This is a genomic window from Hymenobacter sp. BRD128, assembly GCF_013256625.1.
Lineage (GTDB): Bacteria > Bacteroidota > Bacteroidia > Cytophagales > Hymenobacteraceae > Hymenobacter.
Genome location: NZ_CP053908.1, coordinates 2,167,804 through 2,222,908, shown reverse-complemented (window position 1 = coordinate 2,222,908; position 55,105 = coordinate 2,167,804). Strand labels below are relative to the sequence as shown.

The window sequence follows — 55,105 nt, the reverse complement described above, 5'->3', positions numbered from 1 at the left end:
TGTATTCTACGACGCGCCGCTGAGTGCCGCGCCCGACGCGCCGAGCGTGAGCTTTTACGCCGCCGGCCTGCACCTCGACTACGGCCCCGGCTACCTGCGCAACAACGCGCCCATGAACCCCGGCACCGGCTCCAGCCTCACGAGCACCACCGTGGGCGGCTTCGGCAACGCGTTTCCGGAGTACGGCACCGGCAATGCTATCTACTCGCAGCTAGGCTACAAATTCAAGGATAACCTGGTAGGCACCACCACCTTTATGCCCTACGTGGCCTACCAGCACGCAAGCTACGCCCGCTTGGCCGACGACGTGAATTTCTACGACGCGGGCCTCAACTGGCTCATTTCGGGCCACACCTCCAAGTTCACGCTCGCCTACCAGAACCGGCCCTACTACATCACCAACGCCGCCGGCGAAAACGTGGTGGACTCGCGCCGCAGCGCCGTCATCCTGCAATACCAGGTGTATTTCAACTAGCAGGGGCTAATCAACACGCTGTTTTTAAAGAGTTTATTTAAAGTCACGTCCGGCCAGCGCGGGACGTGCTTTTTTATGCTACGTGTATCCCCGCTAGGGGTGCCACCAGGCGCTATTCAACCACCAGGGCGTCGGTGGCGCGCACGTAGGCCACCCGGTCTTGCCAGCGCACGCGCAGCCAGATGTCGTCGTGGCCCAGCACCGGCAGGCGGTCGCCGGGCGCGGCGGTGCTCAGCCAGGTAGCCCCGGCGCCGGGGCCAGCCATCAGGGCCGCGCCGGCCCGCGTGACCACGCCCACCGGCGCGGGGCGCAGCAGCAGCAGGTAGGCCCCGGTGCCGAGCAGGTAGGCCCCGTAGGCTAGCCAGGCGCCCGGCCGGGCGCGCTGCCGCCGCAGCAGCAGCACTACCGCCAGCAGTACGGCCCCGCTCAGCAGCCCTTGCAGGCCGGGGTAGTAGTAGCGCTGCGCTTGCACCCGCAGCTCCTGCTGCCAGGTGGTGGGGTAGCCTACCAGGCGCTGCCGCTGCGCCAAGCCAGCCAGCTGCTGCCAGGTGCTGAGGCGGGGCTGCCGGGCCTGTACCAGGTTGAGATACAACATTTCGGCGGCGTAGTGGCCGAGCTGGTGCTGGGTGTAGGCCATGCGCAGCAGCACGCGCGGCGATACCTGCTGCCGCCGCCATATCTGGGTGCGGTAGTGCGGCGCAGCGGCAGCGTACTGGCCCTGGGCAAACAGCAAATCGGCCTGCGCGAGGTTGCCGGCGGTCTGCGCAGGTGCTTTATTCGAAAAATTTATTTGCTCGCAGGCCGTAGCCAACGCCCACAAAGGCAACTGGATAAGCACGCGCCACCGGCCCGCAAGGGGCATAGCAGCAGTTTCTTTTTGCGCCGGGGTTGTCAGATTCAAAATGTCGCCGTACTTTTGCACCCACAAAAACGGTCATGCACCGCGATTGTAACGCAAAGATATTGGTTCTGTAGCTCAGCTGGTAGAGCAGTACACTTTTAATGTACGGGTCCTGGGTTCGAATCCCAGCGGAGCCACACCTAAGCGCCCTCGCCCTCAAGGCGGGGGTTTTTTATTGGCGGCAGCTACTTTTTGCATAAGTACCCCCTGGCCCGGAGCGCGGAGCGGTTGCAGCTAAAAGGGGCCGCTACGCAACTGCCGCCAGCAAGTAAGCAAAGCCAGCTGCGTGCAACGATGCTCCAGTCTATACCCGACGTGCTGCTGAGTCCGGGCGAGCAAATTTTTTTAAAATAGGGATTTTCACAAGGGGCTCGGCTGAAAAAGCTAGGCATCCATTTTTCTCTGTGAAATTTTGAAAAAATCGCGCACTTTTTCAAGCAGCGGCCCTGAACCGGCTTCCCCGGCACCGTATTCAGATGAGGGACTTTTAAGCGGAGTGATGGAGCGAGCCCGCAAACCTATTCGCGCCGAGCAAGCCGGCCGCAGGCCGCACCCCGGCATCGGTGCTACCTACCGCCCCCAGCGGCGGCCTAGCACTAGCAGTACCTGGTAATTGAAAGCGTGCTGTGCCGGCTAGGCTGGTGGCAGGCTCTGGCAAGGAACTTCTTGTCAATTACGTATTTATCCACTGGTAAAATCAGTAGTTTTAACTAGATAGTAAGCCGGGTGAGCAGCAAATTTGTAGGACCTACCTCTTTTCTGCCAACTGCTATGAACTACAATCCAGCCTTTGGGCCTGCTGCCCAAACCCGCGAACAACGTGCCCGGGTGCTCCAGCAAATGCAGGCTACTTTCCCTCGCCTGAAAACCAAGGCCTCGGCCTACGCCCGGCAGCTCTACGAGCGCTACGTAGCTGGTGAGCTAAGCTGGCTGCAAGTGCGCCAGGCCCTCGATATTGCCGCCCAGTAGTCTGCACTACTGATAAAAATCGGCAGCCAGGCGGCTCGCCGGGTAAGACTGCCTGCCCGCAGGTTGCGCACCAAGCGCATAGTCAAGGCCCTGCCATGCGCCGCAGCCCACTAAAAAGCCCCGCCATTCGGCGAGGCTTTTCAGCTCTGGTTTGGAAAAGGAAAATGTTGGAAAGGGTGGTGCCCAGGAAGGTGGGAGTGCGTACAAAGGAAGGGAGATAAACCCCCTGCTAAAAGGAAAAAGCGAGTAGAATTGTGACATTGTATATTTTGGATTAAATGAGAAAAACATAATCTACTAAAAAATAAAGTCAATAAACTGTCTTTGCTTTTTTTGATACAGCGGCCAGCTATTACCTATCAGCAACTTAGGATAATTCACTGATACTCTTTAATTGTTTCAACTGTGACTTTCGGATTTTTCAGCGGGCAGTAAATTTTCAGCGCTTCGTCAACTCTGCTACTGCGTGCTCGGGTCGCCCACCGCCTGGCTACTTGCGCCTGTCCGCAACCCGAGGGCCGGCTACCTGCGTAAAACACCGAATGGAGCAAAAACCAATGTGCCCGCCGCATTTATCGTTGCCCGGTACCCAGCTGCTTGATGCTGATGAACTGGCGCCGGTAGAGTTGATTTTTGTGCAACACTTAGGCTTGGTGCCCAGGCAAATGGTGGCTCCTAGCCGGCCCGGTACGTTGCCCGTAGCCGAGCGCAAGTGGCTAGGCGCAGACTTCTCGCACGTCATAGTCTCCCAGGAACGGTCGGGGCCAAACCAGGGGCGCCACCAGTAAGTAGCCAAAAATTACGAGCTGCCAGCCCGGTTAAGTTGTTTGTGCTGGCTGGCGGAAAGGGGAAGACGGGGAGTAAAGTGTGGGTAGGATAGTAGCCGTGGCCCCAACTAGTTGCTTAAGCAACCAGCCTCCTGGCTAGACCTGTTACCAGAAAAAAGGACCTTGTACTGGTAGCAGGCCAGGGCTGGCCTGCCCGGCTGCTACCTTTGCCGGCCGATTGCGGCGCTGCCCCGCATCCTGCCCTATGCTGAAAAACGACCTCCTCCTGCGCGCCGCCAAGGGCGAAACTACCGAACGCACTCCCGTCTGGCTAATGCGCCAGGCTGGCCGCATCCTGCCCGAGTATCGCGCCCTGCGTGGCCGCCTTTCCGGTTTCAAAGAGCTGGTCGAAACCCCGGCCCTGGCGGCCGAGGTGACCATTCAGCCCGTCGATGCGCTCGATGTAGATGCCGCTATTATTTTCTCCGACATCCTGGTGGTGCCCGAGGCGATGGGCCTCACCTATGAGATGATTGAGGCCAAAGGCCCTCTCTTTCCAGAGGTGGTGAAAAGCGCCGCCGATATTGAGAAGCTGCGCGTGGCCGACCCCGAAGAGCACCTGGGCTACGTGCTCGAAGCTCTGCGCATCACCAAAAAAGCGCTGAACGGCCGGGTGCCGCTCATCGGTTTTGCGGGGGCACCCTGGACCATTCTGGCCTACATGGTGGAGGGCCACGGCTCCAAAACCTTCAGCAAAGCCCGCCGGATGCTGTATCAGGAACCCGCGTTAGCCCACCAACTGCTGGAAAAAATTACGGTCACGACCATTGCCTACCTGCAAGCGCAGGTGGCGGCCGGGGCCGACATCGTGCAGATTTTTGACTCGTGGGCCGGCATCCTGCCGCCCGCCCACTACGCCGAGTTTTCAACCCGCTACATCAACCGCATCAGCGCGGCGCTGGCACCGCTGGTGCCCGTCACGGTGTTTGCTAAGGGCGCGTGGTGGGCCGTGGAAGATTTCGCCCATTCGCCCGCCCGCACTATCGGGCTCGACTGGAACCAGTCACCGCGCCTGGTGCGCCAGCAGGCCCCCGGTAAAACCCTGCAAGGCAACCTCGACCCCTGCGCCCTCTACGGCACCCCCAGCCAAGTAAAAGCCGCCACCGAAGTCATGCTGGCCGAGTTCGTCGGTGGCCCGCACATCGCCAACCTCGGCCACGGCGTGTACCCGGATACTAATCCGGATAATGTAAAGATATTCGTGGAGACGGTGAAGGCGTGGCGGGGGTAAACCGAACCCCACTACTCTCTTGCACAAAACCTGCTTTTCTGAAATGCTCCCTCTCAAGCCCGAGCTAGGCCTAGGATTCTACGTGGTGTCAGTGGTGGTGTCCGGCCTGCTGTTTTTCGGGTGGCGGCGGCTGTTCCGGCGCGTGTTTCGGGCCGAGGCAGGCGTAGTGGTGGCTACGGCGATGGCCGCCATCATAACCACGCCGATGGTGCTGCTAGCCTTACTATGGGTACTTACACTGCTCAAAAAGTAATGGCGGGGCAGTGGCTTTCGCACTGAGTTAAAGGAGGAAAAGGAAGTTTTACAGGGTGTTACTGTAATCCGCGAGACTCCTTTTCCCTCCTTTAGCTCGGTGCGAAAAATCTTTACAGCCCGGCCGCCTCCGCCTCGGCCAGTAGCAGGCGCTTCTCGATGGGCACCACGCCCACCTGCTCGCACACTAGGCCGCCGCCGAGGTTGGCCAGCGCGGCGGTGAAGGCGGCCGGCTGCTGCAGCGCCACGCAGCAGGCCGCGATGCTGATAACCGTATCGCCGGCGCCCGACACGTCGGAGATGGTGCGCAAATGGGCCGGTAGGTAGGTTTTTGCGTTGTTTTGCTGGGCAAAGACGCCGTGCTCGGAGAGCGTCACCAGCACGATTTCGGGGGCTAGCACCTCGCGCAGGCGCGCCACGGCGGCTTCAAAGCCCGGCCGGTCGGCATCGGGGGTGCCAAATTCCAGCTTCAGGCCCTCGCGCAGCTCTTTCAGGTTGGGCTTGAAGAGCGTGCAGTGGCGGTAGGCCAGGAAGTTCTTTTTCTTGGGGTCAACGACCGTGGGCACGCCGCGCTCGCGGGCGCGGGCAATGCACTGGGCAATAATGGCTTCTGATAAAACGCCCTTGTCGTAATCCTCAAAAATAACCACGTCGGCGCGGGGCAGCAGGTCGTCGTAGGCGGCGAGCAGCTGGCTAGCCTCCTCGGCATTGAGGTTGGTTTCGACCTCCGAGTCGATGCGCACGAGTTGCTGGCCGTGGGCCAGAATGCGCTGCTTGAAGGTGGTGGGCCGGTGCGCGCTGCGGATAATACCGTCGGCGGGCAGGTGGTGCGTGTGCAGCAGTTGCAGCAGTTGGTCGCCGCCTTGGTCGGCACCCACCACGGCGCACAGCAGCGGTGTGGCCCCGAGCGCCTGCACATTCAGGGCCACGTTGGCGGCCCCGCCGAGGCGGTTTTCGGTGCGGTCGACGTTGACTACCGGCACCGGCGCCTCGGGCGAGAGCCGGCTGGCACGGCCCCACACGTAGGCATCGACCATCACATCGCCGACAATAAGGACTTGGAGGTTATTGAAATCAGCGAAGAGCTTGGCTAGGGGGGTAGGGGCAGGCATGGGGCAAAATTAGGCCTGAACTACAGTGAGCAGTGAATAATGAGCAGTGAGCAAGTATTACCGAAGCTCACTACTCATTATTCACTGCTCACTGCCAATTATTTATCACCCCTCGGCGCGCAATACCGCCAGCGGCGGCTGGCCTAGCACCGAGCGGCTATTGAGCCCGCCGATGAGCGCCGTGAGGCCGGCCACCAGCGCCACCAACACCGGCAGCGGCCATAAGGCACTGAGCGCAAACGGCGTTTCGAACACCCACACGGCCAGCGCCCAGGCGGCTACGCTAGCTAGCAGCACGCCCGCAAAGGCCGCCAGCGAGCCCAGCAGGGCATACTCCAGCAGCGTAATGCGCAGAATCTGGCTCCGGCTAGCCCCCAAAGTGCGCAGCAGCACGCTCTCGCGGGTGCGCTGGTAGCGGCTGATGAGCACCGAGCTAGCCAGCACCAGCAGCCCGGTGAGGATGCTGAAGCCCGCCATGAAGCGAATGACAAAGGAGATTTTGGTCAAAATCTCGTCCACCGTTTGCAGAATCAGCCCCAGGTCGATGGCCGACACGTTGGGGAAGTCGCGCACCAAGGCGCGCTGCGCGGCGGCCAGCACCGCGTTGCTAGGCGTGCGGGTGAGGATGACGTGGAACTGCGGCGCAGCTTCGAGCACGCCGGTGGGAAAAACGACCAGAAAATTCGTTTGCACCCGGCCCCAATCGACCTCGCGGGTGCCGCCCACTACTACATCGATGGGCGCGCCCTGCACGTTGAAACTTAGCGTGTCGCCGAGCTTGAGCTTGACGCGCTCGAAGTAATTGGCATCAACCGACACGCGGGGCAGACCGCCGGCCTTGGCCGGCTGGGGTGGCGTGCCAGCCGTGAGCTTCTCAGTTTTGCTGAGCGTGTCGCGGTAGGTCACGCGGTACTCACGCGTCAGCGCCCAGGGTGGAATCCCGTTGGCGGTGTCCTTTTTGAGCTGCGTCACGGTTTTGCCATTGATGGCCGCCAGGCGCATCGTCACGATGGGCACGCGCTGGATAATGGGCAGCTTTTGGGCGTTGAGCAGTTGCTCGACGCCTTTCTCCTGCTCGGTTTGAATATCAAACAGCACCAGATTAGGCTGATTACCGGCGCTTGACAGCTGCACCCGGCCCAGCAGCACGGCCTGCACCAAATAAAGCGTCGCCAGCAAAAACGTGCCCAGCCCCAGCGAAAGAATGAGCGTAACGGTTTGATTTTGGGGCCGGAATAGATTGGCTAGCCCCTGCCGGCCCACGTAGCTCCAGCCAGTAGGGAAGAAGCGCCGCAAGGCCCAGCGCAGCCCCAGGCCCAGCGCCGCCAGCGCGCCCAGGGCCAGCAGCAGCCCGGCCGCAAAGCCCAGCGCCAGCTTCCAATCGCGGGTTTGGTAATACGAAAAGCCCAGCACAAAGGCCCCGATGCCCGCTAGCACCAGCCCGCGCAGCGGGTCGGGCGTGGCGGTATCTTCCTCCAGCGAGGCGCGCAGCACCCGCAACGGCGACACCCGCCGGATACTCAGCAGCGGCAGCAGCGCAAAGAGCACGGCCATCGCTAGCCCCGTCAGCAGCCCCAGGCCCACCGAAGCCGGCGACACGGCCACCGCCACATCAACGGGCAGAAAATTGCCGAGCACCTTAGGCAGCAGCAGTTGCACCACCGCGCCCAGCCCGGCCCCGATAGCCGCGCCCAGCAGGCCCAGCCCCGACGTTTGAATAAGGTAAATGAGCAGCGCCTGCCGCCCGCTAGCCCCCAGGCAGCGCAGCACGGCCACGCTAGCCAGCTTTTCTTTCACGTACAAACTCACGGCGCTGGCCACGCCCACGCTGCCTAGTAGCAAGGCCACGAAGGCCACGAGGCTCAGAAAGCGCGTAAGGTCGCGAAACGAGCGGCCGGTGGCCTGCTGGCGGCTCGCCACGGTATCGGTGTCGATGCCGGTCTGGTCGAAGCGCGTTTGCAGGGGCTTGATGGCGGCGGCCACATCGGCGGTGGGCGCAAACTGGTAGTAAGTGCGGTACTGCACCCGGCTGCCGCGCTGCACGAGGCCGGTTTTATTCAGCAAACTAATGGGAATGAACACCTTGGGCGCCACGGCGGCGCTGAAGCCGCTCTGGCCCGGCGTCTTGAGCACGCGCCCCACAATGGGTACCGTGAGGCTGCCCACCTTCACCGAGTCGCCCACGCGGGCGTCGAACTGGTCGAGCAGCACGTCGTCCACGAGCGCGCCGCTAGCCTGCCCGGCCCGAAACTGCGCGCTAGCCGGCGCCGGCTGCGTCTCCCACTCGCCATAATAGGGAAAGCCCGCGCCCAGCGCCCGCACCTGCGCCAGCCGCACGCCTTGCGTGCGCGGAAACGACACCAGCGAGGCAAACGACACCTCCTCGGTACGCGTGCGCCCCAGCCGCTGCAAGGCCGGCCGCAACGTCGAGTCGAACGGCTGGCTCGACGAAAGCACCAGGTCGGCGCCCACCAGCTCGCGGGCCTGGGCGTTGATACTGCGCGCTAGGTTGTCGCCAAACGAATTAATGCCCACCAGCGCCGCAATGCCCAGCACAATGCTCGACATAAACAGCGCCAGCCGCAAGCGACTGCGGCGCGAGTCGCGCCACGCCATTGTGATTAACCAACTGAAATTCATAAAGAAATAGCGCGTACTCTGCGAGCCCGCGTGTAGAACAAGAAAAGAGTGCGAACGCAGACTACAACGTCCGCGCTACGGTTTCCTCCACCACCTTGCCGCCGCGCATCCGCATGATTCTTTGAGTCTTAGCGGCCAGCTCCAAATCGTGGGTCACGAGCACGAGCGTGGTACCGGCTTCTTTGTTGAGGTCAAAAAGCAGGTCTACCACCGTGGCGCTGGTGTCGGGGTCGAGGTTGCCGGTGGGCTCGTCGGCAAAGAGAATCTGCGGCCGGTTGGCAAAGGCCCTGGCCAGGCTCACGCGCTGCTGCTCGCCGCCGCTGAGCTGGGCCGGGTAGTGGTGGCCGCGCGCGCCTAGCCCCACGCGCTCCAGCAGCGTCTGGGCCTGCTTGGCCACGTTGCGCTCGCCGCGCAGCTCCAGCGGCACCTGCACGTTTTCGAGGGCCGTGAGGGTGGGCAGCAGCTGAAAATTCTGGAAAATGAAGCCCACGTGCTGGTTGCGCACCGCCGCCCGCTGGTCCTCACTCAGCTTATCGAGCTGAATGCCTTGCAGCCACACGCTGCCGCTGGTGGCGCGGTCGAGGCCCGCGCACAGGCCTAGCAGGGTGGTTTTGCCGCTGCCGCTGGGGCCCACGATGGCAAACGTATCGGCGGGCTGGAGGCTGAAGCTGACTTCGTGCAGCACCGTGAGCTGGCGCCCGGCGCTCGGGTAGGTTTTGGTGAGGTTTTCGACTTGAAGGCTGGTCATCTACTGGCGGTTTGCGGGGAGGGCCGCCGCTGGCTAAGTTGCGCGGCGATTGCGTGGCTGACGTACTTGGTAAGGGGGTAACAATCTTTCGGGAAGAAAAACGTCATCCCATCGGTTATTGGCTACGTAGGACGCACGACGGCGGCTTATACTTTTGCCTGATTTCAGTTTTCCCATGAACTACTTACCCGGTAGCGCCCTGCTGCTAGCCCTGCTAGCCGCTGGCTGCCAGTCCGATACCAACGCTACCAAAGCCACGGCGGCCGCTAGCCCCGCCGCCGAAGCCGCCGCGCCCAAAAGCCAGCCGGCCATTTTATTTTTTGGCGACAGCATCACGGCGGGCCTGGGCGTGGAGCCCGACCAGGCCTACCCGGCGCTCATCGAGCAGCGCGTCGATTCGCTGCACCTGCCCTACACCGTCGTCAATGCCGGCCTCAGCGGCGAAACCACGGCCGGCGGCCGCTCGCGCATCAATTGGGTGCTGAGCCGCCAGCCGGTGGGCGTGTTTGTGCTGGAGCTGGGCGGCAACGATGGCCTGCGCGGCCTGCCCCTCGCCGACACCCGCAAAAACCTGCAAGCCATCATCGACACCGTGCGCCAGAAGGCTCCGCAGGCCAAAATCGTACTCGCCGGCATGCAGATTCCGCCCAATATGGGCCCCGCCTACGCCGCCGATTTTAAGAAGCTCTACGCCGAAACCGCGGCGAAGAACAAGCTGACGCTCATTCCATTTCTGCTCGAAAACGTGGGCGGCATCGCCAAGCTCAACCAGCGCGACGGCATTCATCCCACGCCCGAAGGCCACAAGCTGGTGGCCCGCACCGTGTGGCGCACCCTGCAACCCATTTTGTAAGTGACTATTCCCGTTCTCGAAACCGAGCGCCTGCGCCTGCGTGGCCATTATCCGTCCGATTTAGCAGCTTCTCTGGCCATGTGGCAGGAGCCCGCTTTTTATCAGTTTTTGGGTGGGCAGCCCTTGTCCGAGGAAGACGTGTGGACGAAGATGCTCCGCCACCTGGGCGTCTGGGTGCTGTGCGGCTACGGCTTTTGGGCGGTCGAAGAGAGGGCTAGCGGCCACTACCTCGGCGTGGTGGGCTTCGGCGACTGGCAGCGCGCCATTACCCCTTCCCTTAAAGGCTACCCCGAGGTGGGCTGGGTGCTGGCGCCGCATAGTCATGGCCAGGGCTACGCCACGGAGGCCATGCAGGCCGCGCTGACCTGGGCCGATGCCCACCTGGCCCAGCCGCGCACCGTATGCCTCATTCACCCCGATAATGTGCCTTCGCTGCGCCTGGCGGCTAAGGTTGGCTACCAGGAATTCAGCCGCACCGACTACAAAGGCCAGCCAGGAGTGCTGCTGGAGCGGTTCAGCGCTACGCCGGGCTGAGAAAGTAGCTCGCCGCCGCACCGGCTAAATTATCCGCAGCGCGTCCACGTTCACTTCGTCGCGCAGCAGTTCCAGGTTGCGGTAGGTGCGGGGCCGGCCGGCGTCGGTGCTGAGCGCGGGCGGCGCGCCGAGCTGGGCTACGTCCAGAATAAGCTGGGTAAGCTTGCGCTCGCCCAGGTACACGGCCACCGGGCGGGCCTGGTGCCGGGCCTGGTAGCCGGCCAGCGCCTGGTCTATTTCCTGTAAAACTGCGCTCATAAGATAGTAAGTACGAAGGATAAACGAGTGCGAAAAATAGGAACGAACCCAGACTTGTGCAACCCCGGCTAGCCGCTTCGCCCAATTTAATCGCCGAACTGCCCGACCTTTGCTGCCGCGTATGACTACTCCTGCTCCCGACCCGGCCGCCCGGCCCATTGGTATTTTCGACTCCGGCATTGGGGGCCTCACCGTGGCCCGCGCCGTGGCCCAGCGCCTGCCCCACGAGCGGCTGGTATACTTCGGCGACACGGCCCACTTGCCCTACGGCGAAAAAAGCACCGCCGCCATCCAGGCCTACGCCGTCAAAATCTGCGACGTGCTGCTGCGCCAGCACTGCAAGCTGATTCTCATTGCCTGCAACTCGGCCAGTGCCGCCGCCTACGAGCTGGTGCGCGAGTACGTGGGCTCTAAAGCCCTGGTAGTGGGCATGATAGACCCCGTAGTGGCGCACGTGGGCCGGTACTACGCCGGCCGGCCGGTGGGCCTCATCGGCACCAAGCAAACGGTGGGCTCCAACATCTACCGCAAAAAAATCGACCAGCTCGACCTCGGCGTGGACCTGCACGCGCTGGCCACCCCGCTGCTCATTCCCATGATTGAGGAAGGCTTTTTTAATGGCCGCGTGTCGGAAGAGATTATTCGCGCCTACCTCGACCATGCCACGCTGCAAGGCATTGATGCGCTTCTGCTGGCCTGCACCCATTTCCCGCTCATCAAGCCCCAGATAGACGGCCACTACCAGGGCCGCGTCACGGTACTCGACCCGTCCGACGTGGTGGCTGCCACCGTGGCCGAGGCCCTGGAAGCCCGCCAGCTGCTGGCTAGCCCGGCCGAAACTACCCCGGCCCACCACTTCTACGTCAGCGATTTCACGCGCTCATTTGAGGAAAGCACGCGCATTTTCTTCGGGCAGGAAGTACAGCTCGAACACTATCCGCTGTGGGAGTAGCATGCGGCTAGGCTAGCCCGGCAGCACGATGCTGAAGGTGGAGCCCACGCCCGGCTCGCTGCGCACCGTGATGGTGCCGCCGGCGTTTTCTACTATCTTCTTCACCATGTACAGCCCGATGCCCGAGCCCTCGACGTGGCTGTGCAGGCGCTGAAACATGCCAAAAAGCTGACTCTGCTGGGCCTCGTCGAGCCCCAGGCCGTTGTCCTGCACTTCGAGTATCACCCGGCCGGGCTGCGAGTGGCAGCGCAACTCAATCAGGGGTGGCCGGCCGGGGGCGCGGTACTTGATGGCATTGCTGAGCAGGTTGTAGAAAATACTGCGCAGGTTTTTGGGCGAGAACGACAGGCTAGGGCAGGCCGCCACGTCGACCAGCAGCTGGGCTTTGGTGCTGGCCAACTCGGGCGCGAGGTCGAGGGCTACCTCGTCAAGCAAGGTTACCAAGTCTATTACTTCCTCGGCTTGCGCGTGGGCTTGTTGCAGCTTAGAAATGTCGGTGAGGTGCCCAATAGTTTTCTGAAAGCGCTCCACGGCGCCCTCCATCATGCGCAGCAGCGGCTGCACCTGCTCGTCTTGCCGCAGCTTGGCGGGCAGTTGCTCTTGCAGGGCCGTCAGCAGGCCTTCGATGTTGGTGATGGGAGCCTTCAGGTCGTGCGAGGCCGTGTAGATGAAGTTGTCGAGGTCGATGTTGGTGCGGGTAAGCTGGCTGTTGGTCGCCTGCAGCTCCTGGTTAGCGGCTTGCAATTCCTCGTTCAGCGCCTGCACCTGGCGCCGGGCGGCTACCTGCTCGGTCACCTCCGTAGCTACCATCGTGACGCCAATAGACTGGCCTTCCGCATTGCGTAAAGGCTGGTACACAAAGTTCAGATACACGGTGTCGCGCCGGCCATCGCGGTCGATAAGCACCATCAGCTCGTGGGCCACGTGGGGCACGCCCGTGGCCATCACGCCATCGAGCAGCTGCTCGAAGCCCTGCCCAGCGGCCTCGGGCAACTGTTCAAACAAGGGCGTGTGCAGGGCCTGCTGCGGCGTGCGCCCCCACAAGCGGCATACCGCCGGATTGGCAAACTCGATGAGGTACTGAGGCCCCTGAAAAACGGCGATGGCAACCGGCGCCTGCTCGAACAGCTCGCGTAGCTGCTGCTGCTGCGCCGCGCGCTGCTGCCGGGCCAGCACCTGCTCGGTTACGTCAAAAGCGAAAACAGAAATTCCGGCCGGCTGCCCATCTTCGTGGTATGCCTGGTAGGTGAAGTTGAAATAAGTGGTTTTGGGCGGGCTACCATCGGCCTGCTCCACCCGCAGGGGCAGCTCATTGCCATAATACGTTTCGCCGGACTGGTACACGTGGTCAAGCAGGGCTACAAAGCCTTGCTCAATAGCTTCCGGCTGAATTTCGGCGACGGTGTGGCCCCACATCGAGCGGCCCGGAAAGAGCGCCTGGTAGGACGGGTTGAAATACTCAAACCGATGCTCAGGGCCGCGCAGCAGGCAAATAGCGGCCGGCGTGCGCTCAAAGAGCTGATACAACTCTTCGCGCTGCCGCACCTGCTGCCGGGTGGCAGTCAGCACTTCGGCTTGCAGGGCGTCGGCCCGCTGCTGGGCTAGCACCTGCTCGGTCATGTCGAGCACAAATACCAGTACGCCGTCAATGCGGCCCTGCTCATCGTAGCGCGCCTGCTGAATATAGTGGAAGTAAAAATCCTGCAGCGGACCGCCCTCATACGTGGCTATTGGCATTAGAATACCCATTTCCTCGTGCGTCTGGCCCGTTTCGTACACGTGCCGCAGCGTGCGCCAGCCGGGCTGGTGGGCTAGCTCGGGCAGGGCCGCCAGCAGGGGCCGGCCCAGCAGGTGGCGGCCCGGAAACAGCCGCTGATAAGCCGGGTTCACTAATTCATACACAAAATCAGGCCCGTCGAAGATGCAGATGGCAGCCGGCGCCTGGTTGAAGAAACGTGCCAGGCGCTGGCGCTGGTGCTCGGCGTCGGCCAGTGCCTGGGCCAGCGCCTGGGTGCGCTCGGCTACGCGCCGCTCCAGCTCCTGGTTGAGCTGCTGTAGCTTCAGCTGCGCGTGCGTGAGCGCCTCATTATTCGAGAAAAACTCCTCGTTGGCGGCCTGCAATTCTTCATTGGCGGCGGCTAGCTCCTCGTTCAGGCTCTGCACCTGCTGGCGGGCTAGCACCTGCTCGGTCACGTCAATTGCAATATCCAGCACACCCAGCAGCTCGCCCCTTGGGCTATGCAGCGGCTGGTACACAAAGTTGAAATAGTGGGTTTGCAGCTGGCCCTGCTGCGTGAGCTGCGCCGGCACCTCACGCCCCACGTAGGGCACTTGGGTGTGAGCCACTTCGGCAATGAGTTCTGCGAAGCCCTGGCCGCGCAACTCGGGCACGCCATCCAGCAGGGGGCGGCCCAGCACGTCGGCCGGTGCGTAGCCCCACATGGCGCACAGCTGGGTATTAGCCGTTACTACTACCTGCTCAGGGCCTCTAAATAAGCCGATGGCCACCGGGGCCTGCGTTAGGATTGCTTCCAGCAGGTTGCGCTCGCGCTCTACTTCCCGGCGGGCGGCCTGCTCGCGGGCCTGGCTGGCCCGCAGAGCCTGCTCCACGGCCGGGCGCTCCTGCTGGGCGCTATTGGTCAGGCTTACTACCAGCAGCTCACCACTGCGCTGCGCCGCTACTAAATAAAATGAATCGGCCTCGTCGCCTCGATACGTGAAGTCAAACGTACTCGCCTGGCTGGTACTGTACACGCGCCGGTAAAAATCTAGCAGGCCAGTAGAGTGGGCGTGCGGAAACAAGGTGCACAGCGTGCCAACTGGCCGCTCGGGCAGCCCCGTCATGCGCTGGCCGGCGGGGTTGATATATTCCAGCGTAAAGTCTAGCAGTTCTTCGGCTGCCCCTAAAATTGGGCGCAGCAGGCTGATGGCCGTCAGCGATACCGCCAGCGTAGTTTGCAACAGGTCGTTGGCCAAAGGAAAAGGAAGCGTAGAAGCAGCGGTAACCATCAAAGCAGCTAACAAGGGCAGTGCGGCGGCCAGCCTCAGGCCCTAGCCGCAACTACGCGTGCAAGATAAGTAAAAAGGCTCCGGTGCATATTGCGCCGGAGCCTGTAAGTAGTAGCTGCTAAATGGTTTATACTGAGAAACTTTCGCCACAACCGCAAGAGCGTGAAGCGTTTGGATTATGAAACTGAAAGCCTTTGCCATTCAGTCCATCCGAAAAATCGAGCTCGGTGCCGGCCAGGTACAGAAAGCTCTTCATATCCACTACCACGCGCACACCTTTATCCTCAAATTCCTGGTCCATCGGCCGGGTTTCGTTATCAAAGTCCAGCTTGTAGCTCAGGCCCGAGCAGCCGCCGCCCGCCACCGAGGCGCGCAGCCGGTAGGTAGCATCGAGCTGCGAGTCGCGCATCAGATGCTCCACTTTTTCCTTGGCTTTATCCGAAACGGTAATCATAACAAGTAGATGGCTAAAGGTGCGTAGAAAGAACAGCGGCCAGCTATGCCTAAAAAGTTAGCGGCGTTTCTATAACAAAGATACCGCTAAGAAGGATTCTAAATAACAAAAAAAAGACGGCCCGTTACGGGGCCGTCCTTATCCGCACCAGGGCTAGCCTAGTGGTGTGCCTTTTCGAGCTCCAGGGCTGGCAGGCCGTTTTTCACGCGGTAGTCGTTGATAGCCATCTTAATGGCGTCTTCGGCCAGCACCGAGCAGTGGATTTTTACGGGCGGCAAAGCTAGTTCTTCCACAATCTCCATGTTGTCGATGGCCAGGGCCTCGTCCACCGTTTTGCCCTTCAGCCACTCGGTAGCCAGGCTCGACGATGCGATGGCCGAGCCGCAGCCGAAGGTCTTAAACTTGGCGTCGGTGATGGTGTTGGTAGCCTCGTCCACCTCGATTTGCAGGCGCATTACGTCGCCGCACTCGGGGCACCTACCAGGCCGGTGCCTACCGTTTTCTTGCTTTTGTCCAGCGTGCCCACGTTGCGCGGGTTGCTGTAGTGGTCGATTACCTTATCGGAGTAAGCCATTGGTATTTTTTAGTTAGTAGGTATCAGTGAATAGGGAGCAGTTACCAAATGAGCTACTAAGAACGATACTGTTCACTGCTCATTGCAAACTGTTCGCTGCATTAATGCTCTGCCCACTCAATGGTGTTGAGGTCGATGCCTTCCTTGTGCATCTCCCACAGCGGCGACATCTCGCGGAGCTTGGTTACGGCTTCTTTTACGTGGCCGATGGCGTAGGCAATTTGCTCGTCGGTGGTGAAGCGCGAGAGGCCGAAGCGCAGGCTGCTGTGCGCCAAGTCATCGCTCAGGCCCAGGGCCTTGAGCACGTAGCTAGGCTCCAGGCTAGCCGAGGTGCAGGCCGAGCCGCTCGATACGGCCAGGTCTTTTACGCCCATCATCAGGCCTTCGCCTTCTACATATTTGAAGCTGATGTTCGTTACGTGCGGCAGGCGGTGCTCGCGCGAGCCATTCACGTAGCTCTCTTCGAGGGTCAGCAGCTCGCTTTCGAGCTTGTCGCGCAGCTTGCTCAGGCGCTCGGCGTCGGCCGCCATTTCGAGGCGGGCCAGCTCACAGGCTTTGCCGAAGCCTACGATACCGGGCACGTTGAGGGTGCCCGAGCGCATGCCGCGCTCGTGGCCGCCGCCGTCCATCTGGGCGGTCACTTTCACGCGCGGGTTTTTACGGCGCACGTAAAGGGCGCCCACACCTTTGGGGCCGTACATTTTGTGGGCCGTGAAGGCCATCAGGTCGATGCCATCGGCTTGCACGTCCACCGGAATCTTACCCACGGCCTGGGTGCCGTCGCTCATAAACAGCGCGCCGTGCTTGTGGGCAATGGCCGCAATTTCGCGGATGGGCTGCACGGTGCCCGTCTCATTGTTCCCGTACATGATGGTCACCAGAATAGTCTGGGGCGTCATAGCGGCTTCCAGCTCTGCGAGGCTGATGAGGCCCTGCTCGTTCACGGGCAGGTACGTTACCTTACCGCCGAGCTTCTCGATGTGCTTGCAGGTATCGAGCACGGCTTTGTGCTCGGTCGTGGTGGTGATGAGATGGTTGCCCCGCTGGGCATACATCTCATACACGCCCTTGATACCCAGGTTGTCGCTTTCCGTGGCGCCGCTGGTGAAGATAATCTCCTTGGGGTCGCAGTTGATGAGTTGGCTGATTTGCTCGCGGGCATAGTCCACGCCTTCTTCCGCCGCCCAGCCGAAGGGGTGGTTGCGCGAAGCCGCGTTGCCGAACACATCGGTCAGGTAGGGCATCATGGCCTCCAGCACGCGCGGGTCGAGCGGCGTGGTGGCGTTGTTGTCCAGGTAGATAGGTAGCTTAAGCATGGCGCTGGGCTGGATTTTCTAGTAAATGCTAAAGATAGGCAGTTGACTGTCGGTGAAACAGAATTTTGGCCTAAACAGTTTTTTGGAATCCACAAAAATAGCTGGAATCTGTCTAAAAACCCGCACCTGCTGGCTGGCTAGCCCTGGCGGCCGGTAGCTTTGCGCGGCCGGGCTAGCCGCCGGCCTCTTGTTATGCTTACCAACCTCGAACATGTGGGCCTGGCCGTGCGCGACTTAGCCGCCGCCACCGACCTCTACACCCGCCTGCTGGGCCAGCCGCCCTACAAAACCGAGCACGTGCCCAGCGAGGCCGTGGACACGGTTTTCTTCCAAATCGGCGGCTCCAAAATCGAACTGCTGGCCGGCACCAGCCCCGAAAGCGCCATCACCAAGTTTTTGGATAAAAAGCCTGAAGGCATTCACCATGTCGCTTTCGAGGTCGATAATATTGAGGCCGAAATGGCGCGGCTGCGGGCCGAGGGCTTCATTCTGCTGAATGAAACGCCCAAGCGCGGCGCCGATAATAAGCTGGTGTGCTTTGTGCATCCCAAGAGCGCGGGCGGCGTGCTGGTCGAGTTGTGCCAAAGTATCGCCTAGCGGGCGAACCTCCCCCGGCCTCTTTCCAAAAGAGCGGGAACGGGGGAGGTGGCTAATTCAGCACTGCCGCTACAATAACGCCGGGGCCTCGCGGGGCACGTAGTAGCCCACGCCGGGCAGCACGCGCCTGGCGTAAGGGCTGCTGAAATACTGCTCATTGCCTTCGGAAGTAGCCCCCAGGCTAGCCCCGTCGAGCACGGTGGTAGGCACGCCAAGCGTAGGCGATGCGTAGTGTGAACGTGTCAAACGTGTGGGCGGTGGGTTAGATAGCAGCCATGGGAGAAACCTGCATCTTTGCAGCTGCCTGGCTGAACGGCCGCCGCGCCGAGTGGTTGCGTAAGCTAGCCAGCCCACTAAATGGGCCTCAAGATTAGCCTGCGCCGTATTCCAGCTTATTTTTCGTCTTATGTCGTCCATGAATTTTTTTCGCCAGGAAGTAGACAGCGCCATTGATGTGCTCATTGCCCAGCAGGTCATTCTGTACCCTACCGACACCGTGTGGGGCCTGGGCTGCGATGCCGAGGTGTCCCGCGCCGTCGAGAAGCTTTACAAACTAAAAGGCCGTGCCGAGGGCACGCCCAGCATCGTGCTGGTGGCCGACCTGGAGATGCTGCGCCGCTACGCCGCCGAGGTGCCCGCCGAACTCGAAGCGGCCCTGGCTGCCCAAACACGGCCCACTACCTACATTTTGCCCGCTAGCCCCGCCGTGGCCCCCAACCTCGTGGCGCCCGATGGCACGGTGGGCCTGCGCGTGCCGCAAGATGAGTTTTGCCACAAGCTGGTGCGCCGCCTGGGCCACGGCCTGGTGAGCACCTCGGCCAACAAAACCGGCCAGCCCACACCCGCCATTTTCAAGGAAGTAGACACGGCCATCGTGCGCGGGGTCGACTACGTAGTGAGCTGGCGGCAGGACGATGAAACCCGCACCGCGCCCTCGCGCATTGTGCGGCTAGGAGCCGGCGGCGCGCTCGAAGTAGTGCGCGACTAAGCGCGGCGGCTAAAAGCCCGTGCCCTGCACGTTCTGGGTGCTAATGAGCTTGCCGCTCGCCACGTTGATAACCCAATTGCTGAGCACAACCCCGGTAGCATGCTGCATAACCAGGCCGGTTTTGGCCGAGATAGTGAGGTTGGATAGCGGCAGGTTTTGGATGGGCAGCGTGGCTAGCCCCACCAGACTACCGGCGTTTTGGGCGCCGGTCACGGTGAGGTGGTCGAGGGCCATGCCCACCACGCTCGGGATGTCGGTTGGGTGCGTATTATTCGGGTTAAGCGCATACGCCCTGTTTAGCACGAGCGGTTTCTTAACGTTCGTCGTGGTGATGTTGCTGTAGCTGACGTTTTGCAGCAGTCCCCCCAGGCCGGGCGCCGACTTGATGCGGATGCCATTATCAGTATTGGTGAAGACATAGTTGCTGACTGTCAGGGTATTAATGCCCAAAGAAGTTTCGCTGCCAATTGAAAGGCCGTGGCCGTGCAGGCAAGTGCAGCCCGTCACGGTCGGGTTCTGGCACGCAGAAATGTTGATGAGCCGGGGGCGCACCAGGGCGCTATTTGCCTGAGTGTGCAGGTTGGGCGGCGGCGTGCCTGTGGTGGAGGTGGCCGAAGGCGTAGCGTCGTTTTTGGCGCAGCCCCCAGGCCGAGCAGCCCAACCAGCCCTAGCCCCAGCAGGCGAGCGAAGTAGCAATTCATGGTGGAAAGTAAGCGGGAGCATAAGGGATTTTGCATGAAATAGCAAGGGCTTGCGCGGCCGGTAACTGCTTTGGTAGTAGGCTCCCGCAGCGGCTGGCTCGCGGGTGGCGCAGCAGTAGTGCCCGGTGCTTGGCTAGCCCGGGCTGGTAGCGCCCGGGCAGAAGAGTTGGCCTCGTATAGCGGCACTAACCGCCGCTGCGCCCGAACTTTGCCGCCATGACCACGCCCACGCTGCCCGATTTGCCCATCTTCCGTACCATTGCCGAGGCCGCCCACGAGTTGGGCCAGCCAGCCTACGTCATCGGCGGCTACGTGCGCGACCTGGCCTTAAAGCGCAGCAGCAAGGACATTGACGTGGTGACGGTGGGCGACGGCATCCGGCTAGCCCAGGCGGTGGGCCGGCGGCTGCCGGGCCGGGGCCGCGTCACGGTGTTTAAGAACTTCGGCACCGCCATGCTGCCCACCGAGGAGGCCGGCGAAATCGAGTTTGTGGGCGCCCGCCGGGAAAGCTACCGCGCCGAAAGCCGCAAGCCCGAGGTAGAGGCCGGCACCCTGGAAGACGACCTGGCCCGCCGCGACTTCACCATCAACGCGCTGGGCCTGAGCCTCAACGCCGAGGACTTCGGCGCGCTCGTGGACCGCTACGACGGCATGAAGGACCTGGCTAGCAAGACCATCCGCACGCCGCTGGGGCCCGATATCACGTTCTCCGACGACCCGCTGCGCATGCTGCGCGCCATCCGCTTCGCCTCGCAGCTCAACTTTGATATTGAGCCCGATACCTACGACGCCATCGGCCGCAATAAGGAGCGCATCAAAATCGTGTCGCAGGAGCGTATCACCATTGAGCTCAATAAGATAGTTGAGTCGCCGGTGCCCAGCTACGGCTTCAAGCTGCTGTTGCAGACCGGCCTATTGCAGCTCATCTTTCCGAAGATGGCGCTGCTGCACGGCGTAGAAAAAGTGGGTAACCACGCCCACAAGGATAATTTTTATCATACCCTGCAAGTGCTTGATAACGTGGCGGCTGCCGGGGGTGACCTGTGGCTGCGCTGGGCCGCCATCCTGCACGACATCGCCAAGCCCGCCACCAAGCGCTACGACCCTAAAGTAGGCTGGACCTTTCACGGCCACGAGGACAAGGGCGCGCGCTGGGTGCCAGGCATTTTTACCGACCTCAAGCTGCCGCTAGGGGAGGAGATGCGCCTGGTGCAGAAGCTGGTGCGCCTGCACCTGCGGCCCATTGCGCTGAGCAAGGAAATCGTGACCGACTCGGCGGTGCGCCGCCTGCTCTTCGAGGCCGGCGACGACATCGACCGCCTCCTGGTGCTGTGCCGGGCCGATATTACCAGCAAGGACCACCAGCGCAAGGCCCGCTACCTCCAGAATTTCGACGTGGTAGAAGAAAAGCTGCGCGAAATTGAGGCCAAGGACCATCTGCGCAACTTCAAGCCCGTCATCACCGGCGAGGTCATTATGGAAACCTTCGGCCTCAAGCCCTCGCGCCAGGTAGGCGAGCTGAAGGAAGCCGTGCTCGAAGCCATTCTGGAAGGCGAAGTGCCCAACGAGTGGGAGCCGGCCTACGCGCTGCTGCTGCGCCGCGGCGCGGCGCTGGGGCTAGCCCCGGGCGCGCAGGCCTAGCGGTGGGCTAGCCAGCCCCCAGCCGCTGGCGCGCCCGCGCCACATCCTCGGGCGTGTCGATGCCAAAGGCGTCGAGCTCAGTGATAACCGTCTGGATGGGATATTCGGCTTCGAGCCAGCGCAGTTGCTCCAGGCTCTCAGATAGTTCCAGCCGCGACGGCGGTAGCAACGTAAGCTCCCCTAAAGTTTCGGGGTCGTAGGCATACAAGCCCAGGTGCCGGTAATACTGATGATGGGCTAGCCACTCGTGGCTAGGGTGCTGGCGCTGGTAGGGCAGGGGGTACCGGCTGAAATACATTGCCCGCCCAAACTGGTTCACCACTACTTTGGGCAAGTGGGGACTGAATAATTCTTCGTCCGTAAGCACCGGTTTGATGAGCGTGGCAATGGCCGGCGTGGGCCGCTGGGCAAACAAGTCCACTAAGGCGTTTATCTGCGCCGGGTGAATAAACGGCTCATCGCCCTGAATATTGACGATGCAATTAAACCCGCCAGGCCGGCCCAGCAAGTCAAACGCCTCCCACACGCGGTCGGTGCCGCTGGGGTGGTCGGCGCGCGTGAGCACGGCCTCGCCCCCAAAGCCGCGCACGTGGTCGAGGATGCGCTCGTCGTCGGTGGCTACCACCACGCGGGCTAGCCTGGCCCGCCGCGCTTGCGCTACCACGCGCTCAATCATGGTGCGGCCGCCCAGGTCTACGAGGGGTTTGCCGGGCAGGCGGGAGGAGGCAAAACGGGCCGGAATAATACCGAGAGCGGACATAGAAAACAAGCAACGAGCAATGAACAGGCGGCCGGCGGCGTTGAGGGCGGCCGGCGGGCAGCCGGCCGGCGGTGCGCCCAAACCAGTTTCCGGCCCCTAAACTAGGGCTGCCCGGCCGCTGGGTATTTACTTTGCCTACCGCTGGCCCTGGGCCGGGGCCGGCCGCCGGCCGGTTTTGGTACACCTTTAGCCTTGCTTCTGCGCATGAGTCTGCTCGCTTCGTTGTTGATACTGAATTCGCTGCATGGCCCGCTGGCCACCCTGCCCGCTAGCCACCGGCTGCCTACCGATTCCATTGGCCAGGAAACCCGCAATGGCCAGCGCTTCGTGCGCCACCGCGTGGCCCAGGGCGAAACTATGTTTGCCTTGGGCCGCCGCTACCACGTGTCGGTCGACCAGATTGCGGCGGCCAACCCGCAGCTCAAAAACGGCCTGGGCATTGGCGAGGTGGTGCTCATTCCGCGCGGCGGGGCGGCCCGGCCTACGGCGGTGGCCCCGCCGGCTAGGCTGCCCGCCGCCACCTCGGCTGCCGTGCCCGAGCACTACACCGTGGCCAAGGGCGAAACATTGTTTGGCATTGCCCGCCGCTTCAATCTCGCGCCCGCCGAGCTGATTCTGCTCAACCACCTGCCGGCTGGCGGCGCGGTGCGCGTGGGCCAGGAGCTGCAGCTGCGCGCCGCCGGTGCCGACGCCGCGCCGGTAGCGGCTAGCCCCGCCCCGGCCGCCGCGCGCCCCGCCGCCCCCGAGCCGCCCGCGCCCAAGGTGAATCCCGCTGCCCCGGCCCAGATAGCTACCGTGACGCCCGCCACCCCCGCCGAAAAGCGTGAGGAAGCCGTCGAAACCAAAGCGCCCACCCACGCCAGCGAGCTGGTGCAGCGCAAAACTGACGTGGGCATCGCCTCCGTCATTCCCAACAACGGCACCGACAAGTACCTGGCCCTGCACAAAACGGCGCCCGTCGGTACCATCATGCAGGTCAAAAACCAGATGAACGGCCAGTCGGTGTACGTGCGCGTCATCGGCACGCTACCCGATACCGGCGAGAATGAGAACATCCTGGTGCGCCTCTCGCCCCGCGCCGTGCAAAAGCTCGGCACCGCCGACGCCAAATTTCGGGTCGAGACGAGCTACGTGCCGTAGGGACCCCCATTCTTGAACCGCGCCAATTAGCCTCGTTTGTCATTGCGAGCGCAGCGCAGCAATCGCACCTGCACGACACCCGAGTGGGTCGTTCTGCTGCGATTGCTGCGCTGCGCTCGCAATGACAAACGTATTTTATGGATACTGTTAAAGTAAATAATCTCCGCGCCCTGCTCAACGAGCGCGCCGACCGCCACAACCAGCCGGCGTTTCTGGCCAAAGACCCCGTCAGCATTCCGCACCGCTACACGCGGTTGCAGGATATTGAAATCAGCGGGCTTTTCGCCGCGCTGCTGGCCTGGGGCCAGCGCCCCACCATTCTGAAGAAAACGGCGGAATTGATGACGCGTATGGACGATGCGCCCTACCAGTTCATCACCCAACACCACGACGACGACCTGAAGAAGCTGCTCGGCTTCTGCCACCGCACGTTCTGCGATACCGACTTGCTCTACTTCGTGCACTGGCTGCGCTGGTTCTACAAAAGTCACACTTCCCTCGAAGATGCCTTTCTGCACGGCGCCACCATGCGCGAGCGATTGATAAACTTCCACGACCTATTCTTCAGCCTGCCCGATGCGCCGGCCCGCACCCGCAAGCACGTGGCCACGCCCGCCCGCGGCTCGGTCTGCAAGCGCCTCAATATGTACTTGCGCTGGCTGGTGCGCCGCGATACTAACGGCGTCGATTTCGGCCTCTGGCGCCGCATTGCCCCGAGTGAATTAATATGCCCCATCGATGTGCACGTCGAGCGCCAGGCCCGCCTGCTAGGGTTGCTGAAGCGCGAAAAAGTAGACTGGCAAGCCGCCGAAGAGCTCACCGCTAACCTGCGCCTGCTCGACCCTAGTGACCCGGTGAAGTACGATTTTGCGCTGTTTGGGGAGGGCGTGGGGTAATGTGTAGTAGGCTCTAGCTTGCCATTTGACTTGAGAAACCCCAGCATATGTCCGCAGCCATCATAAAAGTACCGGAAATACGTGCCACGACGCCTTCGCTAACCCAGAGAATGCTGTATTTTTTGGTGCGGCTTATTCTATGGTGGGTGCCCAAGGGTAGCCCCGATTACGGCAAGAAAAGCGACGACGTAGCTTACTGGCTCGTCGAGGTAGAAGATGGCCGCGCCGAGCGCGAAATTGGCTTCGATGCGCAGGGCGAGCCTATCTTGCACGCACCTACCGACCGTAACATGGGGCTGTGGACTGACTCTGACCGGGAGTTTTTAGTGGACGATTACCAAATAGTAGAAGCGCAGGAATTTAACCTGCTGTGGCAGAAGCTGGAGAAACCTACTGGTTCGCGAAGTAGCTAGCCAGCGCGTGTGGGGGATAGTAGGCTAGCTAATCAGGAGAGCTAGCCTTGCTAATCCGATAGGGCGCCCGGTAAAGCTATTGGTATTAGCGCGAATCTTCCCGCCCCGTTTGCTGTTTTACCTTCGCGGCCAGTTAGTCCATATCCCCGCCTGTATTCGATTTGTTAGTACCCCAGAATTTTGAAGCCAAGATTGGCTTTTCTACCCTCCGCGACCTGCTGGAGCAGCTTTGCCTATCGGCGCTCGGCCGGCAGTACGTGGCCAAGATGCAGTTCGTCACCGACCACGAGCAGCTGAGCAAGCTGCTGGCCCAGACCGACGAATTTGCCCAGCTGCTGAACAGTGGCAGCGATTTTCCCGGTGCGCACTACCACGATGTGCGCGTGCACCTCAAGCGCGCCTCGCTGCCCGGCGCCTACCTCGACGTGGCCGCCTTTTTTGAGGTCAAAATGAGCTTGCGCACCATCCGGGCGGCGCTTACTTTCTTCACCCAGGCGCCCGAAGGGCTGTACCCTAGCCTGCGCTTGCTAGGTATCGGTATTCAGGCCGACCGCAATTTGCTGGCTAGCCTCGACAAAGTCGTGGACGACGAGGGCCAGGTGCGCGACGACGCCTCGCCGCTGCTGCGCCAGCTTCGGCAGGAGCTGATTCAGCGTCAGGGCCAGCTGCGCAAGCAGCTAGCCGGCATTCTGCGCCACGCCAAGAGCGAGGGCTGGATACCCGGCGACGCCGAGCCTACCATTCGGGGCGGGCGCCTGGTGCTGCCTGTAATAGCCGAGCACAAGCGCCGCGTGCGCGGCCTCATCCACGACGAAAGCGCTTCGGGCCAAACGGTCTACATCGAGCCAGCCGAGGTGTTTGAGCTGAACAACGACATCAAGGACCTCGAAAACGCTTACCAGCGCGAGCTGATTCGCATCCTCACGGCCCTCACCGACCAGCTACGCCCGCACCTGCCCGACCTGCGCAAGGCTTATAACTACCTGGGCCTGCTCGACTTCATTCGGGCCAAAGCGCGGCTAGCCCGCGAGCTCGGCGCCCAGCTGCCTGAGCTCAGCGCCCGGCCGCTGCTGCGCTGGCGCGGCGTGCGCCACCCGGTGCTGGCCCTCACCTTCAAGGAGCACAACAAAGCCGCCGGCCCCGACGCGGAGAAGCGCGCAGTAGTACCGCTCGATATTGAGCTGACGCCCGAAAAGCGTATCCTGGTCATTTCAGGGCCGAACGCGGGCGGTAAGTCGGTATCGCTGAAGACGGTGGGCCTGGTGCAGTACATGCTGCAATGCGGCCTGCTCATTCCGTGCGACGACTACTCCGAGGCCGGCATGTTTGAGGATATTCTCCTCGACATCGGCGACGAGCAGAGCCTCGAAAATGACCTTTCAACTTACTCCTCACACCTGCTGGCCATGAAGCAGTTCGTGACCGTGGCCAATAAGAAAAGCCTGGTGCTGATTGACGAGTTTGGCACCGGCACCGAGCCTAGCCTGGGCGGCGCCATTGCCGAGGCCGTGCTGGAGCAGCTCAACCGCGAGCGCGCGTTCGGCGTGATAACCACGCACTACACCAACCTCAAGAACTTTGCCGAGAAAACTGAGGGCCTGGTGAATGGCGCCATGCGCTACGACCCCGAGCGCCTGCAACCGCTCTATCGCCTCGAAATCGGCAAGCCGGGCTCGTCGTTTGCCATCGAGATTGCCCGTAAAATCGGCCTGCCCCGGCAGCTCGTGGAACGCGCCTCGCAGCTCGTGGGCAAGGATAAAATCCGCTACGACCGCCTGCTCGAAGGACTGGAAAAAGACAAAACCGACCTCGAAACCAAGCTGCGCGACGTGGAGAAGCAGCAAAGCCGCCTCAAGCGCGCCGCGCAGGACTACCAGGAACTGAAGCAGCACCTCGACGACACCCGCAACGAAACCCTGCGCGAAGCCAAGCACCAGGCCAAGAAGCTGCTCAAGGACACCAATCAGCAAATCGAGGCCACCATCGGCGAAATCCGTCGCTCGCAGGCCGACAAGGAAACCACCAAGCAGGCTCGCGAGAAGCTCGAAACTTTCGTGCGCAAGGAGCTGCAAATCGAGCCGCCCAAAGCCCGCCCCACCCGCGAGCTGGCCGAGGCCGGCACCCTGGCGGCCGGCGACCGCGTGGCCATTCTGGGTCAGGATGGCCACGGCGAAGTAGTGAGCGTGAAGGGCAAAACCGCCGAGGTGCTCTTCGGCGGCATGAAAACGCTAGTGAAAGTCGGCCAGCTCGAAAAGCTGAGCCGCGCCGAAGTGCGCGAGCGCGAAGCCGCCGCCCGCAAAACGGCCGCCGCCAACTCCGGTGGCCAGAGCCTCGACCTCACCGGCCGCATGGCCGGCTTCAGCCCTACGCTCGACCTGCGCGGCGAGCGCGCCGAAGATGCCCTCACCAAGCTCATGGCGTATGTCGATGACGCGGTAATGTTTGGCGTGCCGGAAATGAAAATTCTGCACGGGCGCGGCAACGGTGTGCTCCGCCAAGTAGTGCGCGACTACCTGCGCCAGACCCGCGCCGTGGCCAGCGTGGGCGACGAGCACGCCGACCGCGGCGGCGACGGCGTGACCCTAGCCGTGCTGAAGTAGCGCAGCCGCTCACTAGCCCCACTTTTTGCAAACGGCCCACCGGAAGGAAGCATCCGGTGGGCCGTTTGAATTTCAGGCAAAGCGCTCGCTCAAAGCTGGCTACGGCCAGCGGGCGTTGCTTAAGTTTGCCCGATGAGCGTACATTCTTCTTCGGGATGGCTAGCCAGCCTGGCAATTCCGGTTTTGCTGATAGTTCAAGTCAAGTCAGTCGAGGCAAAACGAGCATTTCGTTTGGGCAATCCACCCGCTACCTTCCGCCACCCCGGCGTGCTCAACACCCAGGCTAGCCTCGACCAAGTAGCCGCCCAATTGAAAGCGGGTGACAAAGCCCGGTTGGCTGGCGCTCAGCAGGTAATTGATTACCTGGCTAAACATCCCATTCCCACCACTTTTCCGAGCGTGGTGTATGCGGTGGCTGGGGCCGGCAGCCCCACCGAAGACCAAATCCGGCGCGATGCGGAGCTGGCCTACGCCTGCGCCCTGCGCTGGGCCACTACCGGTGAGGCAACCTATGCCCGCCAGGCGCGCCAGGTGCTCGATGGCTACGCCCGTAATTTTCAGCGCTACAGCACCTCGCCCAAGCCCGACGGCTCGCCCACCGAGTTTCGCCAAACCTACCTGGAGGCGGCCTGGGTGGCGCCCACTTTTGTGGCGGCGGCCGAGATTATTCGCTACTACCGGCCGAGAGGCAAAGCCGGTGCAGGCTGGCCCGCCGCCGACGTAGCGGCCTTCAGCGGCTTTCTCAAAAAGCTGCAAACCGATTACGTAGACCCATTGCCGGCCGGCACCAACTGGGTGAATAACTGGCAGGTATCGGGCGCTTATGCCCAGCTGGCGCTGGGGGTGTGGTTTGAGGACCGGGCCGAGTATGAGCACGGCTACCGCTACGCGCTGGCCGTGCAGCCGCAGGTATTTTACCCTAGCGGCAACGTGAAGGAGCTGTGCGACCGCGACTGCCACCACCCGCAATATACCCTTACCGGCCTCACCAACGCCGCCGAGATTGCGCGAATTCAAAGTGGCGACACGACGCTTTACGCCCTGCACAATCAGCAGCTGCGGGTGGGCTGGGAGAAGCTGCTCGACGCCCTGGAGCACGCGCCTGGCAGCTGCGCCGACTGCGCGGCGCACCCCGCCGTGTGGCCCGGCATCGAAACGGCCTGCGCCTACTACCGCACGCCCCGGCTAGCTACCCTGCGCGACCGGGGTGCGCCCTACGGCGTGCCCGGCGACGACACCTTTGCCGGCTTTACCTCGCTCACGCAGCCCACCGGCGGGCGCTAGGCCTCGTGCGGTTGGCCCATTACTAATCGCGGCTTTGCCAATAAAAGTTGACTAGCAGCGTACTTTTGACGGCTTATGCCGGCCACGCCTGATTCTGTTATTCTTCTTCAAAACGCCGCTGGTCAGGTAAGCGCCGAGCCGGCTGGCTATCTGCGCTTACGCTGGGGTGGGCAGCCCCGCGTATTTGCCGACACCTGCGCGATGTTTACCACCGCCGCCCAGGCCCTGCACCAGCGTGGCTGGAGCCGGATTCTGGTTGACCAGACTGTGATGCAGCCTTTTACCTCGCGCGAGCAGCTCTGGATAAGCCAGGAGTGGCTGCCAAAGGCCGTGCAGGAAAGCGGCTACCGGTTTGGGGCTGTAATAGTGGCGGCCAACGTGCTCACGCGCTTGGCCACGACGTTTGTGACGAGCACCCCCGAGCTGCCGCTGCGTTACCGCTCATTTGGCACCGAAGAAGAAGCCCTGGCCTGGCTCTTGCAGCAGCCGGCTTGACGCGGGGCAGGCTCAGAGCAGCAGCACGTCGATGCGGTGGGCGTGCACAAGCTGCAAGGCTTCGGACCACGAAAAAACGGTGAAATTGCCATCTTGCGAAGCCACCAGGGCCACCGCCTCGTGCTGGTCGTGCACAAACTGCGCGGCGGCTAGGTGGCGGGTACCGCCGTTTTTGGCCGGGTGCAGCAGGGTAGCACTACTGCCCACTACCGGCTCGGTGAGCACCAGTTGCTCAACCTGGGTGCCATCGGTGCGGCGCGTCACCTTAGCTCCGAAAGTCAGCAATTCATACTTGCGGGTGAGCACGGTAGCCCCATCTACGGCCGTAAAGCCGCCCACTATCTCAATGGCATCCAGCAGGTTTTCCTGCCAGTCGCGGTGGCTGCGGTCGGCTTGGGTGAGCAGCGCCCCGATGCTGCCAAAGGCCGGGGCCACCGGGTAGCCTAGCGGCTGCACCACCGAAGCGCGCCAGTCTTCGGTGCCAGGCGGCACCAGCAGCAACAGGCCGCCGCGCCCGTGCGCCCGCATAGCGCGGGCCAGCTCGAGCAGCACATCCACCCTGGGGTCGTCGGGGGCTGGGGAGCCGGGGCAGGGGATGGGCGGCAGCGACCGGCGCAGCACCGGGTAGTCGGCCAGCCCCTGGGTTTCCTCATCCACCACCCGTATCTGGTCGCCGCGCAACACGGCCACGTTCACAAACTTGCCGAAGCCATCGGCCCGGCGGTGCTTGGCTACCAGCAGGCCCGGCTCTACCACCTCCAGCACAAAGCACACCGGCGGCACCTGGCTCGCCGTGCCCCACACATAGAGGCCTTCGTCATCAAACCCCACCCCGAGGTGAATGCCGGGGTGCTCAACGGCGGGCGCCAGCTTGATAAGCACCTGCGGCGTGAGGCGCAGCCGGTGCCCAAACAGCAGCGGCTGCCCCGCCGCCTCGGGCTCAAGCAGGGCCAGCGAAATGCGCGGGGGCCGGCCCTCCTCGCGCCGCAGGCTAGCCCAGAACGCCACGTCGATAATGGCTTCGAGCAGCGCGGCCGGTGGGGGCGGGGGCAGCGCCGTTTTCCCCAGATACGCCGCGCCGGCCAGGTGCTGGGCAAAATGACTGGCGAGCGTGGGGGCTACCATGCGGGCAGCCAGGTAGGTAGGTTCAGAAAGCATGAGCTTGAAAGAGACCGGCTAGCCCGGTAAGGTCTTACAACAGGCGGCCCCTTAATTTGCTTGGCTAACTGATTTGATTTTCTGCCCTGAATGAGGATGAATTACTTAACTGCTACGATAGTCAGCGTTTAGTCTAAAGTACCGCGTGGGTAGTCCGGCTACAAAAACACGCTGAAGGTAGTGCCGCAGCCCGGCTGGCTGGCCACTTCGATGTGGCCGCCCTGGGCCTGCACCAGCCGGTTAACCAGAAATAAGCCCACGCCCGTGCCTGACGCCGCCTCGGGATGGAAGCGCCGAAAAAGCTGGAACAATTCTTCCCCGTGCTGGTCGAGGTCAATGCCCAGGCCGTTATCCTGAACCTCCAGTACGGGGTGGCCGGCGGCCAGCCGGGTGCGCAGGCACACTTGCGGCGGCCGGTCAGGGTGCCGGTATTTTAGCGCATTGGCCAGCAGATTGAGCAAGATGGTGCGTAGCGTGCGCGGCACGCTGCGCACCGTGGGCATCGCTGCAAAATCGCTGGTAATAACAGCTTTAGTATCGGCTATCTGCGTATGCAGGGTCTGCGTGGCCTCGGCCACTACGTCGGCTAGGGTCACTTCTTCGGCCTGCTCGCGCACGGGGCGCCGCTCTTCCTGCACCACGGTGGCCAGGTCGGCGATGGTAGTGGCCAGCACGCGCAGCGAGTCGTCGGCCAGGCGCCACATGTGCGGGGCAGCAGGGTCCTGAAAGGTCGCCGATGCGCGCAGCTCCTCAAACAAGCCCCGCAGGTTATTCACCGGCTGCTTGAGGTCGTGCGAAGCCGCGTACACAAAGTTGTCGAGGTCGGCGTTGGTGCGGGCCAGCTGCTGGTTGGCGTAAGTCAATTCCTCATTTTTGGCACTCAGGGCGCGCCGCGTTTCCTCTACCATCTCGAGTGAGTCGCGCAGCTGCTGGTTCATAGCCTGCACCTCCTGGTGGTAGCGCGACTCGTACTGACGCCACTCGTTTTTTTCGATGGCGTGGCGCACGGTTTTATTTAGCAGCTCGGGGTCAAACTGCTGCTTGACCAAGTAGTCCAGAGCACCGGTGTTGAGGGCCCGTACGGCCAGCGCTTCGTTGCCGCCCCCCGTTATCATTATCACGCACAGGCTGTTGGCTGGGGCCAGCTCTTTTAGCTTCAGCAGCAAGTCGAGCCCATCGGTATCGGGCAAGTTATAATCGAGCAGCACGCAGTCGGGCTGCAGCTTCATAAACTGGGCCACTGCTTCCTCGCCCGAAGCGGCTTCCTCAATGGTTACGCTTTCATGCCCCAGCTGCTTACCCAAAAAACGCCGGTACAGCTGCCGGTCCTGCTCATTGTCATCAATCAGAAGAATTTTCTTCACGCGGTGCAGCTCAATTCAACGGGGGCAGTTCCGAGGTGCCCAGCCAGTAATTAATAGTTAGTCGGATTTTTTCTTCCAGCGCCGTGTATTCAATGGGCTTGGTGAGGTAGCTGTTGGCGCCCAGCCGGTAGCAGTCCTCAATATCACGCACGCTCGAGGAAGTACTGAAAATAATTACCGGAATAGAGTGTAGCAGGGGGTCGTTTTTGAGCGCCTTGAGCACGGCCCGGCCATCGGTGCCGGGCAGGTTGAGGTCGAGCAGCACAATAGCGGGTAGCGTAGCGGGCCAGCCCACGGCTTTGCCGTAGCCCTGCAGGTAGCTTAGGGCCTGGTCGCCATCCTCACAGCGCAGCACAGGGTTCTGGAGCGCGTGCTTGCGAAAGGCGCGTCCCAGCGCCGTGAAGTCCTCGGCGCTGTCCTCTACTACCAAAACAGGCTTTAAGGAAGTGGTAATCATAGGATTGATAGTTTTTATAAAGCGGATAGTTCTTTTGGCAAGGCAAAATAAAACGTAGCGCCGTGGCCTAGTGCGGAAGCAACCCACAGGCGGCCACCATGTTTTTCCACCATTTTTTTGGCAATGGCTAGCCCAGCACCGGTACCTCCCCCGTACTTTTCTTGGGCGTGCAGGCGCTTAAAGAGCTTAAAGATATTTTCGTGGTGCTTGGGGTCAATCCCAATCCCAAAATCCTGTACGTAAAAGACATGATAGGCGGATGAATCGGCGGCGCCCGGCACGCTGATGCTAGCCGGGGCCAGGCCCACTACCACGGTTTTGGTGGGCTGGTCGCTGTACTTGATGGCGTTGGTGAGCAGGTTGCTGAATACTTCCTGCACGCGCACGCGGTCGGCCTGCATGGTGGGCAGCGGACCGTCAATCTCCACGGTAGTGTGCGTTTGCTCAAGGCGGGGCTGCAGGAGCTCAAGCACCTCGGCCAGCAGCTCGTTCAGGTCTACGGTGGTGGGCGTCAGGTCCTGGCGGCCCACGCGCGAAAGCTGGAGCAGGCCCTCAATCAAGCCTTCCATGCGCTGGCTCAGGCGCACCAGCGTCTGAAGCTTATTTACTCCATCATCATCGAGCTTGTCGGCGTAGTCTTCCAGCAAAAAGAGCGAGTAGTTATGAATGCCGCGCAGCGGCTCCTTCAGGTCGTGCGAGGCCACGTAGGCAAACGAATCGAGCTCGTCGTTGCTGCGCTCCAGCTCGGTGTTAAGGCGGCCCAGGGCCTGGGCGCGGGCGTGCAGCTCGTTGAAAACCTTGAGGCGCACATCAGAGATGTGCAGCCGGATTTCCTGGGCGGCCTGAATTTCGAGCGGCTTCCAGGGAGCGGAGGTGTTTTCGACGAGCTGCTTCCAGGCTTCAAACGACTGGCGCGGCGATAAGAAAAGCTGGCCATCTTCGAGCCGCCGGGGCTTTTCGTTCTGGCCAGCCCAGGTCACGGTTTGCACCACTTCGGGCCGAAACCAGAGCAGGTAGTTGCCGGGCGCCTCGGCCAGCGAAGCCGCAATAAAGCCGCTGGCCGTGCCGCGCAGGGCCAGCCCCGCCGGGTTGAGGGCGGCGTAAGAATCGGTGTGAAAAATGTCCTGCGGCACGTTGGCCTGCAGCCAGGCCAGTAGCTCCTCAATCTGGGGGCGGCTAGGGGTGAGGCCGATGGTAATTAGCTCATCGTCAAAACAGATGGCGGCCCCAGCGCAGTCAAATACGTCCATCAGCGTGGGCGTTTTCTGGTACAGGCCTTCCACAAAGTGGGGCGTATTCGAGACGTGCTCAAACAGCCGCACCTGCCGCTCGCGCACCTGGAGCAGGTAGGCCTGTTCGTCCTGCTTTTCCTTGGAGCTGAGCAGGGCCGAAAACGTCTTGGCAATAAACTGGCACAGGTCGCGCAGCTCGTAGCTCACGAGGCGCGGCGTGAGGTGGTGGCAGGTTATCATGCCCCACAGCTGGTCGTCCTGGATGAGCGAAATCGTCATCGTGGCCGCCGAGCCCATATTATGCAAATACTGGATGTGAATGGGCGACACGCTGCGCAGCACGGCATAAGTCATGTCGGGCGGGCGGCTGGCGCGGGGTGGCCGCAGCGGCACCAGCCGGGCCGGCACGTAGCTAGCGTCGGGGATGAAGCGCAGCCAGTTTTTGAGGTACATTGCCCGCGCCTGCTGCGGAATATCGGAAGCCGGGTAGCGCAGGCCTAGCCAGGGCGCTAGGTCGGGCCGGGTGGCCTCGGCAATAATTTCGCCGCTCTCGTCGGCCGCAAAGCGGTAGATGGCCACCCGGTCGAAGCCCGTGATGCCGCGCACCTGCTCCACGGCATACCGGCAAAATTCGGTGACCGAGCCGGCACTCAGCATCTGGCTCAGGGCTGCGTTTAGAAACGGCAAATCGAGGCTAGCCGGGGCCGTTTCCGCTACCGGCTCAAACTCCAGCCACAGCAGCCGGTCGTAGCGGTGCATGATGAGCTTGTAGTAGGGCCAGCCCGCCACCTGCTCGAGGCGCACGCCCAGCAGCTGGTGCGCCTCGGTGAGGGTGGCAAAGCTCTTGGCAATCTCCGCCGCCCGTTCGGGGGCCAGCAGGCGGCCCAGGCCCGCGCCCACCAGCTCGGTGGGCGCAATGCCGAGCAGGGCCTGGGTGTTTTCGCTGGCATAGGCTACTTGGTGCGATATCTCATCGAGGCACAGCACAAAGCCGTAGGGCTGAATAGAGCCCGGAATGTGAATGGGCTCGCGGTCGCAGTTAGTAAGCGTAACGGGCTGGTCGAGCAGGTTTTCGTCGGGTAAGCTCACGGGCGGGCTAGCCAGGCGGCTAATTGTTGAAACGTATGAATGGCCGACTGCACAATCTCTTCCTCGTTGGCGTCGGTAGTCGCCTGGGCCAGCAGCTGGCCAAACGCTTTCCAGCGCGGGCCGGTTCGCTCGCCGTAGCCGGTAAAGTAACGGCGCAGGTCGCTGCCGGCTTTGGCCAGCTGCCGGGCCAGCACCTGGCCGCCCAGCGTCGAGCCTTCGAGCACGTACATGGCACCCAGCACCTGCGGCACGGTGGCCAGCGGCGGCAGGGCCGGGCACAGCGGCAGCTGGTCCGGCGCGGCGTGCAGGTCTTCCAGGATAAGGTGGGCGCGCCGGCGCTCGGGTACTTCCCAGGCCGGCCCCAGCGCGGCGGCGTGGCCGAGCAGCGCCACCTCGTAAGGCACCAGAAAGCCGTACATCTTGGCCAGAAACCGGGCCGTAGTCGCTTCGCTAGGGGTGCCGGCCGCCAGCGCCTGATTAAACTCGTTCGCTTCTACGGCATCGTGGTAGGGGCGGGTTTCGGCGCGCAGGCGGGCCAGGATGGGCGCGGTGGCAGGTGAGGAAAGCAAGGCAGAAAGTGCGGCTGAGCAAAAGAGCAGAAACTGCAAATTAATCGCTAAAAGACCAAGCAATAGCTAACGAAGCTGTCTGTGCAGCCCGTAATAACAAGTAGCCCGCTCATCATCAGATAAACGAGTTGCGGCATGGTGCAGTTTATCACAAAGTAATCCTTCTTCGACGCGCTCAGTGGCTGGAAAGCTAAAGCTCAGGCGCGTAGCGCCGGGGGAGAGCGTGGTATATTCGGGGGCAAAGCGCTGTACTAAGAATAAGCCAGGGCTAAGCACTGAGCCGTTGCGGCTAAATTGCTGGCTCACAAAATATTCACTTCGGGATGCAGCTCGATGCCGAACTGCGCGCGCACGGTGCGGATAATTTCCTCGGCTAGCTCGCGCAGCTCCTGGCCGGTGGCGCCGCCGTGGTTCACGAGCACCAGCGCCTGGCGCTCGTGCACGCCGTGGGTGCCCGCGCCGGCACCGCGCCGCATTCCTTTGAAGCCGGCCTGCTCGATAAGCCAGCCGGCGGGTACTTTCACCGCGCCCGGCACTGGGTAGCCCGGCAGGCCAGGGTAGCGGCTTTTGAGCTCGTCAAACTTGGCTGGCGATACTTCGGGATTCTTGAAAAATGAGCCCGCGTTGCCGATTTCGGCCGGGTCGGGCAGCTTCGAGCGCCGGATGTGCACCACCGCCTGGCTTACATCGCGCGGGGTGGGCTCGGCCTCAATGCCTAGCTCGGCCAGCGTTTCCTGGATGGCGCCGTAGCTGCTATCGATGGGCCGCCGGGCCTCGGCGCGGTGCAGGCGCAGCACCACGGCCGTAACCACAAACTGGCCCTTTAGCGGTCCCTTAAATACGCTTTCGCGGTAGCCGAAGCCGCATTCTTCCTTGGAAAACACGCGCAGCTCGCCGGTAGCGATGGCTAGGGCCTCCAGCCGCTCAAAAGTGTCTTGCAGCTCGGCGCCGTAGGCCCCGATGTTCTGGAGCGGGGCCGCGCCCACCGTGCCGGGGATGAGCGATAGGTTTTCAACGCCGCTCAAGGCTTGGTCGAGCGCGTATTCTACCAGCCCGTGCCAGCTTTCGCCGGCGCCGGCGCGCAGCAGGGCCGTGTGGGTGTCAGTATCTTCTGAAATGATTTCGAGGCCTTTAAGCTCATTCTTCAAAACTACACCCTCGAAGTTCTGCGTCAGCAGCAAATTGGAGCCTCCGCCCAGAATGAGTAGCGGCCCGGCCTGCGCCTGGGGGCTAGCCAGCAGCTGGCGCAGCGCTTCTACCGAGGCAAAGCGGGCAAAATAGCGGGCCTGCACATCGAGGCCAAAGGTGTTGTAGGGGCGGAGCGAAACGTTTTCTTCAAGCTGCATAGCCGCAAAGGTCGGGCAGTAGCGCGGACTTTGCAGTTCGCGTTTGGTACCGGTGGCGCTGGGCGCGGACTACAAAGTCCGCGCTACATTTAGGGCAATGGACCCCAAGCAAGCTACCCGGCTCAGCAAATTTCTCAGCCAGCACCTGCGGCATGCGCCCGCCGCCATTGGCCTGCGCCTGGAAGCTGGCGGCTGGGTGGCCGTGGCCGACCTGCTGGCCGCCTGCGCCGCCCACAGCCACCCGCTCACCCGCGACGAGCTGGAAGACTTGGTTGAAGACAACGACAAACAGCGCTTTGCCTTTGACGAAACCGGCCAGCGCCTGCGGGCGCAGCAGGGCCACAGCGTAGCGGTTGACTTGCAGCTAGCCCCCGCCGCGCCGCCCGCCGTGCTCTACCACGGCACCGCGCCGGCCGCGCTGCCCGCCATCCAGCGCGAGGGCTTGCAGAAGATGAGCCGCCACCATGTGCACCTCACCGCCGACGAAGCTACCGCCCGGCGCGTAGGCCAGCGCCGGGGCCGCCCCGTGCTACTAGCCATTGATGCGGCGGCGCTGCACGCGGCGGGCGGCGTGTTTTATAAATCGGGCAACGGCGTGTGGCTCATCGAGGCCGTGCCGCCCCATTACGTGCGCGAAGCCCAATAACCCAACGGCCCTGCCTCGTAGCACGAAGCAGGGCCGCTGAGGCTGCGCAAAGGCGCTAGTACTATTTGAGGTTCGCCTTCACATTGAATTGCGAATCAGCGCGCACCTTCGTGTCCTGCGGCAGGGCCTTGGCTAGCTCGGCCGAGGTGAAGAGGGTGTAATTGCCACTGCGCAGGTAGGTATCGAGCTTGGTGCCGCTAGGGGTGAGGCTAATGGAAGTCTGGCCGGTGGGCACGGGGCTGAGCGAGGCTAGCAGCACCTTATTGGTGCCGGCCGCATCGGTGGCGATGTAGATGCTGATGCTTTTCAGGAAATCGAACGTCTGGGTAGCCGGGTCGGTGGTGGTGAGCGTGAGCTTGTCGAGGGTCACATCCTGCACGTAATCAGCGGTGGTATTATTGCCCGCGTAGGTACTCGATGAGTTCGAGCTGACCGTAATACCCGGCAAGTTGAGGGCCGCGCCCGCCAGCAGGCCCGTGGCCGGAATGGTGAAGTTGGTCGAGTCGTTGACCTTGAAGGAAAGCAGGTCGGCTATTTTCTGGCAGCTGCTGGCGCCCAGCAGCAAGACAGGTAGCAACAGTAACAGAGCGAGAGCTTTAGACTGAAAATTTTTCATGCAGAAAAAAAGAAGCTGCTGGTAAGGCAGAAGTTAAAGGTTAGAAGGCGGCCATCAAACGCCCATTACTGGTAATAAAGTGCGCGGCGCGGTAGTTTTTACCGCACGCGGTAGCCGCTCAGCGCATAGAACAGGAGGTAGGCGTAGCATAGCGCCGGCACCAGCATGGCCACGCGCAGCCCGCCGCCGTGCGTCGAGATAAAGCCCATAAGCGGCGGAATAATAGCCCCGCCCACGATGGCCATTATCAGATACGACGAACCCTGCTTGGTAAATGGCCCGAGCCCGGTAATGGCCAGCGGGAAGATAACGGGCCACATAATTGAGTTCATTAGCCCGCACAGCACGATGAGCCACAGCGCCGTTTCGCCCTGGCTCAGCACCGAGGCGCCCACCAGCGCCACGCCCGCCGCGCACACCGCCACCAGCAGCACGCGGTTGTGAAACCGCAGCAGCAGCGGGATGCCCACCACCCGCCCCACCAGCGAGCCAAACCAGTACGACGACACCAGCACGGCCCCGACAGCCTTGGTAAAGCCTGCCGTGGTATCAATCGGTGCCGGGCTTTGCCCGAATAACTCGCCCGCGAAATTAGTGGCCACGTTCAGGCCGCGCACCAGGTTTTGGGTAAAGGGCGACAGCGCCCGAATACCTTGGCTTTCGCCGTAGCGAATAAGGAACGACCCTAGCCCTACTTCCACCCCCACGTACACAAAAATGGCCGCTATGCCCAGCACCAAGTGCCGGTAAGCGAGCGCCGAGCGGCGGCCGGCCGCCACCGCTTGATGCTCCAACACTGCTTCCTCGGGCAGAGCGTCGATATCGGGCAGGCGCAGCAGGAAGAAAATGCCCGCCAGCACCGCCAGAAAGCCGGCCAGCCCCAGGTAGGGCGCCTTCACGAGCTGGGCTTCCTGCGTGAGGCGCTGGGCCAGGGGCAGCGCCGCCAGCTGCGCCTTCAGCGCCACCGAGCCGCCGAATAGCAGCAGCCCGCCCACCAGCGGCGAAATGGCCCCGCCGAAGTTGTTGGCCACGCCCACGATGCTCACCCGCGAGGCCGCCCGCCGCGCCGGCCCCAGCACGCTCACGTAGGGGTTGGCCGCCACTTGCAGCAGCGTAATGCCCGCCCCCAGCACCGCCAGCGCCGTCAGAAACAGCGGAAACGCCCGCGTATTGGCCGCCGGCACGAAGAGCAGCGCCCCGCCCGCCATCACGAGCAGCCCCACCACGATGCCGCGCTGGTAGCCCAGCTTTTCGAGCAGCTTGCCGGCCGGCAGCGACATGAGAAAATACGCCCCAAAAAACGCCGACTGCACCGCCGATGACTGTAAATCAGTGAGCTGGCACACATCCTTGAGGTAGGGCATGAGCACGTCGTTGAAATTGGTAACCGCCCCGAAGAGCAGAAACAGCAGCGTCATGAGCACCATCGGCCCCGCGTAGGAGCGCGTAACGGTGTCCGAATTGGAGCGGAGGGGAGAAGTAACGGGAGTAGCCATACGGGGCGGAAGGTACAAAAAAAGCCGGCTGTGGGGCCGGCTAGTTGTTTGTGTGGGTCTTAAATTTCAATTCCCTCAATTAAAATCAACCCCTATTTTATTCGCTCGGCTAATTAAGTAGTTTATAAAAGCGCTGCACGAAACAAGCATCAATTTTGCGTCTTCAAAATCGCAATTCGCATCCTCTATTATTGCATGTCGGATACCATCAGCGTCACTAGTGTAGCCGTATATTTGTTTGAATCCTCTTTCTAGAGAAGGATGAATTTTAAGTTTGCCCTTGATTTTGTCGAGTGCACCGCCTAAAGTATCGTTTTTGTTATCCGATATTCTTTTAGTAACGCTTTCAACTGCCGATATAGATTCTTTTATAGAATTTCTGTAATCAGGATTTTTCTTATCTGATAACATATCCAATGCAGCCCTGAGATGAGTATTAGCACCTTTTAAAGCGGTGAAATTTCCGACGCTGTTGATTGCCTCTTCAATCTCAGATGTTTCTGTGGTATTCGTGATAGGTGCTATTCTATTGTCTACAAACCTATAACCGGAATTTTCGCTTTCTAAGGTGAAATTGCAAAACGCTTTAAATTCTTCAGCGTTAAAGCGAATAACTTCTTGATTAAGATTTATGATAAATTCTAATAAATCGTAAACTTCAAACCATTTTGATTTAAAATACTTCTCTCTAATTACTTCTTCGGCTCGATAAGTATTGCTGGGTATTGTATCAATTGGAAGTTTATAGAAATGCAGCCATAATAATTGACATAATACATCGAATGAAGTCTGTTGGCTATAGCGATTATTCTTGTCCAAGTAATCAAGTAGAAAGATTTTCAATCCATTCCATAACCCATTTCTTAGCTCCGCATCGATTGCTTCAAGTTGCATCATTTTGACAGATGAAACAATGCCCATTCTTTTTGAAAAGCTCATATTTTAATGCGATTAATGTTAAAATTTAATGTGCTTAAGTGAATATTATGGTTTTATCCACGCAATCTTTCCATCGCGCATTACCACGACTTCGCTGTTCTTCTGCCGCTTAAATTCCAACATCCGCTCGTAAGCGAGGTGCAAGCCTGTCATAATCTTGTCATGCATTGCGGTTTCGGGCGCAGTCTCTACGAAAGCCTCTTCGTCGAGTTGTGTAAGTGCAGCCAAATCATGGTCGGTTCTGTAATCTTCGAATAAGATATCAACTGCGCTACGGATGCCTCGCGCTTTTTCAGCTTCAATTGATGCCGAAGCCTGTTCGACAACGAAAATTCTATCTGCCAGAGGGAGCTTTTCAAGCTCGTGCAAAATGCTGGCTAGGGTCATGGCTCAGGTATCAGGTAAGCGATGCCGCAAGATAGCAGCAGCTTTTGCTTGACGCCCGGCTATGCCCAACCGCCTGCTAGCCCCGACCTTTGCGCCATGCACCTTACCGCCACCACCCAGTTTGGCCTCGAAGACGTACTGGCCGACGAGCTGCGCCAGCTCGGCGCCACCATCGACTACGTAGGCAGCCGCGCCGTCGAGTTTAGCGGCGACAAGAAGCTGCTCTACAACACCATCCTCTGGAGCCGCACGGCCATGCGCCTGCTGCGCCCCTTCGCCGATTTCTACGCCCCCGACGAGCGCGGCCTCTACGACGAGGTGTTCCAGATTGACTGGAGCCGCTTCATCCGCCCCGGCCAGACGTTTGCCATCACGGCCGTCGTCAATAAGTCGAGCTTCGAGCATTCCTTGTATGTGGCCCAGCTTACCAAGGACGCCATCGTGGACCAGTTCCGCGAGCGTACCGGCGAGCGGCCCAGCATCGACACCCGCAACCCCGACATCCGCATTCACCTGCGCATGCTCGAAAACGACGTGATTCTGAGCCTCGACGCGGCCGGCGACTCGCTGCACCGCCGCGGCTACCGCCAGGGCACCAACGAGGCCCCGCTCAACGAGGTGCTGGCCGCCGGCTTGGTGCTGCTCAGCGGCTGGGACCGGAAAAGCCCGCTCATTGACCCAATGTGCGGCTCGGCCACCATCCTCACCGAGGCCGGCCTGCTCGCCCAGCGCATTGCGCCGGGGCTGTTTCACCAGGGCAAATTCGGCTTTGAAAACTGGCCCGACTTCGACGCCGCGCTGTGGGCGCAGCTGCGCCAGGAGGCCGAGGCCCAGCGCATCGAAGAGCCCCAGGCCTACCTGGCCGGCTCCGACCTCGACCCCAAAGTTATCCGCGACGCGGCGGCTAATATCGAAGCGGCCGGCCTCGACGAGTGCATCCGGCTGAGCGTGCGCGACGTGCGCGACGCCCAGCCGCCGCAGGGGCAGGCGCCCGGCCTGGTCATCACCAACCCGCCCTACGGCGAGCGGATAGGGGAAGAAGCCCAGATGGACGCCCTTTACAAAACCATCGGCGATGCGCTCAAAACCAATTTTCAGGGCTACGAGGCGTTCATCTTTACCGGCAATTTGGAGGCCGCCAAGTGCATTGGATTGAAAGTGTCGCGGCGCATACCACTCTTTAACGGGCCGATTGACTGCCGCCTGCTGAAATATGAGCTATATCGCGGCTCACGGCGCGTAGCACCAGCTGGTGAACGATAAGTGGCTAGGCACAAGGCGGATGGGCACGGGAATAAGTGGAGCTGCCAGGTGAAAAAAAGCTGCTGAAAGCTAGCCGTTAACTGATTAGGAACAAGGTTTTTGCATCCCGACAGGTGAACTAGCCGTAAGTGAGTTCACCACTTAAACACCTTCTCTACATGCTTTCTTCCTGGAAAAGCGCCTCGGCCCGCTGGGCCGCGCCGCTAGCTGCCCTGGGCCTGCTGGCCGCGTGCAGCAACAGCCAAACCACCGAAACCACCACCTCAGCCACGGCCCGCGACTCGACGGCTACGGCCGCCAAGCCGGCTACCGACTCGTCGGCTGCTGGCCGGGCTATGGCCGTGAAGCCCAGCGGCCCCAAGCCCGCCTGGGTTTCCGGCCTGCACCCCGAGATGCAGACCGTGATTGAGCAGCTCACGGCCATGAGTGGCCCCACGCCGCTCAATAAGCTGCCCGTGCCCCAGGCCCGCAAGGCCCCCAGCCCCACCGACGCCACGATGGCCGTGATGCAGAAGTTCAATATCCCCACGCCGCCCGTTACCGCCGACACCATGAGCCGCGAGGTGGCCCCCGGCGTGAAGGCGCGCATCTACACGCCCAAGTCGGGCACGGCACCGTTCCCGGTTATTGTGTATTACCACGGCGGCGGCTGGGTTATTGCCAACCTCAATACCTACGACCCCTCGGTGCGCGCCCTGTGCGAGCAAACGGGCGCCGTTATCGTATCGGTGGCCTACCGCCAGGCGCCCGAGCATAAATTCCCCACGGCCCACAACGACAGCTTTGCCGCCTACCAGTGGACGCTCAAAAACGCCGCCAGCCTCAAGGGTGACCCGGCTAGGGTAGCCGTGGCCGGCGAAAGCGCCGGCGGCAACCTGGCCTGCGCCGTGAGCATGATGGCCCGCGACAAGAAAGTGCAATTGCCGAAGCACCAGCTGCTCGTGTATCCCATTGCCGGCTATGACCTGAATACGCCTTCGTACCAGGCTAATACTCAGACCAAGCCGCTCAATAAAGACTTGATGGCGTGGTTCTTCCAGCACTACCTGCGCACGCCCGCCGATGGTAAAAACCCGCTGATTGACCTCGTGCACGCCAACCTGAAAGGCCTGCCGCCCACTACGCTCATCACCGACCAATATGACCCGCTGATGAGCGAAGGCAAGATGCTCGCCGACAACCTCCAGAAAGCCGGTGTGACGGTAAAATATCAGAACTATGATGGCGTCACGCACGAGTTTTTCGGCATGGCCGCCGTGGTGCCCGAGGCCAAGCAGGCCCAGGCCCTGGCTAGCGGTGAGCTGAAAAGCGCGCTGAAGTAAAAGGCACCTTATCCCCGGTCCCCGCTCCCCAAAAGAGGGGGAGCCTAATGATTTAGTCAAAACAAAAAAGCTCTCAGCAACTGCTGAGAGCTTTTTTGTTTGAATCACTTGCTAATTCTGCCGGGGCTCCCCCTCTTTTGGGGAGCGGGGCCGGGGGTGAGGTGCCCCGAACGGAATTGCCTTGCTTTGCCATGCACGAACCTTCCACGCAGGGCGGCCCGCATGAGCATATTTATACTACCGACGCTCGCCCCTGGGACAAGGCTAAAGCCCACGCCCGCGAAAACCGCAAAGCACCGACAGCCGCCGAAAATGCCCTGTGACAGCAGTTGCGGGCTGCTCAATTGGGGGCTAAATTTCGCCGGCAGCATGCTATTGAGTTTTTTATTGTTGATTTTGTTTGCCTCAGCCACAAGCTGCTGATTGAGGTAGATGGCGAAATACACCAAGCGCCTGAGCAGGCCGAATACGATTCCGGTCGGACCTTCGTGCTAACGGAATTAGGTTTTCACGAACTTCGTTTCTCCAACGACCAAGTACTGCACCGGATGGACCAGGTTCTGGCCACCATCCGGCAGTACTTACAAACTACTACCAGCCTAGCAGGAGCAGCATCGTCTGGCTTTCCCTCTTTCTTAGAGCGGGAGCCGGGGGGTGAGGTGCCCCGCCCGAATGATATGCCCACTACCGCTGCCACTGCTGTTTCTCTCACGGCCGCCCGCCAGGCGCTCAAACGCTACTACGGCTACGATAATTTTCGGCCCATGCAGGGCGATATTATCCAGAGCATCCTGGGCGGCCAGGATACGGTGGTGCTCATGCCCACGGGCGGCGGCAAGTCGGTCTGCTTCCAGATTCCGGCCGTGGTGAGCGAGGGCGTGTGCGTAGTGGTATCGCCGCTCATTGCCCTGATGAAAGACCAGGTGGAGGCGCTGAAAGCCAACGGTATCGTGGCGGCCTACCTCAACAGCAGCGTGGGCCAGAGCGAGGCCAACGACATCGCCCGCGCCGCCGTGAGCGGCCACCTCAAGCTGCTCTACGTGAGCCCCGAAAAGCTACTGAGCGACGGCTTCTTGCAATTTCTGACGCGGGTCAATGTCAGTATTTTCGCTATTGACGAGGCGCACTGCATTTCGAGCTGGGGCCACGATTTCCGGCCCGAATACACCCAGCTGGGCACGTTGCGGCAGCACTTTCCGAGTACGCCCATCATTGCCCTTACGGCCACGGCCGACCGCCTCACCAAGCGCGACATCATCACCCAGCTCAAACTGCACGAGCCGAAAGTGTTTTTGTCGAGCTTCGACCGGCCCAATATCAACCTGCTCGTGCGCCCCGGCCAGGACCGCATCGGGCAGGTGCTCGACTACATCGGGCGCCACCCCAACGATGCGGGCATTATTTATTGCCTCTCGCGCAAGAGCTGCGAAACTATCGCCCAAAAGCTGCAGCAAAAGGGAATTAAGGCCGGCTACTACCACGCCGGCATGACGCCCAACCAGCGCGGCAGCGTGCAGGAGGCCTTTTTGCAGGACGACTTGCAGGTCATCGTGGCCACCATTGCTTTCGGCATGGGCATCGACAAGAGCAACGTGCGCTGGGTGATGCACTATAATCTACCTAAAAATATCGAGGGCTACTACCAGGAAATCGGTCGCGCCGGCCGCGACGGGGCGCCCGCCACGGCCATCTTGTTCTACAGCTTCGCCGATGTGCTCTCGATGCGCGAGATGGTGACCAAGGACGTGCCCGCCCGTCAGGCCCAGCTCAACACCGCCAAGCTGGAGCGTATGCAGCAGTTTGCCGAGGCTGCCAGCTGCCGCCGCCGCATCCTGCTGCACTATTTCTCCGAAGACCTGGGCCGCGACTGCGGCAACTGCGACATCTGCCGCAACCCACCCACCACCTTCGACGGCACGCTGCTAGCCCAGAAGGCACTCTCGGCCAGCGCCCGCGCTCAGCAGCGCGTGGCTATTAATTTATTGATTGATATTCTGCGCGGCATGCGCAACCAAGCCGTGCTGCAAGGCGGCTACGACCAGCTCAAAACCTACGGCGCGGGCCAGGATTTGCCCTACCTCGATTGGTACAGCTACGTGCACCAGATGCTCAACGATGGCCTGTTCTACATCGCCTACGAGGAAGGCTACGCCCTGAAAATCACCGAGCGCGGCCAGCAGGTGCTGAAAGGCCAGCTGCCGGTGTCGCTCAAGAAATTTCAGGTAGCCGAAAAGACCGAGAAGCCCACCCGCGCCGGCAAAAAAGCCGCTGCCGAAGCGGCGGCCGTGGCTGCCGGCTCGCCCGAGGCCCGGCTCTTCGAGCGCCTGCGCCAGCTGCGCAAGCGCATTGCCGACGAGCAGGGCGTGCCGCCCTACGTGGTGTTCAGCGACGCCACCTTGCAGGAGATGGCGCGCGAGCAGCCCACCAGCCGGGTGGCTATGCTCAGTATCTCGGGCGTGGGCATGAAGAAGTTTGAAACCTACGGCGAGGCCTTTATCGAAGCTATTATCCAGCACGGCCCGCCGCGCGCCGTGCCCGCCGAGGACGAGGCCGACGACCTGCCCAGTCGGCCGCCCTTCACCGACGACTTCGGGCCTGCAAAAGAAAAAAGCGCCCCGGCTAAGGGTGCCACGGAAGAAGCCACGATTGAGCTGCACCGCCAGGGCCTCAACCTGACGCAGATAGCCCAGCAGCGCGGGCTAGCCTTGAGCACCGTGCAGGGCCACCTGGAGCGCGCCTACGCCAAAGGCCAGGCCCTGCGCCTGCACGAGTTTCTGAGCGATTCCGACCTGGCGGCCATTGCCGCTGCCCGCGCCCAGCTAGGCCCCGGCGCGGGCCTGCGCGACCTCTTCGACCACCTGCGCGAGAAATACGACTATTTCCAGCTGCGGCTGGCTGGCATCCGGGCGCAGCGGGGAAAGTAATACGTTACCGTAGCTAGTGCCCACCGCAACAGCCGCCCAGAAGGCGGCTGTTTTTATATCCGGCCACCCAAAATTTCGTCTCCCCCAACAATTCCCATCCCGTTAGCGTTGGCAAGTCTAATGGAATTAGTAACTTGCGGCCGGTGTTGCCGGTTTTGTGCGTCGCGTGCCCTCCGCGTTGGGTTTTCCTTTCCCTGTCTTCCCTACCGTTATGATTAATACCAACCTCAAGTTCTGGCGCCGCGAGCTAGGGCTCACGCAAGCGCAATTGGCTGACAAACTGAATATTAAGCGCTCGCTAGTAGGTGCTTACGAGGAAGGCCGCGCCGAGCCGCGCCTGGCTACGCTCGTCAACATGGCCCGGCTGTTCAATATTCCGCTCGACTCGCTGGCTACTACCGACTTTACGAAGCGCAAAAACGCCAAAACGGCTGCCGCCCTGCGCGAGGCCGGCCCACTCACCGATACGCTGCCCGAAGACAAGCCGCTGCGCGTGCTGGCCTTCACGGTGGGGCTCGACGATAAAGAAAATATTGAGCTGGTACCCCTGAAAGCCGCCGCCGGCTACCTCAACGGCTACGCCGACCGCGAGTTTATCGAAGAACTGCCGCGTTTCCGCTTGCCCATGCTGGCTAGCACCGGCACTTACCGCGCCTTCGAAATCGCTGGCGACTCGATGCTACCGCTGGCCAGCGGCACCACCATTGTGGGCCGCTACGTCGACGACTGGGCAAATATCAAAGACGGCACGCCCTGCATCGTGGTGAGCCAGAAGGATGGTATCGTATTCAAGCGCGTGTATAACAAGCTGAAGCAGAGCGCCATGTTTGCCCTGCAATCGGATAACCCGCTTTACTCGCCCTACGATGTGAAGGCCGAAGACGTGCTCGAAATTTGGGAAGCCAAAAGCTACATCAGCAGCGCTTTTCCCATCGGCGGCGTATCGCTGGAGCACCTGGCTAGCATGGTGCTCGACCTCACGCAGCAGGTGAAGCAGCTACAATTGCAGCGGGTGTAGGGTAGGCCAGCCAAGCAAAACGCCTGTCATGCTGAGCTTGCTCAACACGACAGGCGTTTTTTCTTTCTGGCTAGCTTATCTACTTCAGCTGCATCTCCTCAATAATATGCTTAATTTTCTCCTCCGCCTTTTTGTGCGTCTGCTCGTAATCGGCAATGGAGGCTAGCGGCTCCTTCACGCTGAAGTAAAACTTGATTTTGGGCTCGGTGCCACTCGGGCGGGCCGAGATTTTGTCGCCGGCCGCAGTGATGAATTGCAGCACGTTGGAGCTTTCTACGCCGGTGCTTTCTTCCTGGCCCGAGGCCAGGTGCTGAATTTTGCCGGTCTGGTAATCGCGGATTTCCACCACTGGCGAGCCGGCTAGGGTCTTGGGTGGGTTTTTGCGCAGCTCCACCATCATCTCCTGAATTTCCTCGGCGCCGCGCTGGCCCTTCTTGGTCAGGGAGATAAGGTCTTCGACGTAGAGGCCGTACTGAGCGTACATCTGCTGCATTTCCTGGTAGAGGGTACGGCCCTGGCCTTTGGCCACGGCGGCCATTTCGGCCACGAGGGCGCAGGCCGTCACGGCATCTTTGTCGCGCACGAAGTCGCCGATGAGAAAGCCGTAGCTTTCCTCGCCGCCGCAGATGTAAGTTTCAACGCCCGTAAGCTCGCGGATGAGGCCGGCAATGTACTTGAAGCCGGTGAGCGTGCGGTAGTATTTTACGCCGTAGTGGTGCGCAATATCGCCCAGGATTTCGCTCGTCACGATGGTGTACACGATAAAATCATTAGGCAATGATTTGCCGGCTTTCTGGCGCGCCGACAAAATGTAGTGCGTGAGGAGCGCGGCCGTCTGGTTGCCGTTGAGCAAAACCCACTCGCCCTTGTCGTTTTTCACGCCCACGCCCACGCGGTCGGCGTCGGGGTCGGTGGCTAGCACGATGTCGGCGTTTTGCGCTTTGGCTTGGTCGAGGGCCATTTGCATGGCCGATTTCTCTTCCGGATTAGGCGACTGCACCGTGGGGAAGTTGCCATCGGGCTCGGCCTGTCCGGGCACCACGCTCACGTTGGTAAACCCGAACTCGGCCAGAGCCGGTGGCACCAGCTTGATGCCCGAGCCGTGCAGCGGCGTGTACACGATGCCCAAATCGTGCTGCTGCTGAATAGCGGCAGGATTGATGCTCAGCTTCTTAACCTCGGCCAGATAGGCGGCGTCCACTTCCTGGCCGATACTATGAATGCGGCTAGGGTCACCGTTGAAACGCACCTCCTCGGGGCTGGTGATTTTATTCACCTCCGCAATAATATTGGTGTCGTGCGGGGCCACTACCTGCGAGCCGTCGTTCCAGTACACCTTGTAGCCGTTATACTCCTTGGGGTTGTGCGAGGCCGTGATGACGCAGCCGCTCTGGCAGCCCAGGTGCCGAATGGCAAACGACAGCTCGGGCGTGGGCCGCAGGCTCTCAAACAGGTAGGCCGTGATGCCGTTGCCCGCAAAAATGCCAGCCACCGTTTCGGCAAAAAAGCGCGAGTTGTTGCGCGAGTCGTGCGCGATAGCCACCTTGATTTCCTGGTTCGGGAAACTCATCTTCAAGTAGTTGCACAAGCCCTGCGTGGCCATGCCCAGCGTGTAGCGGTTCATGCGGTTCGAGCCCGCGCCCATGATGCCGCGCAGGCCGCCGGTGCCAAACTCCAGGCTACGGTAAAAAGCATCGTTGAGCTGGTCGTCCTGGTGCGTATCAACGAGGTGTTTGATTTCGGCCTGGGTGTCAGCATCGTAGGCGGGTGTGAGCCAGGTGTTGATGCGCTGCTGAACGTCGGAGGAGAGGGGCATGGGAAGAAGAGTTAGGAGAGGCGATGTCGAACAAAAGTAAAGACGCCGGCGGGCGTCTTTGGCAGGTATTGCTCTACGAGGGGAGGGCGGCGAAGTTGGGGCTAGCCGGCATGGTGCGCTTAGCTCACTTAGCTGTGGCGGTTTCCTCGCGCAGCTCCACGCCGTAGCGCTTGGCAAAGCCTTCGAGCTGGCCGCGCAGCACGGCACGGCGGCGGGTGCCGCGCACCTCGCGCATGTTCAGCACATGTATGTCGCCGTCTTTGAGGCGCACCCGCAGCTGGCGGGGCATCAGCTCAAGCAAACTCATGCTTTCGGCCGCAAAAACCTGCTTGGCCCGAAACAAGCCGGCCTTGTGCACCAGGTAGCCGGGCGCAAACTCAAAGTAGCTCTGGGTGCCGAAAACCGGCGCATTGTGCACCAGAATGAACCCCAGATACACCACGCAGCCCGCCAGAAATACGTAGCTCAGCCAGTGAAAATCCTGCGTGGCAGGCGAGTTGCGCAGCATTAATACGGCGTAAATAATGGCAAAAAGCGCCAGTGAAACCTGCACCCCAAACGAGAGGCGCGATGAGTTGGCGGGGCGTAAGCGAATGCGGGTGGTACCGGTGGGCATGGGGCAAAAGTAGCTATGAGTTAAAAATTATGGGTTATGAGTTGGTAGCCAGGCGCACATACGCTTGACTACCAACTCATAACCCATAATTTTTAACTCGTACTTCTACGAAAGCTTGGCTTCCAGGGTCATTTCGCCCACGGCGCCGAGCGCCTTCGATACCGGGCAGTTGGCCTTGGCAAAGTCGGCGTGCTTCTGAAAATCTTCGGGCGTAATGTTGCCGCCGGTTACTTTGCCTTGCACGCTCACCGCGATTTTGGTGATAACGGGCGGCTGCTGAGCTGGGTCAAGCGTCACGGTCGATGTAGTTTGTAAGTCCTCCACAGTGTGGCCGTGCTGCGAAAGCACGATGGCCAAGAACATGGTGTAGCAGCCGGCGTGCGCCGCGCCAATCAGCTCTTCGGGGTTGGTACCTTTCTGCCCTTCAAAGCGCGCGCCTACCGAGTACGGGGCTTCTACCGTGCCGCTCTTGGTAGTGATGGTGCCGTGACCTTTCATGTCGCCCGTCCACTGGGCTTTGCCAAACTGGTTAATCATAGGAGTAACTAAAAAGAAATAAGGAGTGAGGACCGGCCAATACCGGCAACTGTCATACGAATAACGGGTGGCCTTGAGTTTTGTTGAAGTTTGTTAGATATTTTATTAAACAAAAAACAATCAAAAGTCAGCTATGCCACTTAAGCGCAAGAAAGCCAAGTAGCTGCCTTTGGTACGGCGTAGGTACGGAATGGCAGCTAGCCAGCGGTATCGTAAGCACCTTTGCTGCATAAGCCCGATTTTTACGCTTCTATGGGAATAAAAGCCGCCTTAAGCCGCCCCCTGGCGGCCTATACCGTGCACCGCTACCGGCAGTGGCAGCGCCAGCCCGTTGCCACGCAGCTAGCCCTGCTGCGCACGCTGACGCGCACGGCGGCCGGCACGGCCTTTGGCCAGGCGCACGACTTCGGGGTCATCCAAACGCCCGCCGACTTTGCGGCCCGCGTGCCCATCCGCGACTACGAGGCCCTCAAGTCCTATTTCGACCGCGTAAAAGCCGGTGCGCCTGCTATTCTCTGGCCCGGCCGGCCGCTGTACCTGGCCAAAACCAGCGGTACCACTAGCGGCGCCAAGTACATTCCGATTACGCGGGCCAGCATCGGCAACCACATCAACGGGGCCAAGGACGCGCTGCTGCACTACGTGGCCGCCACTGGCCGCGCGCGCTTTCTTGATGGCAAGCTGATTTTCCTGTCCGGCTCGCCCGAGCTGGAGCGCGTGGGCGGCATCCCGACGGGCCGGCTCTCGGGCATCGTCAACCACCACGTGCCGGCCTATCTGCGTCGTAACCAGCTGCCTAGCTATGCCACCAACTGTATCGAGGACTGGGAAGCCAAGCTCGATGCCATTGTGCGCGAAACGCTGGGGCAGCCCATGACGCTCATTTCCGGCATTCCACCCTGGGTGCAGATGTATTTCGACCGCCTCACGGCCCGCACCGGCCGGCCGGTGGGAGAGGTGTTTCCGAACTTCGACCTCTTCGTATCGGGCGGCGTGAGCATGGAGCCCTACCGCGCCCGCCTGCTCGAAAGCATCGGCCGGCCGGTCGATAGCATCGAGCTGTTTCCGGCCTCCGAGGGCTTTTTGGCCTTTCAGGACCAGCCCGGCAACCCCGGCCTGCTGCTGCGGCTGGCCAGCGGCATCTTCTTCGAGTTTGTGCCTGCCGAGCGGTTTTTTGAGGCAAATCCGCCCCGCCTCACCATCGCCGAGGTAGAGCTGGGGCAGCAATACGCCGTCGTGCTGACTTCCAATGCCGGCCTCTGGGCCTACTCGCTCGGCGATACCGTGCGCTTTGTCGATTTGTACCCGCACCGGGTGGTGGTCACGGGGCGCATCAAGCATTTTCTCTCGGCTTTCGGCGAGCACGTTATCGGCGAAGAAGTGGAAGCCGCTCTGCGTGAAGCCGTGCGCCAGCATCCCGAAACCGAAGTCACCGAATTTACCGTGGCGCCCTTGGTGAGCGGCGACCCTGGCCAGCCCTCGCGCCACGAGTGGCTGGTCGAGTTTGCCCAGCCGCCACGCGATGCCGCTAGCTTCGCCGCCGCGCTCGATACGGCGCTACGCCACCGCAATACCTATTACGACGACCTGCGCCAGGGCAGTATCCTGGTGCCATTGCAGCTCACGCCGCTGCCGGCCGGCGCGTTTCAGCGCTACATGAAAAGCGTGGGCAAGCTGGGCGGGCAGAATAAGGTGCCGCGCCTGGGCAACGATAGAAAGCTGGCCGATGGGCTGCGTCAGTTCCTCACGAGCGTCAGGTAGTCAGCCGTATATTTCAGCATCACGCCGCCAATCACCGATATTTCGCAGCTCGACCCTAGCCAGCGCTATACCTTCGCCGACTACCTGTGCTAACGCTTCACGGAATACGTGGCGTTTATCAAGGGCAGGATTCTTCGCAAGATGCCGGCGCCCACTTCGGCGCACCAGCAACTTGCGTCTAACTTCCACGGCGTTAGCTGGAACTGCCTGCGTCGGCAGCCCTGCCGGGTCTTTTCGGTGCCTTTCGATGTGCGCCCGCTGCGCGGTACCGGCAACGGCGACGCCCAGATAACTACCGTGGTGCAGCCCGACATCAGCGCTAGCTGCGACCGGGCCAAAAGCGACAAGCGCGGCTGCCTGGACGCGCCCGACTGGCTCGGTATTTTTGAGGAAGCGCAGTAGGGCACCGGCTAGCCAGGTATTTTGCCCTGCGTGCCCGGTTTTTTAGCTGCCATTGGCGTGCGCAACAAAGCTGCCGTATGGCCCTGGCTACTGGAGGTGCATAACTATGCCTGGTTCGGCAGCTTTTTCGTGGCGGGTGGAGTGCATCGGGCACTAATGCGTGGGCGTATGCTAGCGCGTGCTTAGGAGTAGCGATGTGTCAGCAGATATAGTTGGTTAAGTTTACGGTGCTGAAGTTGCTTAACCAATCGCATCACCAGCGAAGCCTTAGTTTGGGTATTAATAGACAAATAAACTGCTGATGGCATGTGGGTTAGTCTTGGTGAAAGTGCCCGGGCAGCCTCGATGCAGTCCAGTAGTTGGGCTTGCGTAAGCGTAACGCTAGTATTGATTTGCTGACGGGTAGGCACTGACGGAGAGGTAGCTGATAGGCTGGGCAACAATTCAGGCCTGACTGCTACAAAGGCCTTCGATTGCAGCGCAGCTGGAAAATGCACACCAAATTTTTTGCTGACCTGCTCCAAAACGGCCTGTTGCAGGGCAGGCTCGGAAACTGAAAACGAAAAATATCCGCTGGTAGTCAAAGAAATGTAAATGTAATTATGTTCTGGTGCAAATAGGCATGCGTAGCCCGTTATGTACGGCGTTTCTTCCAGTGCAACCAGCCCTTTAGCTGGCTCCTTCAGGGTGCCAGCAAGCATAAAAAAATAGCATATAACCAAAAATAGCCCCGCGAACGGGGCCACTTCGGGCCGCCCCAAGCATGGCAGCCGATGCCGGATTGTGCGTTTCATTGCCAATGGTCAAGTGAAGTATAATCACTTGATGCCGACCGCAAAAAAAATCCACACCGTTACTTAGGCCAACTCAAACTGCAAGCGCAGTAAATTGGCATACAGCCCGCCCGCCCGGTCGCTTAATTCCTCGTGGGTGCCGGCTTCCACGATGCGGCCGCCGTCGATAACCAGGATTTTGTCCACCTTGCGGATGGTGCTGAGGCGGTGGGCGATGATGAGGCTGGTACGGTTCTGCATCAACTCGTCAAGGGCACCTTGCACGAGCTTTTCGCTCTCGCTGTCGAGCGACGAGGTGGCCTCGTCGAGGATGAGGACCGCCGGATTTTTGAGGATGGCGCGGGCAATGGCCACGCGCTGGCGCTGCCCGCCCGAGAGCTTGATGCCCCGGTCGCCCACCACCGTATCGAGCGCCTCGGGGAAGGCGCTGATAAACTGCCAGGCATTGGCGCGGCGGGCGGCTTCGATAATTTCCTGGTCGCTAGCGTTGGGCTTGCCGTAGGCAATATTTTCGCGAATGGTGCCGCCGAAAAGCAGCGTTTCCTGCGGCACAATGCCAATGTGGCGGCGCAGGCTGGTGAGGTCGTAGTCCTGCACGTCGTGGCCATCGACCAGGATGCGGCCGCCGCTGAGCGGGTAGAACTGCATCAGCAGGCCCGCAATGGTACTTTTGCCCGCGCCGCTGGGGCCGACGAGCGCAATTTTCTCGCCCGCCGCGATGTGAAAATCAATGTCTTGCAGCACCGGTACATCGGGCCGGGTAGGGTAGCGGAACGCCACGTGCTCGTAGCGAATGTCGCCTCGTATCTGGGCGGGTACGAGGCCGGTGGCCGGCTCACGCAGGGTCGGCTCGGGCGTTTCGTCCAGAATTTCGAGAATGCGCTCGCTAGCCCCCAGCGTGCTCTGCACCTTGCCGTAGAGCTCGCCCAGGCCGGCTACGGAAGCCCCGATGAAGGCCGTATAGATGATAAACGACACCAATTGTCCGATTTCGAGGTGGCCAGGGCCGGCCGTGTACACCAGCGTAGCGCCGCGCCACAGCACCAGAATGATGCCGCCAAACAGGCCGATAATCACGAATGACACGAAGCCGCCCCGGTACAGGTTGCTTTGCAGTGCGGCCCGCACCACCTTGCCCAGCGATACGGTATAGCGTCGGGTTTCAAACTGCTCGTTCGTAAACGCCTTCACCGAGTTGATGGCCTGCAAGGTTTCCTCCACGATGGTATTGGTGTGGGCTAGCTCCTGCTGCGTGGTCTTGGCTAGGGTGCGGATTTTGCGCCCGAAAAGCCCCGCCGCCAGCACGATGGGCGGGAAGGTAACCAGCATAAACAACGATAATTTCACCGACACCAGCATAATAAAGGTGATACCGCCCAGCAGCGTAAACACCTGCCGGAATAGCTCGGCCAGCGTGAGCGAAAACGTGTCCTGAATCTGAGCCACGTCGCTGGTAATGCGCGAGGTGATAGCGCCCACGCGGTTTTGCTCGAAAAACGGGATGGGCAGCTGCACAAACTTGGCGTAGAGTGCCTGCCGGATGTCGCGCACCGTAAACTCGCTCACCTGCGTGAAAAACCAGATGCGTCCAAATGAGAAAAATCCCTGGCACACAATGACGACGAACAGCAGCAGCGCAATCCGATTGATGTCGAGCGAGAGGCCGCCGGGCAGCAGCACCGGCTTGTGGTTAGCGGCATCGACGAGCTTGCCAGCCACCCACGGAAAAGCCATAAACGTGCTGCTGCTCAGCACCAGCATCAGCAGACCCACGATAAACTTGGCCCGGTAGGGCAGCACAAACTTGAAAATGCGTAGGCTGCGCTTCAGTGATTCCTTGTTTACTTTCGGTTTGGGTAGGTCGGCGGTAGCGTCGCCGCCGCTGGTATTCAATCCACTACGGGCCATAATTCAACGGGGCCGGCTAGGGGCCGGCCTACTTATTTTAGTAGACGCGAACTCACGCTAATTGCTTTGAGCTGTTCGCTTAAAAATTCATAAATGAACGGTCATGCTGAACGCAGTAAAGCATCTCGCCCGCTTCGTTCAACGATTCACGCGAGATGCTTCACTGCGTTCAGCATGACCGTTCTGGGAAGCTATTTACCAAGCAGGGCTAAAATTTAATTTAGGCCCGGCGCGTCCTTGGCCGAGCGGGGTACTTTGCGGTTGATTTCGAATTGCGTCACGCCCGCGTTGTCGAAGGGTACGGGCACCTGCACCAGCACGGGCACCGGCACGCCGCGCCGGGTGGCGGGCTGCCAGGCCGGCATAGCCTGCACCACGCGCAGCGCCTCGGCGTTGCATTCGGGCGAGAGGCCCTTGGCTACTTTGGGGTTAAGGAGCTTGCCATCGGTGCCGATAGTAGCCGCTATCACTACGTCGCCGGTCACGCGGGCCTGCTTGGCTTTCACCGGAATTTGCACGTTCTGGCTGAAAAACTCGCCCATTGCCTCTTCCCCGCCGGGGAAGGCGGGTGGGTGGTCGGGCCGGTTTTCGGCGCCGCCGCCGGCTTGCAATTGCATATTGCCGGGCGTGAGCACGATGGGCGCTTTGGTCGGAGCCGGCTTGACTTGGGCCAGCGCCGCCAGGGGGCAGCCAGGAGAATAGCGAAGAAGTAAGCGCGCATAGAACGTAAAAAACGACGCAGAAAAAGCCTAGCGATTAGTAAAGATACCCACTGGCCGCGCCACGTATTAGGACAACTGTGGGACGGCTTCGGTTCGGTCGGCG

At 61.1% G+C, this 55,105-nt stretch carries 55 protein-coding genes, 1 tRNA gene and 2 pseudogenes (2 of these 58 running past the window's edge); 26 read left to right on the top strand and 32 right to left on the bottom strand.

All coding sequences use genetic code 11. The features are described 5' to 3' along the window. On the top strand, nt 1–475 hold the 3' end of the coding sequence (locus tag GKZ68_RS09840) for a hypothetical protein (protein WP_173113909.1). It extends 974 nt beyond the left edge of the window; 475 of the gene's 1,449 nt are visible here — the last part of the coding sequence; the start codon falls outside the window, past its left edge; the stop codon is at nt 473–475. Nucleotides 476–587: 112 nt separating this feature from the next. On the opposite strand, the gene GKZ68_RS09835 is transcribed toward GKZ68_RS09840, so the two are convergent. Then, complete coding sequence (locus GKZ68_RS09835; RefSeq protein WP_173113906.1) at nt 588–1,295, bottom strand: hypothetical protein; 708 nt, start codon at nt 1,293–1,295, stop codon at nt 588–590. Nucleotides 1,296–1,440: 145 nt separating this feature from the next. Between GKZ68_RS09835 and GKZ68_RS09830 the strand changes: the two genes are divergently transcribed. Both GKZ68_RS09830 and GKZ68_RS09825 read left to right on the top strand, forming a co-directional pair. Beyond that, nucleotides 1,441–1,513 (top strand) — tRNA-Lys (locus GKZ68_RS09830). Between the two features lie 634 nt (nt 1,514–2,147). Then, nucleotides 2,148–2,345, top strand: coding sequence for a hypothetical protein (locus GKZ68_RS09825; RefSeq protein ID WP_173113903.1), 198 nt, complete (start codon nt 2,148–2,150; stop codon nt 2,343–2,345). Nucleotides 2,346–2,351: 6 nt separating this feature from the next. Here GKZ68_RS09825 and GKZ68_RS09820 read toward each other — a convergent pair whose 3' ends face one another. Next, the gene (locus GKZ68_RS09820) at nt 2,352–2,636 is read right to left on the bottom strand and encodes a hypothetical protein (RefSeq protein WP_173113900.1); all 285 of its coding nucleotides are present in this window, start codon (nt 2,634–2,636) and stop codon (nt 2,352–2,354) included. Nucleotides 2,637–3,377: 741 nt separating this feature from the next. Here GKZ68_RS09820 and hemE point away from each other — a divergent pair. Both hemE and GKZ68_RS09810 read left to right on the top strand, forming a co-directional pair. Next, on the top strand, nt 3,378–4,403 hold the full coding sequence (gene hemE, locus GKZ68_RS09815) for a uroporphyrinogen decarboxylase (protein ID WP_173113898.1): 1,026 nt from the start codon (nt 3,378–3,380) through the stop codon (nt 4,401–4,403). Between the two features lie 43 nt (nt 4,404–4,446). Beyond that, complete coding sequence (locus tag GKZ68_RS09810) at nt 4,447–4,656, top strand: hypothetical protein (protein WP_173113895.1); 210 nt, start codon at nt 4,447–4,449, stop codon at nt 4,654–4,656. Between the two features lie 112 nt (nt 4,657–4,768). Here the strand turns inward: GKZ68_RS09810 and GKZ68_RS09805 are convergent, their stop codons facing one another. The 3 genes from GKZ68_RS09805 to GKZ68_RS09795 all read right to left on the bottom strand — a co-directional run bounded on the left by GKZ68_RS09805 (nt 4,769) and on the right by GKZ68_RS09795 (nt 9,155). Continuing rightward, nucleotides 4,769–5,767 (bottom strand): bifunctional heptose 7-phosphate kinase/heptose 1-phosphate adenyltransferase, encoded by a 999-nt coding sequence (locus tag GKZ68_RS09805; RefSeq protein ID WP_173113892.1) that lies wholly within the window; start codon nt 5,765–5,767, stop codon nt 4,769–4,771. Nucleotides 5,768–5,872: 105 nt separating this feature from the next. Then, nucleotides 5,873–8,407 (bottom strand): ABC transporter permease, encoded by a 2,535-nt coding sequence (locus GKZ68_RS09800; RefSeq protein ID WP_217275353.1) that lies wholly within the window; start codon nt 8,405–8,407, stop codon nt 5,873–5,875. 61 nt (nt 8,408–8,468) lie between these two features. Then, nucleotides 8,469–9,155 carry an ABC transporter ATP-binding protein gene (locus GKZ68_RS09795; protein WP_173113889.1) on the bottom strand — a complete coding sequence of 229 codons (687 nt, stop codon included), beginning with the start codon at nt 9,153–9,155 and terminating at the stop codon, nt 8,469–8,471. 175 nt (nt 9,156–9,330) lie between these two features. Between GKZ68_RS09795 and GKZ68_RS09790 the strand changes: the two genes are divergently transcribed. Together GKZ68_RS09790 and GKZ68_RS09785 are read left to right on the top strand one after the other, a co-directional pair. After that, nucleotides 9,331–10,008, top strand: a complete 678-nt coding sequence (locus GKZ68_RS09790) for an arylesterase (RefSeq protein ID WP_173113886.1) — start codon at nt 9,331–9,333, stop codon at nt 10,006–10,008. After that, nucleotides 10,009–10,542 carry a GNAT family N-acetyltransferase gene (locus GKZ68_RS09785; RefSeq protein ID WP_173113884.1) on the top strand — a complete coding sequence of 178 codons (534 nt, stop codon included), beginning with the start codon at nt 10,009–10,011 and terminating at the stop codon, nt 10,540–10,542. It begins immediately after the preceding gene. 24 nt (nt 10,543–10,566) lie between these two features. Here the strand turns inward: GKZ68_RS09785 and GKZ68_RS09780 are convergent, their stop codons facing one another. Then, nucleotides 10,567–10,800: a hypothetical protein gene (locus tag GKZ68_RS09780; RefSeq protein ID WP_173113881.1), complete on the bottom strand. Its 234-nt coding sequence runs from the start codon at nt 10,798–10,800 to the stop codon at nt 10,567–10,569. 121 nt (nt 10,801–10,921) lie between these two features. Between GKZ68_RS09780 and murI the strand changes: the two genes are divergently transcribed. Further along, complete coding sequence (gene murI, locus GKZ68_RS09775) at nt 10,922–11,752, top strand: glutamate racemase (protein ID WP_173113878.1); 831 nt, start codon at nt 10,922–10,924, stop codon at nt 11,750–11,752. A gap of 12 nt (nt 11,753–11,764) precedes the next feature. On the opposite strand, the gene GKZ68_RS09770 is transcribed toward murI, so the two are convergent. The 5 genes and pseudogenes from GKZ68_RS09770 to GKZ68_RS09755 all read right to left on the bottom strand — a co-directional run bounded on the left by GKZ68_RS09770 (nt 11,765) and on the right by GKZ68_RS09755 (nt 17,105). Next, on the bottom strand, nt 11,765–14,728 hold the full coding sequence (locus tag GKZ68_RS09770) for a PAS domain-containing protein (protein ID WP_173113875.1): 2,964 nt from the start codon (nt 14,726–14,728) through the stop codon (nt 11,765–11,767). A gap of 160 nt (nt 14,729–14,888) precedes the next feature. Further along, nucleotides 14,889–15,215 (bottom strand): iron-sulfur cluster assembly accessory protein, encoded by a 327-nt coding sequence (locus GKZ68_RS09765; protein ID WP_068335803.1) that lies wholly within the window; start codon nt 15,213–15,215, stop codon nt 14,889–14,891. 158 nt (nt 15,216–15,373) lie between these two features. After that, nucleotides 15,374–15,726, bottom strand: a pseudogene (locus GKZ68_RS09760) (iron-sulfur cluster assembly scaffold protein); the annotation flags it as partial. Beyond that, nucleotides 15,670–15,789 carry an iron-sulfur cluster assembly scaffold protein gene (locus tag GKZ68_RS22050; protein WP_254244238.1) on the bottom strand — a complete coding sequence of 40 codons (120 nt, stop codon included), beginning with the start codon at nt 15,787–15,789 and terminating at the stop codon, nt 15,670–15,672. The gene GKZ68_RS22050 and the pseudogene GKZ68_RS09760, both read right to left, overlap by 57 nt. A gap of 101 nt (nt 15,790–15,890) precedes the next feature. Then, the gene (locus tag GKZ68_RS09755) at nt 15,891–17,105 is read right to left on the bottom strand and encodes an IscS subfamily cysteine desulfurase (RefSeq protein WP_173113872.1); all 1,215 of its coding nucleotides are present in this window, start codon (nt 17,103–17,105) and stop codon (nt 15,891–15,893) included. A gap of 192 nt (nt 17,106–17,297) precedes the next feature. Between GKZ68_RS09755 and mce the strand changes: the two genes are divergently transcribed. After that, nucleotides 17,298–17,702, top strand: coding sequence for a methylmalonyl-CoA epimerase (mce, locus tag GKZ68_RS09750; protein ID WP_173113869.1), 405 nt, complete (start codon nt 17,298–17,300; stop codon nt 17,700–17,702). A gap of 69 nt (nt 17,703–17,771) precedes the next feature. Here the strand turns inward: mce and GKZ68_RS09745 are convergent, their stop codons facing one another. Beyond that, the gene (locus GKZ68_RS09745; protein ID WP_173113866.1) at nt 17,772–17,912 is read right to left on the bottom strand and encodes a hypothetical protein; all 141 of its coding nucleotides are present in this window, start codon (nt 17,910–17,912) and stop codon (nt 17,772–17,774) included. A 205-nt stretch (nt 17,913–18,117) separates the two neighbouring features. On the opposite strand from GKZ68_RS09745, the gene GKZ68_RS09740 reads away from it, so the two are divergent. Further along, nucleotides 18,118–18,690: an L-threonylcarbamoyladenylate synthase gene (locus tag GKZ68_RS09740; RefSeq protein WP_173113863.1), complete on the top strand. Its 573-nt coding sequence runs from the start codon at nt 18,118–18,120 to the stop codon at nt 18,688–18,690. 9 nt (nt 18,691–18,699) lie between these two features. Here GKZ68_RS09740 and GKZ68_RS09735 read toward each other — a convergent pair whose 3' ends face one another. Beyond that, nucleotides 18,700–19,413, bottom strand: a complete 714-nt coding sequence (locus tag GKZ68_RS09735) for a glycosyl hydrolase family 28 protein (protein ID WP_173113860.1) — start codon at nt 19,411–19,413, stop codon at nt 18,700–18,702. A 194-nt stretch (nt 19,414–19,607) separates the two neighbouring features. On the opposite strand from GKZ68_RS09735, the gene GKZ68_RS09730 reads away from it, so the two are divergent. Continuing rightward, nucleotides 19,608–21,032 carry a CCA tRNA nucleotidyltransferase gene (locus tag GKZ68_RS09730; protein ID WP_173113857.1) on the top strand — a complete coding sequence of 475 codons (1,425 nt, stop codon included), beginning with the start codon at nt 19,608–19,610 and terminating at the stop codon, nt 21,030–21,032. A 7-nt stretch (nt 21,033–21,039) separates the two neighbouring features. Here the strand turns inward: GKZ68_RS09730 and kdsB are convergent, their stop codons facing one another. Continuing rightward, entirely contained in the window at nt 21,040–21,792 is a 753-nt protein-coding gene (gene kdsB, locus GKZ68_RS09725) for a 3-deoxy-manno-octulosonate cytidylyltransferase (RefSeq protein WP_173113854.1), read from the bottom strand. Nucleotides 21,793–21,996: 204 nt separating this feature from the next. Between kdsB and GKZ68_RS09720 the strand changes: the two genes are divergently transcribed. From GKZ68_RS09720 to GKZ68_RS09695, 6 genes are all read left to right on the top strand, one after another. After that, nucleotides 21,997–22,932, top strand: a complete 936-nt coding sequence (locus GKZ68_RS09720; RefSeq protein ID WP_173113851.1) for a LysM peptidoglycan-binding domain-containing protein — start codon at nt 21,997–21,999, stop codon at nt 22,930–22,932. 137 nt (nt 22,933–23,069) lie between these two features. Then, nucleotides 23,070–23,828, top strand: coding sequence for a TIGR02757 family protein (locus GKZ68_RS09715; RefSeq protein WP_173113848.1), 759 nt, complete (start codon nt 23,070–23,072; stop codon nt 23,826–23,828). A 122-nt stretch (nt 23,829–23,950) separates the two neighbouring features. Beyond that, a complete protein-coding gene (locus tag GKZ68_RS09710; protein ID WP_173113846.1) occupies nt 23,951–24,241 on the top strand; it encodes a hypothetical protein in 291 nt (96 codons plus the stop codon). Between the two features lie 161 nt (nt 24,242–24,402). Beyond that, a complete protein-coding gene (locus tag GKZ68_RS09705; protein WP_173113843.1) occupies nt 24,403–26,841 on the top strand; it encodes an endonuclease MutS2 in 2,439 nt (812 codons plus the stop codon). A gap of 231 nt (nt 26,842–27,072) precedes the next feature. Beyond that, on the top strand, nt 27,073–28,125 hold the full coding sequence (locus GKZ68_RS09700; protein ID WP_173113839.1) for an alginate lyase family protein: 1,053 nt from the start codon (nt 27,073–27,075) through the stop codon (nt 28,123–28,125). A 75-nt stretch (nt 28,126–28,200) separates the two neighbouring features. Further along, nucleotides 28,201–28,620, top strand: a complete 420-nt coding sequence (locus GKZ68_RS09695) for an STAS/SEC14 domain-containing protein (RefSeq protein ID WP_173113836.1) — start codon at nt 28,201–28,203, stop codon at nt 28,618–28,620. Between the two features lie 12 nt (nt 28,621–28,632). On the opposite strand, the gene GKZ68_RS09690 is transcribed toward GKZ68_RS09695, so the two are convergent. The 7 genes from GKZ68_RS09690 to murB all read right to left on the bottom strand — a co-directional run bounded on the left by GKZ68_RS09690 (nt 28,633) and on the right by murB (nt 35,835). Then, nucleotides 28,633–29,778 carry a putative sensor domain DACNV-containing protein gene (locus GKZ68_RS09690; protein ID WP_173113832.1) on the bottom strand — a complete coding sequence of 382 codons (1,146 nt, stop codon included), beginning with the start codon at nt 29,776–29,778 and terminating at the stop codon, nt 28,633–28,635. A 158-nt stretch (nt 29,779–29,936) separates the two neighbouring features. Continuing rightward, nucleotides 29,937–31,142 (bottom strand): response regulator, encoded by a 1,206-nt coding sequence (locus GKZ68_RS09685; protein WP_173113829.1) that lies wholly within the window; start codon nt 31,140–31,142, stop codon nt 29,937–29,939. Nucleotides 31,143–31,152: 10 nt separating this feature from the next. Then, nucleotides 31,153–31,599, bottom strand: a complete 447-nt coding sequence (locus GKZ68_RS09680) for a response regulator (protein WP_173113826.1) — start codon at nt 31,597–31,599, stop codon at nt 31,153–31,155. A 14-nt stretch (nt 31,600–31,613) separates the two neighbouring features. Next, nucleotides 31,614–33,920 (bottom strand): ATP-binding protein, encoded by a 2,307-nt coding sequence (locus GKZ68_RS09675; protein ID WP_173113822.1) that lies wholly within the window; start codon nt 33,918–33,920, stop codon nt 31,614–31,616. Next, a complete protein-coding gene (locus GKZ68_RS09670; protein WP_173113819.1) occupies nt 33,917–34,489 on the bottom strand; it encodes a biliverdin-producing heme oxygenase in 573 nt (190 codons plus the stop codon). The genes GKZ68_RS09675 and GKZ68_RS09670 overlap by 4 nt, the downstream gene beginning before the upstream one ends. 66 nt (nt 34,490–34,555) lie before the next feature. Next, on the bottom strand, nt 34,556–34,795 hold the full coding sequence (locus tag GKZ68_RS09665) for a hypothetical protein (RefSeq protein ID WP_173113816.1): 240 nt from the start codon (nt 34,793–34,795) through the stop codon (nt 34,556–34,558). Then, the gene (murB, locus tag GKZ68_RS09660; RefSeq protein WP_173113813.1) at nt 34,792–35,835 is read right to left on the bottom strand and encodes a UDP-N-acetylmuramate dehydrogenase; all 1,044 of its coding nucleotides are present in this window, start codon (nt 35,833–35,835) and stop codon (nt 34,792–34,794) included. Before murB ends, GKZ68_RS09665 begins: the two co-directional genes overlap by 4 nt. Nucleotides 35,836–35,932: 97 nt before the next feature. Between murB and GKZ68_RS09655 the strand changes: the two genes are divergently transcribed. Then, nucleotides 35,933–36,481 (top strand): RNA 2'-phosphotransferase, encoded by a 549-nt coding sequence (locus GKZ68_RS09655; protein WP_173113810.1) that lies wholly within the window; start codon nt 35,933–35,935, stop codon nt 36,479–36,481. Between the two features lie 61 nt (nt 36,482–36,542). On the opposite strand, the gene GKZ68_RS09650 is transcribed toward GKZ68_RS09655, so the two are convergent. From GKZ68_RS09650 to GKZ68_RS09635, 4 genes are all read right to left on the bottom strand, one after another. Further along, nucleotides 36,543–37,097, bottom strand: coding sequence for a hypothetical protein (locus tag GKZ68_RS09650; RefSeq protein WP_173113807.1), 555 nt, complete (start codon nt 37,095–37,097; stop codon nt 36,543–36,545). 98 nt (nt 37,098–37,195) lie between these two features. Continuing rightward, complete coding sequence (locus tag GKZ68_RS09645; protein WP_173113804.1) at nt 37,196–38,593, bottom strand: sugar MFS transporter; 1,398 nt, start codon at nt 38,591–38,593, stop codon at nt 37,196–37,198. A 75-nt stretch (nt 38,594–38,668) separates the two neighbouring features. Next, nucleotides 38,669–39,532, bottom strand: a complete 864-nt coding sequence (locus GKZ68_RS09640; RefSeq protein WP_173113801.1) for an AbiJ-NTD4 domain-containing protein — start codon at nt 39,530–39,532, stop codon at nt 38,669–38,671. 45 nt (nt 39,533–39,577) lie between these two features. Then, nucleotides 39,578–39,919: a hypothetical protein gene (locus GKZ68_RS09635; protein WP_173109583.1), complete on the bottom strand. Its 342-nt coding sequence runs from the start codon at nt 39,917–39,919 to the stop codon at nt 39,578–39,580. 96 nt (nt 39,920–40,015) lie between these two features. Between GKZ68_RS09635 and GKZ68_RS09630 the strand changes: the two genes are divergently transcribed. From GKZ68_RS09630 to GKZ68_RS09615, 6 genes and pseudogenes are all read left to right on the top strand, one after another. Continuing rightward, a complete protein-coding gene (locus tag GKZ68_RS09630; RefSeq protein ID WP_173113798.1) occupies nt 40,016–41,182 on the top strand; it encodes a class I SAM-dependent RNA methyltransferase in 1,167 nt (388 codons plus the stop codon). A 158-nt stretch (nt 41,183–41,340) separates the two neighbouring features. After that, nucleotides 41,341–42,504: an alpha/beta hydrolase gene (locus tag GKZ68_RS09625; RefSeq protein WP_173113795.1), complete on the top strand. Its 1,164-nt coding sequence runs from the start codon at nt 41,341–41,343 to the stop codon at nt 42,502–42,504. A 191-nt stretch (nt 42,505–42,695) separates the two neighbouring features. Beyond that, a complete protein-coding gene (locus GKZ68_RS22395) occupies nt 42,696–42,827 on the top strand; it encodes a hypothetical protein (protein WP_302052012.1) in 132 nt (43 codons plus the stop codon). 6 nt (nt 42,828–42,833) lie between these two features. Further along, nucleotides 42,834–43,076: pseudogene (locus tag GKZ68_RS22665) on the top strand (endonuclease domain-containing protein); the annotation flags it as partial. Nucleotides 43,077–43,181: 105 nt separating this feature from the next. Continuing rightward, on the top strand, nt 43,182–45,428 hold the full coding sequence (gene recQ / locus GKZ68_RS09620) for a DNA helicase RecQ (protein WP_254244236.1): 2,247 nt from the start codon (nt 43,182–43,184) through the stop codon (nt 45,426–45,428). Between the two features lie 211 nt (nt 45,429–45,639). Continuing rightward, nucleotides 45,640–46,446 carry an XRE family transcriptional regulator gene (locus tag GKZ68_RS09615; RefSeq protein ID WP_173113789.1) on the top strand — a complete coding sequence of 269 codons (807 nt, stop codon included), beginning with the start codon at nt 45,640–45,642 and terminating at the stop codon, nt 46,444–46,446. Nucleotides 46,447–46,525: 79 nt separating this feature from the next. Here the strand turns inward: GKZ68_RS09615 and GKZ68_RS09610 are convergent, their stop codons facing one another. From GKZ68_RS09610 to GKZ68_RS09600, 3 genes are all read right to left on the bottom strand, one after another. Continuing rightward, complete coding sequence (locus tag GKZ68_RS09610) at nt 46,526–48,262, bottom strand: phospho-sugar mutase (RefSeq protein ID WP_173113786.1); 1,737 nt, start codon at nt 48,260–48,262, stop codon at nt 46,526–46,528. A gap of 124 nt (nt 48,263–48,386) precedes the next feature. Continuing rightward, nucleotides 48,387–48,878 carry a hypothetical protein gene (locus tag GKZ68_RS09605; RefSeq protein ID WP_173113783.1) on the bottom strand — a complete coding sequence of 164 codons (492 nt, stop codon included), beginning with the start codon at nt 48,876–48,878 and terminating at the stop codon, nt 48,387–48,389. 105 nt (nt 48,879–48,983) lie between these two features. Continuing rightward, a complete protein-coding gene (locus tag GKZ68_RS09600) occupies nt 48,984–49,415 on the bottom strand; it encodes an OsmC family peroxiredoxin (protein WP_173113780.1) in 432 nt (143 codons plus the stop codon). Nucleotides 49,416–49,667: 252 nt separating this feature from the next. Here GKZ68_RS09600 and GKZ68_RS09595 point away from each other — a divergent pair, with 252 nt between their 5' ends. After that, nucleotides 49,668–51,176, top strand: coding sequence for a GH3 auxin-responsive promoter family protein (locus GKZ68_RS09595; protein ID WP_173113777.1), 1,509 nt, complete (start codon nt 49,668–49,670; stop codon nt 51,174–51,176). Nucleotides 51,177–51,317: 141 nt separating this feature from the next. Then, complete coding sequence (locus GKZ68_RS09590; RefSeq protein WP_173113774.1) at nt 51,318–51,578, top strand: Uma2 family endonuclease; 261 nt, start codon at nt 51,318–51,320, stop codon at nt 51,576–51,578. A gap of 182 nt (nt 51,579–51,760) precedes the next feature. On the opposite strand, the gene GKZ68_RS09585 is transcribed toward GKZ68_RS09590, so the two are convergent. From GKZ68_RS09585 to GKZ68_RS09570, 4 genes are all read right to left on the bottom strand, one after another. Further along, nucleotides 51,761–52,279 carry a hypothetical protein gene (locus GKZ68_RS09585; protein ID WP_173113771.1) on the bottom strand — a complete coding sequence of 173 codons (519 nt, stop codon included), beginning with the start codon at nt 52,277–52,279 and terminating at the stop codon, nt 51,761–51,763. A gap of 156 nt (nt 52,280–52,435) precedes the next feature. After that, nucleotides 52,436–54,280 carry an ABC transporter ATP-binding protein gene (locus GKZ68_RS09580; RefSeq protein ID WP_173113768.1) on the bottom strand — a complete coding sequence of 615 codons (1,845 nt, stop codon included), beginning with the start codon at nt 54,278–54,280 and terminating at the stop codon, nt 52,436–52,438. Between the two features lie 215 nt (nt 54,281–54,495). After that, the gene (locus GKZ68_RS09575) at nt 54,496–54,897 is read right to left on the bottom strand and encodes an energy transducer TonB (protein WP_173113765.1); all 402 of its coding nucleotides are present in this window, start codon (nt 54,895–54,897) and stop codon (nt 54,496–54,498) included. A gap of 171 nt (nt 54,898–55,068) precedes the next feature. Next, a protein-coding gene (locus GKZ68_RS09570) for a sodium:solute symporter (protein WP_173113762.1) crosses the window boundary here: on the bottom strand, nt 55,069–55,105 show its end. Its footprint extends 1,466 nt past the window's final position; 37 of the gene's 1,503 nt are visible here — the last part of the coding sequence; the start codon falls outside the window, past its right edge; it ends in the stop codon at nt 55,069–55,071.

What these genes read in the sequence shown, in the direction of transcription:
- GKZ68_RS09650 (WP_173113807.1), bottom strand. Translation starts at nt 37,097, where the DNA reads ATGAAAAATTTTCAGTCTAAAGCTCTCGCTCTGTTACTGTTGCTACCT.
- GKZ68_RS09575 (WP_173113765.1), bottom strand. Translation starts at nt 54,897, where the DNA reads ATGCAATTGCAAGCCGGCGGCGGCGCCGAAAACCGGCCCGACCACCCA.
- murI (WP_173113878.1), top strand. Translation starts at nt 10,922, where the DNA reads ATGACTACTCCTGCTCCCGACCCGGCCGCCCGGCCCATTGGTATTTTC.
- GKZ68_RS09730 (WP_173113857.1), top strand. Translation starts at nt 19,608, where the DNA reads ATGACCACGCCCACGCTGCCCGATTTGCCCATCTTCCGTACCATTGCC.
- GKZ68_RS09790 (WP_173113886.1), top strand. Translation starts at nt 9,331, where the DNA reads ATGAACTACTTACCCGGTAGCGCCCTGCTGCTAGCCCTGCTAGCCGCT.
- GKZ68_RS09640 (WP_173113801.1), bottom strand. Translation starts at nt 39,532, where the DNA reads ATGAGCTTTTCAAAAAGAATGGGCATTGTTTCATCTGTCAAAATGATG.
- GKZ68_RS09615 (WP_173113789.1), top strand. Translation starts at nt 45,640, where the DNA reads ATGATTAATACCAACCTCAAGTTCTGGCGCCGCGAGCTAGGGCTCACG.
- GKZ68_RS09680 (WP_173113826.1), bottom strand. Translation starts at nt 31,599, where the DNA reads ATGATTACCACTTCCTTAAAGCCTGTTTTGGTAGTAGAGGACAGCGCC.
- recQ (WP_254244236.1), top strand. Translation starts at nt 43,182, where the DNA reads ATGCCCACTACCGCTGCCACTGCTGTTTCTCTCACGGCCGCCCGCCAG.
- hemE (WP_173113898.1), top strand. Translation starts at nt 3,378, where the DNA reads ATGCTGAAAAACGACCTCCTCCTGCGCGCCGCCAAGGGCGAAACTACC.
- GKZ68_RS09720 (WP_173113851.1), top strand. Translation starts at nt 21,997, where the DNA reads ATGAGTCTGCTCGCTTCGTTGTTGATACTGAATTCGCTGCATGGCCCG.
- GKZ68_RS09825 (WP_173113903.1), top strand. Translation starts at nt 2,148, where the DNA reads ATGAACTACAATCCAGCCTTTGGGCCTGCTGCCCAAACCCGCGAACAA.
- GKZ68_RS09655 (WP_173113810.1), top strand. Translation starts at nt 35,933, where the DNA reads ATGGACCCCAAGCAAGCTACCCGGCTCAGCAAATTTCTCAGCCAGCAC.
- GKZ68_RS09605 (WP_173113783.1), bottom strand. Translation starts at nt 48,878, where the DNA reads ATGCCCACCGGTACCACCCGCATTCGCTTACGCCCCGCCAACTCATCG.
- GKZ68_RS09630 (WP_173113798.1), top strand. Translation starts at nt 40,016, where the DNA reads ATGCACCTTACCGCCACCACCCAGTTTGGCCTCGAAGACGTACTGGCC.
- GKZ68_RS09740 (WP_173113863.1), top strand. Translation starts at nt 18,118, where the DNA reads ATGAATTTTTTTCGCCAGGAAGTAGACAGCGCCATTGATGTGCTCATT.
- GKZ68_RS09690 (WP_173113832.1), bottom strand. Translation starts at nt 29,778, where the DNA reads ATGCTTTCTGAACCTACCTACCTGGCTGCCCGCATGGTAGCCCCCACG.
- GKZ68_RS09715 (WP_173113848.1), top strand. Translation starts at nt 23,070, where the DNA reads ATGGATACTGTTAAAGTAAATAATCTCCGCGCCCTGCTCAACGAGCGC.
- GKZ68_RS22395 (WP_302052012.1), top strand. Translation starts at nt 42,696, where the DNA reads ATGCACGAACCTTCCACGCAGGGCGGCCCGCATGAGCATATTTATACT.
- GKZ68_RS09755 (WP_173113872.1), bottom strand. Translation starts at nt 17,105, where the DNA reads ATGCTTAAGCTACCTATCTACCTGGACAACAACGCCACCACGCCGCTC.
- GKZ68_RS09625 (WP_173113795.1), top strand. Translation starts at nt 41,341, where the DNA reads ATGCTTTCTTCCTGGAAAAGCGCCTCGGCCCGCTGGGCCGCGCCGCTA.
- GKZ68_RS09800 (WP_217275353.1), bottom strand. Translation starts at nt 8,407, where the DNA reads ATGAATTTCAGTTGGTTAATCACAATGGCGTGGCGCGACTCGCGCCGC.
- GKZ68_RS09735 (WP_173113860.1), bottom strand. Translation starts at nt 19,413, where the DNA reads ATGCTCCCGCTTACTTTCCACCATGAATTGCTACTTCGCTCGCCTGCT.
- GKZ68_RS09695 (WP_173113836.1), top strand. Translation starts at nt 28,201, where the DNA reads ATGCCGGCCACGCCTGATTCTGTTATTCTTCTTCAAAACGCCGCTGGT.
- GKZ68_RS22050 (WP_254244238.1), bottom strand. Translation starts at nt 15,789, where the DNA reads ATGGCTTACTCCGATAAGGTAATCGACCACTACAGCAACCCGCGCAAC.
- GKZ68_RS09590 (WP_173113774.1), top strand. Translation starts at nt 51,318, where the DNA reads ATGCCGGCGCCCACTTCGGCGCACCAGCAACTTGCGTCTAACTTCCAC.
- GKZ68_RS09765 (WP_068335803.1), bottom strand. Translation starts at nt 15,215, where the DNA reads ATGATTACCGTTTCGGATAAAGCCAAGGAAAAAGTGGAGCATCTGATG.
- GKZ68_RS09635 (WP_173109583.1), bottom strand. Translation starts at nt 39,919, where the DNA reads ATGACCCTAGCCAGCATTTTGCACGAGCTTGAAAAGCTCCCTCTGGCA.
- GKZ68_RS09820 (WP_173113900.1), bottom strand. Translation starts at nt 2,636, where the DNA reads ATGTTTTTCTCATTTAATCCAAAATATACAATGTCACAATTCTACTCG.
- kdsB (WP_173113854.1), bottom strand. Translation starts at nt 21,792, where the DNA reads ATGTCCGCTCTCGGTATTATTCCGGCCCGTTTTGCCTCCTCCCGCCTG.
- GKZ68_RS09600 (WP_173113780.1), bottom strand. Translation starts at nt 49,415, where the DNA reads ATGATTAACCAGTTTGGCAAAGCCCAGTGGACGGGCGACATGAAAGGT.
- GKZ68_RS09580 (WP_173113768.1), bottom strand. Translation starts at nt 54,280, where the DNA reads ATGGCCCGTAGTGGATTGAATACCAGCGGCGGCGACGCTACCGCCGAC.
- GKZ68_RS09795 (WP_173113889.1), bottom strand. Translation starts at nt 9,155, where the DNA reads ATGACCAGCCTTCAAGTCGAAAACCTCACCAAAACCTACCCGAGCGCC.
- GKZ68_RS09810 (WP_173113895.1), top strand. Translation starts at nt 4,447, where the DNA reads ATGCTCCCTCTCAAGCCCGAGCTAGGCCTAGGATTCTACGTGGTGTCA.
- GKZ68_RS09805 (WP_173113892.1), bottom strand. Translation starts at nt 5,767, where the DNA reads ATGCCTGCCCCTACCCCCCTAGCCAAGCTCTTCGCTGATTTCAATAAC.
- GKZ68_RS09595 (WP_173113777.1), top strand. Translation starts at nt 49,668, where the DNA reads ATGGGAATAAAAGCCGCCTTAAGCCGCCCCCTGGCGGCCTATACCGTG.
- GKZ68_RS09780 (WP_173113881.1), bottom strand. Translation starts at nt 10,800, where the DNA reads ATGAGCGCAGTTTTACAGGAAATAGACCAGGCGCTGGCCGGCTACCAG.
- murB (WP_173113813.1), bottom strand. Translation starts at nt 35,835, where the DNA reads ATGCAGCTTGAAGAAAACGTTTCGCTCCGCCCCTACAACACCTTTGGC.
- GKZ68_RS09585 (WP_173113771.1), bottom strand. Translation starts at nt 52,279, where the DNA reads ATGCTTGCTGGCACCCTGAAGGAGCCAGCTAAAGGGCTGGTTGCACTG.
- mce (WP_173113869.1), top strand. Translation starts at nt 17,298, where the DNA reads ATGCTTACCAACCTCGAACATGTGGGCCTGGCCGTGCGCGACTTAGCC.
- GKZ68_RS09610 (WP_173113786.1), bottom strand. Translation starts at nt 48,262, where the DNA reads ATGCCCCTCTCCTCCGACGTTCAGCAGCGCATCAACACCTGGCTCACA.
- GKZ68_RS09645 (WP_173113804.1), bottom strand. Translation starts at nt 38,593, where the DNA reads ATGGCTACTCCCGTTACTTCTCCCCTCCGCTCCAATTCGGACACCGTT.